This window comes from Variovorax ginsengisoli, from assembly GCF_030811835.1.
In the GTDB taxonomy this organism is placed as follows: domain Bacteria; phylum Pseudomonadota; class Gammaproteobacteria; order Burkholderiales; family Burkholderiaceae_C; genus Variovorax; species Variovorax ginsengisoli_C.
The window spans coordinates 222,811-276,244 of the sequence record NZ_JAUSRO010000005.1 but is presented as its reverse complement, the minus strand read 5'-3'; the positions used below and the strand labels follow the sequence as shown (position 1 = coordinate 276,244).

General features: G+C 67.1%; 61 protein-coding genes (2 of these 61 running past the window's edge). 25 read left to right on the top strand and 36 right to left on the bottom strand.

Annotation, left to right across the window (positions count from 1 at the left end):
• Both J2W36_RS09575 and J2W36_RS09570 read left to right on the top strand, forming a co-directional pair.
• Positions 1–590, top strand: the 3' portion of a protein-coding gene (locus tag J2W36_RS09575; protein ID WP_307689483.1) for a response regulator. The gene continues 100 nt to the left of window position 1, outside the view; only the last 590 of its 690 coding nucleotides appear in the window; the start codon falls outside the window, past its left edge; the stop codon is at positions 588–590.
• Complete coding sequence (locus tag J2W36_RS09570) at positions 587–1,996, top strand: sensor histidine kinase (RefSeq protein WP_307689482.1); 1,410 nt, start codon at positions 587–589, stop codon at positions 1,994–1,996. Before J2W36_RS09575 ends, J2W36_RS09570 begins: the two co-directional genes overlap by 4 nt.
• Here J2W36_RS09570 and J2W36_RS09565 read toward each other — a convergent pair.
• Both J2W36_RS09565 and gstA read right to left on the bottom strand, forming a co-directional pair.
• Positions 1,978–3,081: an alkene reductase gene (locus J2W36_RS09565; RefSeq protein WP_307689481.1), complete on the bottom strand. Its 1,104-nt coding sequence runs from the start codon at positions 3,079–3,081 to the stop codon at positions 1,978–1,980. The genes J2W36_RS09570 and J2W36_RS09565 overlap by 19 nt on opposite strands.
• Positions 3,082–3,205: 124 nt before the next feature.
• Positions 3,206–3,814 carry a glutathione transferase GstA gene (gstA, locus tag J2W36_RS09560; RefSeq protein ID WP_307689480.1) on the bottom strand — a complete coding sequence of 203 codons (609 nt, stop codon included), beginning with the start codon at positions 3,812–3,814 and terminating at the stop codon, positions 3,206–3,208.
• 197 nt (positions 3,815–4,011) lie between these two features.
• Here gstA and J2W36_RS09555 point away from each other — a divergent pair, with 197 nt between their 5' ends.
• The 9 genes from J2W36_RS09555 (at position 4,012) to J2W36_RS09515 (ending at position 11,270) form a co-directional block, all read left to right on the top strand.
• Complete coding sequence (locus J2W36_RS09555) at positions 4,012–4,197, top strand: DUF1328 family protein (RefSeq protein WP_307689479.1); 186 nt, start codon at positions 4,012–4,014, stop codon at positions 4,195–4,197.
• Complete coding sequence (locus J2W36_RS09550) at positions 4,197–4,385, top strand: hypothetical protein (RefSeq protein ID WP_307689478.1); 189 nt, start codon at positions 4,197–4,199, stop codon at positions 4,383–4,385. The genes J2W36_RS09555 and J2W36_RS09550 overlap by 1 nt, the downstream gene beginning before the upstream one ends.
• Positions 4,386–4,398: 13 nt before the next feature.
• Entirely contained in the window at positions 4,399–5,355 is a 957-nt protein-coding gene (locus tag J2W36_RS09545) for a transglutaminase-like domain-containing protein (protein WP_370869288.1), read from the top strand.
• A gap of 178 nt (positions 5,356–5,533) precedes the next feature.
• On the top strand, positions 5,534–7,489 hold the full coding sequence (gene mnmG, locus J2W36_RS09540) for a tRNA uridine-5-carboxymethylaminomethyl(34) synthesis enzyme MnmG (RefSeq protein WP_307689477.1): 1,956 nt from the start codon (positions 5,534–5,536) through the stop codon (positions 7,487–7,489).
• 112 nt (positions 7,490–7,601) lie between these two features.
• The gene (rsmG, locus tag J2W36_RS09535; protein WP_370869294.1) at positions 7,602–8,201 is read left to right on the top strand and encodes a 16S rRNA (guanine(527)-N(7))-methyltransferase RsmG; all 600 of its coding nucleotides are present in this window, start codon (positions 7,602–7,604) and stop codon (positions 8,199–8,201) included.
• A gap of 74 nt (positions 8,202–8,275) precedes the next feature.
• Positions 8,276–8,890, top strand: coding sequence for a LysE family transporter (locus J2W36_RS09530; protein WP_307689475.1), 615 nt, complete (start codon positions 8,276–8,278; stop codon positions 8,888–8,890).
• Positions 8,891–8,899: 9 nt separating this feature from the next.
• On the top strand, positions 8,900–9,763 hold the full coding sequence (locus J2W36_RS09525; protein ID WP_307689474.1) for a ParA family protein: 864 nt from the start codon (positions 8,900–8,902) through the stop codon (positions 9,761–9,763).
• A complete protein-coding gene (locus J2W36_RS09520; protein ID WP_307689473.1) occupies positions 9,760–10,332 on the top strand; it encodes an RBBP9/YdeN family alpha/beta hydrolase in 573 nt (190 codons plus the stop codon). Before J2W36_RS09525 ends, J2W36_RS09520 begins: the two co-directional genes overlap by 4 nt.
• Positions 10,333–10,337: 5 nt before the next feature.
• The gene (locus J2W36_RS09515; RefSeq protein ID WP_307689472.1) at positions 10,338–11,270 is read left to right on the top strand and encodes a ParB/RepB/Spo0J family partition protein; all 933 of its coding nucleotides are present in this window, start codon (positions 10,338–10,340) and stop codon (positions 11,268–11,270) included.
• A 72-nt stretch (positions 11,271–11,342) separates the two neighbouring features.
• On the opposite strand, the gene J2W36_RS09510 is transcribed toward J2W36_RS09515, so the two are convergent.
• Positions 11,343–12,767, bottom strand: a complete 1,425-nt coding sequence (locus J2W36_RS09510) for an FAD-binding oxidoreductase (protein ID WP_307689471.1) — start codon at positions 12,765–12,767, stop codon at positions 11,343–11,345.
• An 86-nt stretch (positions 12,768–12,853) separates the two neighbouring features.
• Between J2W36_RS09510 and J2W36_RS09505 the strand changes: the two genes are divergently transcribed.
• Together J2W36_RS09505 and J2W36_RS09500 are read left to right on the top strand one after the other, a co-directional pair.
• Positions 12,854–13,420: a cob(I)yrinic acid a,c-diamide adenosyltransferase gene (locus J2W36_RS09505; protein ID WP_307689470.1), complete on the top strand. Its 567-nt coding sequence runs from the start codon at positions 12,854–12,856 to the stop codon at positions 13,418–13,420.
• Between the two features lie 161 nt (positions 13,421–13,581).
• Positions 13,582–14,010 (top strand): RcnB family protein, encoded by a 429-nt coding sequence (locus J2W36_RS09500; RefSeq protein WP_307689469.1) that lies wholly within the window; start codon positions 13,582–13,584, stop codon positions 14,008–14,010.
• A gap of 51 nt (positions 14,011–14,061) precedes the next feature.
• Here the strand turns inward: J2W36_RS09500 and J2W36_RS09495 are convergent, their stop codons facing one another.
• The 8 genes from J2W36_RS09495 to J2W36_RS09460 form a co-directional block, all read right to left on the bottom strand.
• Positions 14,062–14,313: a hypothetical protein gene (locus J2W36_RS09495; protein ID WP_307689468.1), complete on the bottom strand. Its 252-nt coding sequence runs from the start codon at positions 14,311–14,313 to the stop codon at positions 14,062–14,064.
• Positions 14,314–14,429: 116 nt separating this feature from the next.
• Entirely contained in the window at positions 14,430–15,113 is a 684-nt protein-coding gene (locus J2W36_RS09490; RefSeq protein ID WP_307689467.1) for a cysteine hydrolase family protein, read from the bottom strand.
• A complete protein-coding gene (locus tag J2W36_RS09485; protein WP_307689466.1) occupies positions 15,113–16,048 on the bottom strand; it encodes an ABC transporter permease in 936 nt (311 codons plus the stop codon). Before J2W36_RS09485 ends, J2W36_RS09490 begins: the two co-directional genes overlap by 1 nt.
• Positions 16,045–17,142 (bottom strand): ABC transporter permease, encoded by a 1,098-nt coding sequence (locus J2W36_RS09480; RefSeq protein ID WP_307689465.1) that lies wholly within the window; start codon positions 17,140–17,142, stop codon positions 16,045–16,047. Before J2W36_RS09480 ends, J2W36_RS09485 begins: the two co-directional genes overlap by 4 nt.
• Before the next feature lie 13 nt (positions 17,143–17,155).
• Entirely contained in the window at positions 17,156–18,676 is a 1,521-nt protein-coding gene (locus J2W36_RS09475) for an ABC transporter ATP-binding protein (RefSeq protein WP_307689464.1), read from the bottom strand.
• A 40-nt stretch (positions 18,677–18,716) separates the two neighbouring features.
• Positions 18,717–19,808: a BMP family ABC transporter substrate-binding protein gene (locus J2W36_RS09470; RefSeq protein ID WP_307689463.1), complete on the bottom strand. Its 1,092-nt coding sequence runs from the start codon at positions 19,806–19,808 to the stop codon at positions 18,717–18,719.
• Positions 19,809–19,883: 75 nt separating this feature from the next.
• Entirely contained in the window at positions 19,884–20,270 is a 387-nt protein-coding gene (locus J2W36_RS09465; RefSeq protein WP_307689462.1) for a VOC family protein, read from the bottom strand.
• A gap of 4 nt (positions 20,271–20,274) precedes the next feature.
• Positions 20,275–21,276 (bottom strand): isopenicillin N synthase family dioxygenase, encoded by a 1,002-nt coding sequence (locus tag J2W36_RS09460; protein ID WP_307689461.1) that lies wholly within the window; start codon positions 21,274–21,276, stop codon positions 20,275–20,277.
• Between the two features lie 267 nt (positions 21,277–21,543).
• Between J2W36_RS09460 and rutR the strand changes: the two genes are divergently transcribed.
• Complete coding sequence (gene rutR, locus J2W36_RS09455; RefSeq protein ID WP_307689460.1) at positions 21,544–22,302, top strand: HTH-type transcriptional regulator RutR; 759 nt, start codon at positions 21,544–21,546, stop codon at positions 22,300–22,302.
• A gap of 332 nt (positions 22,303–22,634) precedes the next feature.
• Here the strand turns inward: rutR and J2W36_RS09450 are convergent, their stop codons facing one another.
• The 16 genes from J2W36_RS09450 to J2W36_RS09375 all read right to left on the bottom strand — a co-directional run bounded on the left by J2W36_RS09450 (position 22,635) and on the right by J2W36_RS09375 (position 34,055).
• Positions 22,635–22,847 carry a SlyX family protein gene (locus tag J2W36_RS09450; RefSeq protein ID WP_307689459.1) on the bottom strand — a complete coding sequence of 71 codons (213 nt, stop codon included), beginning with the start codon at positions 22,845–22,847 and terminating at the stop codon, positions 22,635–22,637.
• A gap of 4 nt (positions 22,848–22,851) precedes the next feature.
• Positions 22,852–22,968 carry a hypothetical protein gene (locus J2W36_RS09445; RefSeq protein ID WP_307689458.1) on the bottom strand — a complete coding sequence of 39 codons (117 nt, stop codon included), beginning with the start codon at positions 22,966–22,968 and terminating at the stop codon, positions 22,852–22,854.
• Between the two features lie 12 nt (positions 22,969–22,980).
• On the bottom strand, positions 22,981–23,838 hold the full coding sequence (locus tag J2W36_RS09440) for an isocitrate lyase/PEP mutase family protein (protein WP_307689457.1): 858 nt from the start codon (positions 23,836–23,838) through the stop codon (positions 22,981–22,983).
• A 15-nt stretch (positions 23,839–23,853) separates the two neighbouring features.
• Positions 23,854–24,357, bottom strand: a complete 504-nt coding sequence (locus tag J2W36_RS09435) for a GNAT family N-acetyltransferase (protein ID WP_307689456.1) — start codon at positions 24,355–24,357, stop codon at positions 23,854–23,856.
• Positions 24,358–24,389: 32 nt separating this feature from the next.
• Positions 24,390–24,935: an NADH-dependent FMN reductase RutF gene (rutF, locus tag J2W36_RS09430; protein ID WP_307689455.1), complete on the bottom strand. Its 546-nt coding sequence runs from the start codon at positions 24,933–24,935 to the stop codon at positions 24,390–24,392.
• A gap of 64 nt (positions 24,936–24,999) precedes the next feature.
• Positions 25,000–25,590: a malonic semialdehyde reductase gene (locus J2W36_RS09425; RefSeq protein ID WP_307689454.1), complete on the bottom strand. Its 591-nt coding sequence runs from the start codon at positions 25,588–25,590 to the stop codon at positions 25,000–25,002.
• 7 nt (positions 25,591–25,597) lie between these two features.
• Positions 25,598–26,392 (bottom strand): pyrimidine utilization protein D, encoded by a 795-nt coding sequence (gene rutD / locus J2W36_RS09420; protein ID WP_307689453.1) that lies wholly within the window; start codon positions 26,390–26,392, stop codon positions 25,598–25,600.
• A gap of 17 nt (positions 26,393–26,409) precedes the next feature.
• Complete coding sequence (gene rutC, locus J2W36_RS09415) at positions 26,410–26,799, bottom strand: pyrimidine utilization protein C (RefSeq protein ID WP_307689452.1); 390 nt, start codon at positions 26,797–26,799, stop codon at positions 26,410–26,412.
• Between the two features lie 36 nt (positions 26,800–26,835).
• Positions 26,836–27,630 carry a pyrimidine utilization protein B gene (rutB, locus tag J2W36_RS09410; protein ID WP_307689451.1) on the bottom strand — a complete coding sequence of 265 codons (795 nt, stop codon included), beginning with the start codon at positions 27,628–27,630 and terminating at the stop codon, positions 26,836–26,838.
• Positions 27,631–27,653: 23 nt separating this feature from the next.
• Positions 27,654–28,772, bottom strand: coding sequence for a pyrimidine utilization protein A (gene rutA, locus J2W36_RS09405; RefSeq protein ID WP_307689450.1), 1,119 nt, complete (start codon positions 28,770–28,772; stop codon positions 27,654–27,656).
• Between the two features lie 281 nt (positions 28,773–29,053).
• Positions 29,054–29,344 (bottom strand): cell division topological specificity factor MinE, encoded by a 291-nt coding sequence (gene minE, locus J2W36_RS09400; RefSeq protein ID WP_307689449.1) that lies wholly within the window; start codon positions 29,342–29,344, stop codon positions 29,054–29,056.
• A 2-nt stretch (positions 29,345–29,346) separates the two neighbouring features.
• On the bottom strand, positions 29,347–30,162 hold the full coding sequence (minD, locus tag J2W36_RS09395) for a septum site-determining protein MinD (RefSeq protein ID WP_307689448.1): 816 nt from the start codon (positions 30,160–30,162) through the stop codon (positions 29,347–29,349).
• A gap of 66 nt (positions 30,163–30,228) precedes the next feature.
• The gene (gene minC / locus J2W36_RS09390; RefSeq protein WP_307689447.1) at positions 30,229–30,993 is read right to left on the bottom strand and encodes a septum site-determining protein MinC; all 765 of its coding nucleotides are present in this window, start codon (positions 30,991–30,993) and stop codon (positions 30,229–30,231) included.
• 199 nt (positions 30,994–31,192) lie between these two features.
• Positions 31,193–32,023 (bottom strand): transporter, encoded by an 831-nt coding sequence (locus J2W36_RS09385; protein ID WP_307689446.1) that lies wholly within the window; start codon positions 32,021–32,023, stop codon positions 31,193–31,195.
• A 148-nt stretch (positions 32,024–32,171) separates the two neighbouring features.
• Positions 32,172–33,470 carry a solute carrier family 23 protein gene (locus tag J2W36_RS09380; protein WP_307689445.1) on the bottom strand — a complete coding sequence of 433 codons (1,299 nt, stop codon included), beginning with the start codon at positions 33,468–33,470 and terminating at the stop codon, positions 32,172–32,174.
• Positions 33,471–33,629: 159 nt separating this feature from the next.
• Positions 33,630–34,055: a hotdog fold thioesterase gene (locus tag J2W36_RS09375; RefSeq protein ID WP_307689444.1), complete on the bottom strand. Its 426-nt coding sequence runs from the start codon at positions 34,053–34,055 to the stop codon at positions 33,630–33,632.
• A 140-nt stretch (positions 34,056–34,195) separates the two neighbouring features.
• On the opposite strand from J2W36_RS09375, the gene J2W36_RS09370 reads away from it, so the two are divergent.
• The 3 genes from J2W36_RS09370 to J2W36_RS09360 all read left to right on the top strand — a co-directional run bounded on the left by J2W36_RS09370 (position 34,196) and on the right by J2W36_RS09360 (position 38,182).
• A complete protein-coding gene (locus tag J2W36_RS09370) occupies positions 34,196–35,494 on the top strand; it encodes an AsmA family protein (protein WP_307689443.1) in 1,299 nt (432 codons plus the stop codon).
• Between the two features lie 125 nt (positions 35,495–35,619).
• Complete coding sequence (locus J2W36_RS09365) at positions 35,620–37,632, top strand: acetoacetate--CoA ligase (RefSeq protein WP_307689442.1); 2,013 nt, start codon at positions 35,620–35,622, stop codon at positions 37,630–37,632.
• A gap of 76 nt (positions 37,633–37,708) precedes the next feature.
• On the top strand, positions 37,709–38,182 hold the full coding sequence (locus J2W36_RS09360; RefSeq protein WP_307689441.1) for a hemerythrin domain-containing protein: 474 nt from the start codon (positions 37,709–37,711) through the stop codon (positions 38,180–38,182).
• A gap of 35 nt (positions 38,183–38,217) precedes the next feature.
• Here J2W36_RS09360 and J2W36_RS09355 read toward each other — a convergent pair whose 3' ends face one another.
• Positions 38,218–38,619 (bottom strand): phage holin family protein, encoded by a 402-nt coding sequence (locus J2W36_RS09355; RefSeq protein ID WP_307689440.1) that lies wholly within the window; start codon positions 38,617–38,619, stop codon positions 38,218–38,220.
• Between the two features lie 170 nt (positions 38,620–38,789).
• Between J2W36_RS09355 and J2W36_RS09350 the strand changes: the two genes are divergently transcribed.
• Complete coding sequence (locus J2W36_RS09350; RefSeq protein ID WP_307689439.1) at positions 38,790–40,520, top strand: peptidoglycan D,D-transpeptidase FtsI family protein; 1,731 nt, start codon at positions 38,790–38,792, stop codon at positions 40,518–40,520.
• 60 nt (positions 40,521–40,580) lie between these two features.
• Here J2W36_RS09350 and J2W36_RS09345 read toward each other — a convergent pair whose 3' ends face one another.
• Positions 40,581–41,483, bottom strand: a complete 903-nt coding sequence (locus J2W36_RS09345; protein WP_307689438.1) for a LysR substrate-binding domain-containing protein — start codon at positions 41,481–41,483, stop codon at positions 40,581–40,583.
• 205 nt (positions 41,484–41,688) lie between these two features.
• On the opposite strand from J2W36_RS09345, the gene J2W36_RS09340 reads away from it, so the two are divergent.
• From J2W36_RS09340 to J2W36_RS09330, 3 genes are all read left to right on the top strand, one after another.
• Complete coding sequence (locus J2W36_RS09340; RefSeq protein ID WP_307689437.1) at positions 41,689–42,888, top strand: acyl-CoA dehydrogenase; 1,200 nt, start codon at positions 41,689–41,691, stop codon at positions 42,886–42,888.
• Positions 42,889–43,005: 117 nt separating this feature from the next.
• Positions 43,006–44,250, top strand: coding sequence for a CaiB/BaiF CoA transferase family protein (locus tag J2W36_RS09335; protein WP_307689436.1), 1,245 nt, complete (start codon positions 43,006–43,008; stop codon positions 44,248–44,250).
• 17 nt (positions 44,251–44,267) lie between these two features.
• Positions 44,268–45,989, top strand: coding sequence for a trehalase family glycosidase (locus J2W36_RS09330; RefSeq protein ID WP_307689435.1), 1,722 nt, complete (start codon positions 44,268–44,270; stop codon positions 45,987–45,989).
• 26 nt (positions 45,990–46,015) lie between these two features.
• On the opposite strand, the gene J2W36_RS09325 is transcribed toward J2W36_RS09330, so the two are convergent.
• The 3 genes from J2W36_RS09325 to J2W36_RS09315 all read right to left on the bottom strand — a co-directional run bounded on the left by J2W36_RS09325 (position 46,016) and on the right by J2W36_RS09315 (position 47,310).
• Entirely contained in the window at positions 46,016–46,513 is a 498-nt protein-coding gene (locus J2W36_RS09325; RefSeq protein WP_307689434.1) for a hypothetical protein, read from the bottom strand.
• Between the two features lie 65 nt (positions 46,514–46,578).
• Complete coding sequence (locus J2W36_RS09320) at positions 46,579–47,052, bottom strand: CopD family protein (RefSeq protein ID WP_307689433.1); 474 nt, start codon at positions 47,050–47,052, stop codon at positions 46,579–46,581.
• 69 nt (positions 47,053–47,121) lie between these two features.
• Positions 47,122–47,310 carry a YjiS-like domain-containing protein gene (locus J2W36_RS09315; RefSeq protein ID WP_307689432.1) on the bottom strand — a complete coding sequence of 63 codons (189 nt, stop codon included), beginning with the start codon at positions 47,308–47,310 and terminating at the stop codon, positions 47,122–47,124.
• Positions 47,311–47,419: 109 nt separating this feature from the next.
• Here J2W36_RS09315 and J2W36_RS09310 point away from each other — a divergent pair, with 109 nt between their 5' ends.
• Entirely contained in the window at positions 47,420–48,310 is an 891-nt protein-coding gene (locus J2W36_RS09310) for a LysR family transcriptional regulator (RefSeq protein WP_307689431.1), read from the top strand.
• Positions 48,311–48,358: 48 nt separating this feature from the next.
• On the opposite strand, the gene J2W36_RS09305 is transcribed toward J2W36_RS09310, so the two are convergent.
• Together J2W36_RS09305 and J2W36_RS09300 are read right to left on the bottom strand one after the other, a co-directional pair.
• Complete coding sequence (locus tag J2W36_RS09305) at positions 48,359–48,772, bottom strand: DUF1161 domain-containing protein (protein WP_307689430.1); 414 nt, start codon at positions 48,770–48,772, stop codon at positions 48,359–48,361.
• A gap of 150 nt (positions 48,773–48,922) precedes the next feature.
• Positions 48,923–49,837, bottom strand: a complete 915-nt coding sequence (locus J2W36_RS09300; RefSeq protein ID WP_307689429.1) for a LysR family transcriptional regulator — start codon at positions 49,835–49,837, stop codon at positions 48,923–48,925.
• A gap of 97 nt (positions 49,838–49,934) precedes the next feature.
• Between J2W36_RS09300 and J2W36_RS09295 the strand changes: the two genes are divergently transcribed.
• Complete coding sequence (locus J2W36_RS09295; protein ID WP_307689428.1) at positions 49,935–50,888, top strand: DMT family transporter; 954 nt, start codon at positions 49,935–49,937, stop codon at positions 50,886–50,888.
• On the opposite strand, the gene J2W36_RS09290 is transcribed toward J2W36_RS09295, so the two are convergent.
• Both J2W36_RS09290 and J2W36_RS09285 read right to left on the bottom strand, forming a co-directional pair.
• Entirely contained in the window at positions 50,857–51,105 is a 249-nt protein-coding gene (locus J2W36_RS09290) for a CsbD family protein (protein WP_307689427.1), read from the bottom strand. The genes J2W36_RS09295 and J2W36_RS09290 overlap by 32 nt on opposite strands.
• A gap of 166 nt (positions 51,106–51,271) precedes the next feature.
• Positions 51,272–52,708: an aminotransferase-like domain-containing protein gene (locus tag J2W36_RS09285; protein WP_307689607.1), complete on the bottom strand. Its 1,437-nt coding sequence runs from the start codon at positions 52,706–52,708 to the stop codon at positions 51,272–51,274.
• Between the two features lie 184 nt (positions 52,709–52,892).
• On the opposite strand from J2W36_RS09285, the gene J2W36_RS09280 reads away from it, so the two are divergent.
• Together J2W36_RS09280 and J2W36_RS09275 are read left to right on the top strand one after the other, a co-directional pair.
• A complete protein-coding gene (locus tag J2W36_RS09280; RefSeq protein ID WP_307689426.1) occupies positions 52,893–53,282 on the top strand; it encodes a hypothetical protein in 390 nt (129 codons plus the stop codon).
• A 39-nt stretch (positions 53,283–53,321) separates the two neighbouring features.
• Positions 53,322–53,434, top strand: partial view of a sensor histidine kinase gene (locus J2W36_RS09275; RefSeq protein WP_307689425.1) — the start only. The gene runs 619 nt beyond the window's last position; the window shows 113 of its 732 coding nt (coding positions 1–113); the start codon lies at positions 53,322–53,324; the stop codon falls past the right edge of the window.

Here is a 53,434-nt window from a genome sequence, read left to right as displayed (position 1 = left end):
AAGACGCAGACCACCTGTGGCGTGTGCAGCCTTTCGATGCGGTACTGCTCGATCTGAACCTTCCGGCGACGGCCAGCCCGACCAGCAACATCTCCAGCGGTCTGATCGCGCTGCGCCAGGCGCGCGCGCGGGGCGATCGCACGCCGGTGCTGGTGCTGACCGCGCGCGATCGCACCGAAGAGCGCGTGGCCGGACTCGATGCCGGCGCCGACGACTACCTCGGCAAGCCCTTCGAACTGGCCGAGGTGGAAGCGCGCCTGCGTGCGTTGGTGCGACGTGCCTTGGGCACGGACGATGTCTCCGTGCTGGGGCGCCTGAAGCTCGACCGCAAGGCGCGCCGCTTCGCAGTGGGGCTCACGCCGCTCGATCTGCCTGCACGCGAGTTCGAGGTGCTGTGGGAACTCATGAGCCCACCCGGCCACACGGTGAGCAAGCGCGCCCTGTCGGACAAGCTGTCGACCTTCGACGAGTCGCTGGGCGACAACGCGCTGGAGGCGTTCATTTCGCGCCTTCGCAAGAAGCTCGTGGGCAGCGGTGCAAGCATCCGTACGTTGCGCGGTATCGGTTACCTGCTGGAAGTCGAGCAGTGAAACTGCGCGGCGAAGCCGCCACGCGGTCGCTCACGCACCGGGTGCTGCGCGGCGTGCTGTGGCCGCTGGCGCTGACCTGGCTTGTCGGTACGGCCATCGCGGTTGGCGTGGCCAATCATCTGACCGAGCAGGCCTTCGACCACGCACTGCTCGACGATGCCTATGCGGTGTCGGCCAACGTGCAGGCGAGCGAACGTGGCATCGAGCTCACCCTGTCGCCGCGTGAGGTGGAGGCGGTGCTCTTCGATCAGATCGAGTCGGTTTATTTTGCGGTGCTGCGGTCGGACGGTTCGCTGCTGGCTGGCGAAACAGCCCTGCAAGTACCCGCACCGAGCGAAGGCCAGCGCTTTCGCTTCTCCGACATCCGCTACCAGGGCCAATCCCTGCGCGCGGTCGCGCTGGCACACGAAGCGCCCAACGGCTATCGCGTGCTGATCGCGCAGACCACGCGTGCGCGCACCGCGCTCATCGAGGAGGTGCTGTTCTATGCGTTGACGCCGCAGCTGTTGCTGCTGGCGCTGCTCGCGGCCTGGCTGTGGCGCCGCATCGGCAGCGACCTGCGGCCACTGGGCGAGCTGCAGCAGGCGCTCGACCGGCGCGATGCGCATGACCTCGCGCCGGTGCATGTCGCGCGGACATCGCTGGAACTGCAGCGGCTCGGCGATGCCGTCAATGCGCTGTTCGACCGGCTCGGCCACAGCGTGCGAGCCCAGCGCGAGTTCGCCGGCAACGTGGCGCACGAGCTTCGAACGCCGCTCGCCGGCATACGGGCACTGGCCGAGTACGGCCTGGCCAATCGCGATCCGGCCGTCTGGCGCGAGCAACTTGCCCGCGTGGTTGCCAGCCAGGCGCGTGCCAGCCATCTGGTGGATCAATTGCTGGGTCTGGCGCTGGCCGACGAAGGCCACACCGGGCTGCAGCGTGAACCGGTACGGCTCGACGAACTGGCCGAGCAGGCGGTGCTGCGGCACTTGGCCCGCGCGGATGCGCAGGGCGTCGATCTGGGGGCGCGAGGCCTGGAACAGGCCGTCACCGTGCAGGCCAACACGGCGCTGATCGAAGGCATTCTGGACAACCTGATCGACAACGCGTTGCGCTATGGCGGGCGCACCGTGACCATCGAGCTTGCAGGCCACACGCTCGCCGTGGTGGACGATGGCCCCGGCATTCCCGAGGCTGGCCGGCGGGACCTGATGCAGCGCTGGGCACAGGGTGCAGACGGCCAGAAGCTGGGGCAGGGCGCCGGGCTCGGCCTGTCGATCGTCTCGCGCTATGCCCAGTTGCTGGGCGCAGAACTGCTTTTGACGTCGGCCTCCGAGACAGGTGGACTTCGCGCGCAGGTGGCCCTGCCAGCCTCTCCTGCGCCGACTTCGGCCCCGGCGGCGTCTCAACCCATCGTCGGGTAGTCGATATAGCCCTTGGCGCCGCCACCATACATGGTGGCCTTGTCCAGCGGCGCCCAAGGCGCGTTGTCGCGAATGCGGTGCACCAGGTCCGGATTGGAGATGAACGGGCGGCCGAAGGCGACCAGGTCATGGCCTTGCGCCAGGGCCGTTTCGGCCATCGGCTTGTCGTAGCCGTTGTTCACCATCCATGCCGCCTTGCCGCCGGCCGTGCGGTAGGCCGCCTTCAGCGCTTCATAGTCGAAGGGGCGGTCGGGCAGTTCGCGCGGGCCGCCTGTGGCGCCTTCGATGATGTGCACGTAGGCCATGTTCAGCGTGGCGAGCTGCTGCACGACGTAAGTGAAAAGAGCCTGGGCCTCGGTGTCGTGCACGTCGTTGGCGGGCGTGACGGGCGACAGGCGGATGCCGGTCTTGCCACCACCGACCGCATCGGCTACCGCACGGGTGATCTCTAGCGTGAGGCGGGCACGGTTCTCGATGCTGCCGCCATAGTCGTCGGTGCGCTGGTTGCTGTCGCTCTTGAGGAACTGGTCGAGCAGGTAGCCGTTGGCGCCATGGATTTCCACGCCGTCGAAGCCTGCGGTCTCCACCGCATTGCGTGCGGCGGCGGCAAAGCTGTGCACGATGCCCGGCAGCTCGCTCGCGTCGAGGGCGCGTGGTGGCGAGGTTTCCACGAAGGTGGGCAGGCCGTTCTTGATGAGCACGGTCTTGGTCTTGGCCGTGATGGCGGAGGGGCCGACCGGCGCACCGCCATCGGGCTGCAGGTCGCAATGCGAGACGCGGCCCACATGCCACAGCTGCACGACGATCTTGCCACCGGCCGCATGCACGGCCTGCGTGACGGGCTTCCAGGCGTCGAGTTGTTCGGTGCCATAGAGGCCCGGCACGTCGGAATAGCCTTGGCCCTGGTGGCTCACGGCGGTGCCTTCGCTGACGATCAACCCGGCGCTGGCACGCTGCGCGTAGTAAGTGACGGCGATGTCCGGCGGGATCGCGTTGGGCGAGCGGTTGCGCGTGAGCGGCGCCATGACGATGCGGTTGGCGAGCTGCAGGTCACCGGCTTGGACGGGGTCGAAAAGGGTAGACATCGAGAGGGCGCTTCCTTGAAAAGTAAGTGCACAGCCTAAGCCTGCGATGACAAACCCGCTGTCGCGGGGTTGTCGGTTTCCTGCTATGCAGCGTGTGCAGCGGCCGGGTCGTTGCGCCCCGGACTTACTTCGTCAGGCCTTCGGCCTGGAGGGCAGCCTGGACGCCAGGGCGAGCGGCAATGCGTGCGCGCCAGGCGACCAGATTCGGGTAGCCCGACAGGTCGACATTCATCGGCTGGGCCCAATTGGTCACGGTGAAAAGGTAGCCGTCGGCGACGCTGAAATGCTCGCCCATCAGAAACTCCTTGCCGTCGAGCTCCTTGTCGATCCAGGTCAGGCGGCTCTTGAGCTTTTCCATCGTCAGCGTCTTGGCTTCCGCAGGCATCGCCGGGTTGAACAGCGGGCCGAAACCCTTGTGCAGTTCGGTGCCGATGAAGTTCAGCCATTCCTGCAGGCGATAACGCGCCAGCGTGCCGTTGGCCGGGGCCAGGTTCTTCAGCGGCGCCTGGTCCGCGATGTACTGCACGATGGCCGGGCCTTCACGCAGCAGCGTGCCGTCGTCGAGTTCGAGCAAGGGCACGTAGCCCAGTGGATTGATGGCGTAGTAGTCCGTGCCATCGGCGAGCTTATGGCTCTTGGTGCTGGCCAGCACGGGTTCGAAAGCGAGGCCGGCTTCGTGCAGGGCGATATGGGGCGACAGCGAGCAGGCGCCGGGCGAGTAGTACAGCTTCATGAGGGAACGCTCCAGGGACAGTATGGAAAAAGTGACAGCGCGCATGCTAACGGTTTCGCTCCGGCATAGCCGGCCTGGCGTTTTTGTCCTACGGGCCGTTGCGTCAGCCGACTATCCGGCCGGGTCGTTGGCTTTTTTAAGCTCTGCTCCAACGCGGCAATCCGCCGTATTCGTCTTCTCTTCCCAAGGAGCGTGTCATGTTGAAGTACGCAATCATCTTTGCAGTGGTCTCCTTGATCGCTGGTGCATTGGGCTTTGGCGGCGTCGCCGCAGGGGCGGCCGGTATTGCCAAGGTGTTGTTCGGACTGTTCCTGATTCTGGCCGTGGTGTTCCTGGTGCTGGCTGCGCTGGGCGTGGGCGCGGTGCGAAAGGCGATCGACTGATGGCGTCATCCTTGCGCTGGCCGCATCGCGGGCGATCGCTGGGTGCCTTGCTGCAGACGCCTGCGCACCGGGTGGTGCGCGTGCTATACGTGACGCAGTCGCATTGGCAATTGCCGGAGCGCCAGCGGCGTGGGCACCGCAGCCCGCAGGCCATACCGACGCAGGCTGTGCACTCCGACGGGGTCTGACGCTGTTGCGTCAATGTCCCCTTTCACGACCCTCGAATTCCCCTGGCTTGCTCCTGAACGAGGCGGCGCATCCGTGTGCTGTCATGCTGTGCATTTCTCACATATCGAAACCGTCCTGTCTTATGAGCTGACCGGGCCTTCGCACCTGCTGCTGAACATCGAAGCCACACGCAACGGGACGCAGGCGCTGCTGAGCGAGGAACTGGTGGTAGAGCCGCCGGTCGACATGCATGCCTTTTGCGATGAAAGCAGCGGCAACCGATTCATTCGATTCGACGCTCTGCCCGGGTCGTTGATCATCCGATACCGAACGAGTGTGCAGCGTGCCACGTTGGCCGTGGCTCCCTATCTGCCCGAAGTGCCTGTCAATGCCCTTCCCAACGAGGTCTTGCACTACCTCATGCCGACCCGTTATTGCGAGTCGGATGTGATGGCGCGCGCCGCCATGCAGCTCTTTGGCGATTTGCCACAGGGCATCGGGAGGGTACAAGCCATTGTGGACTGGATCCACGACAGCATCACTTACGAACCGGGCAGCAGTGAGTCCACCACTACCGCGCAAGAGGTGTTCGTCCAGCGGGCGGGCGTATGCCGCGACTTCGCGCATCTGGGCATCACTTTTTGCAGGGCCTTGAACATTCCCGCTCGGTTGGTGGTGGGGTACGTGTATTTCGACGAACCACCGCAGGACTTCCACGCGGTGTTCGAGGCGTGGCTGGGTGGGCAATGGGTGCTGTTCGATCCGACGCGCATGGCGCCAGTTGACCGCCTTGTGCGTGTGGGCACGGGGCGTGACGCCAAGGACGTGGCGTTCTGCACCATGTTCGGACCTGTGCGCATGACAGCCAAAACCATCACGGTACGCGAGCTTCAGGACGAAAGCGTCGCACCGCCGGTCGCGCCCGAACCTGCAGGAACAGTGATCGGCATCGAGAAGCCGGTGGCTGTAGCGCCAGCTGAAGTAGGCTGACTCACCGCTTGAATGCTATCATTTCTATAGCAATTTTCTCTTTGCTGAACTGACTTGCGGCGCCGGCCGGCCGGCGGGATGACCTCAGCAGCCTTGCGGGTGGCAAGGCCCGACTAAAATGCGCACTCCCTCTCTTGCAGAGACTGCGCCGCGCACGCGAAAAGTGCGCCACCACCCCATGCTATATCCCGAAGAATTCGACGTGATCGTCGTTGGTGGCGGCCATGCCGGCACCGAAGCCGCCCTGGCCGCTGCACGAATGGGCGCCAAGACGCTCCTGCTCAGCCACAACATCGAGACGCTCGGCCAGATGAGCTGCAACCCGTCGATTGGCGGCATCGGCAAGGGCCATCTGGTGCGCGAAGTCGACGCGCTCGGCGGCGCCATGGCGATTGCCACGGACGAGGCGGGCATCCAGTTTCGAATCCTCAACTCGAGCAAAGGACCGGCGGTGCGCGCAACGCGTGCCCAGGCCGATCGTGTGCTCTACAAGGCGGCCATTCGCCATCGACTGGAGAACCAGCCGAACCTGTCCTTGTTTCAACAGGCAGTCGACGACCTGATGATCGAGGGAGATCACGTGGTGGGCGCCGTCACGCAGGTGGGTATCGCGTTCAAGGCGCGCACGGTGGTGTTGACGGCCGGCACTTTTCTCGATGGACGCATCCATGTTGGCCTGGACAACTACCAGGCCGGCAGGGCGGGTGATCCGCCAGCGATCCGATTGTCTGCGCGGCTCAAGGAGCTCAAGCTGCCACAAGGGCGGCTGAAGACCGGCACACCGCCGCGGCTCGATGGTCGCAGCATCGACTTTTCGAAGTGCACCGAGCAGCCAGGCGATGGCATGCCAGGCGGTGCGACGGACACGATGCCTGTGTTCAGCTTCATGGGCCGCCCGGACATGCATCCACGACAGATGGCTTGCTGGGTGACCCACACCAATGCGCGCACCCACGACATCATTCGATCGGGCTTCGATCGCAGCCCCATGTTCACCGGCAAGATCGACGGCATCGGCCCACGCTACTGCCCGAGCGTCGAGGACAAAATCAATCGGTTCGCCGACAAGGACAGTCATCAGATTTTCCTGGAGCCGGAAGGGCTGACGACCAATGAGTATTACCCCAACGGGATCTCGACGAGTCTGCCGTTCGACGTCCAGTACGAGCTGGTGCGTTCGATGGCGGGCCTGGAGAACGCGCACATCCTGCGTCCGGGCTATGCGATCGAGTACGACTACTTCGACCCGCGCGAGCTCAAAAGCAATTTCGAGACGCGCTCGATCCAGGGGCTGTTCTTCGCCGGACAGATCAATGGCACGACGGGCTACGAAGAAGCCGCGGCGCAAGGCCTGTTTGCCGGCATCAATGCGGCATTGAAGTGCCGAGACGAGGCCCCATGGCTGCCGGGTCGAGATGAAGCCTATTTGGGTGTGTTGGTCGATGACCTGATCACCAAGGGCGTGACGGAACCCTATCGCATGTTCACTAGTCGGGCAGAATTTCGGCTGCAATTGCGCGAAGACAACGCGGACATGCGTCTGACTGAAGCAGGGCGCCAGTTGGGGCTGGTCGGCGATTTGCAGTGGGATGCTTTCTCGCGCAAACGCGATGCTGTTTCACGTGAAACACAGCGACTCCGATCCACCTGGGTCAATCCGCGGAGTCTGCCCGCGTCCGAGTCGGAACGCGTGCTCGGCAAGCCGATCGAGCGCGAGTACAACCTGGGCGACTTGTTGCGTCGTCCGGATGTCAGCTACGCCGCGCTCATGTCTTTGGATGGGGGCAAGTACGAAGCCAAGCAGACGCTGGGCGCTGCCGAAATCGAACAAATCGAGATCGCAGCCAAGTATTCAGGCTACATCGATCGCCAGCACGATGAAGTCCAGCGGGCATCCCATTTCGAGAAGTTGAAGCTTCCTGAGGATTTCGACTACGGGCAGGTCACCGCGTTGAGCTTTGAAGTGCGGCAGAAATTGTCGAAACATCGCCCGGAAACCCTCGGGCTGGCCTCACGCATTTCCGGTGTGACGCCGGCTGCGATTTCCCTGCTGATGGTGCATCTGCGCAAGGGTGGCCACAAGGCATTTGCGCGCGACATGGCTCCCGCCAATGAAGCGGATGTCGCATCATGAGAGTGGCGAAAAGTACTTTCGATCTGGATCCTGCCCGATTGCCGAAGTTTGAACCAGTGAGGACTTCGTTTTGAGCCAGGATGCAGAATTGCTGCGCGCGGGCGCCTTGCAAATGGGCCTCACGCTGGACGATCGCCAGTGCCAGCGACTGCTGGCTTACGGCGCGTTGATTCTCAAATGGAACAAGGTCTACAACCTGACGGCGTTGCGCGACCCGGCCCTGGTGCTCACGCACCACCTGCTCGACAGCCTGTCCGTCGTTGTGCCGTTGCGTCGCGAGCGGCCGGGCAGGGCGAAGCTGCTCGACGTCGGTGCGGGTGCGGGATTGCCGGGCGTGATCATCGCCATCTTGTGTGAAGACATCGACGTGAGCTGTCTGGACGCAGTGGCAAAGAAGGCGGCCTTCGTGCAGCAGGTGTCCGCCGAGCTGTCGTTGCCCAATCTGCGCGGTGTCCATGCGCGCGTGGAGAGCTTGCAGGGCGCCTATGACGTCATCAGCAGCCGCGCATTTGCTTCATTGCCTGACTTCTACCAAGGTTCATCGCAACTCCTGGCGCCTGGGGGTGTCTGGCTTGCCATGAAGGGCAAGCAACCTGCCGAGGAGCTGGCGGCATTGCCGGGCGATATCGACGTGTTTCACGTGGAACAATTGCATGTTCCGGGGCTGAATGCGGAACGTTGCATCGTCTGGGCCCGAAAACGCGGCACTTGAGCCCGTGCGCACCGCCGTGCGTCCACTGACTCGCTTAGACTCGATGCCTTCCCCCGTTCTCCTCCAGGCATCCCATGTTCGGCATCGCTGATTACGGCGCGTTCGTCGCTGCCATCGTACTGTTTCTCGCCATCCCCGGGCCGGGCAATCTGGCCCTTGTGACATCCACTGCCAAGGGCGGTATCAGGGGCGGGCTGGCCGCCACCTTGGGGGTCATTGCTGGCGATCAGGTGCTCATGTGGCTCGCGGTGGCCGGTGTGGCGGCCATGCTGGCGGCCTATCCGCCCGCTTTCCATGCCGTGCAGTGGCTGGGCGCCGGCTACCTCGCTTGGCTCGGCTTCAAGATGCTCAGAGCCCGTTCGGGCGATGCCCCCATTCTCAATATCCGTCCGCGGCATTACTTCCGCCAGGCGCTGATGATCACGTTGCTCAATCCCAAGGCCATCGTGTTCTACATGGCGTTCTTTCCGCTGTTCGTCGATCCCGCGCGCCATCAGGGCCTGAAGACCTTCGGGGTGATGGCCCTCACCATTGCCGTGTTGACCTTCCTGTATGGCCTGGGAGCCACCTTCCTGACGTACAAGCTGTCGGAGCGTCTTCGGGCCAACCCGCGCATTTCGACCACGCTGCAAAAGCTGGCGGGCGTTTTCCTGATCGGCTTCGGCGTGAAGCTTGCCATTTCGAGATAAGTACCAGACATGGCCAAGATCTTCTGCATTGCCAATCAAAAGGGTGGGGTGGGCAAGACCACCACCACCGTCAATCTCGCCGCAGGCTTGGCGAAAGTCGGTCAGCGTGTCCTGATGATCGATCTTGACCCCCAGGGCAACGCCACCATGGGGTCGGGCATCGACAAGCGCCAGCTTGAATTGACCGTGTACGACGTCCTGCTCGAATCGGCCTCCGTGGCCGAAGCCCGTGTGGCCTCCGAGACCTGCGGTTACGACGTGCTGGGGGCCAACCGCGAGCTGGCCGGTGCCGAGGTGGAAATGGTGTCACTGGAGCGCCGCGAAAAGCGCCTGCGCACCGCATTGGCACCTGTGGGTGCAGCGTACGACTTCATCCTGATCGATTGTCCGCCCAGCCTGAGCATGCTCACCCTGAACGGCCTGTGCGCCGCGCACGGCGTGATCGTCCCCATGCAGTGCGAGTACTTCGCGCTTGAAGGGCTCACCGACCTGGTCAACACCATCAAGCAGGTGCACGCCAACCTCAACAAGAACCTGCAGATCATCGGCCTGCTGCGCATCATGTTCGACCCCCGCATCACGCTGCAGCAGCAGGTGAGCGAACAGCTCAAGGGCCATTTTGGCGACAAGGTGTTCGACACCGTGATCCCGCGAAATGTGCGTTTGGCCGAGGCGCCCAGCTATGGACTGCCCGGCGTGGTGTTCGATCCAGCCGCCAAGGGCAGCCAGGCCTTCATCGCGTTTGCGCAGGAGTTGGTGGACAAACTGCCACCGGCCAGCGCCTTCGCTCCCAATGCTGCGCCAGCCCCCTCTCCGCTCGGTATGCCGGGCGTTGAGGCCCTGCGCGCAGGCGACGAAGGCGAAGTGCAGTGACGGCGCCTGTGGCCCCCGGTGCAGCAACGGGCGACCCCGCCACGGTGCTGCTGCTGCCCGGTTGGCAGAACAGCGGCCCCACCCACTGGCAAAGCCGCTGGGAAGCCTTGCACGGCGACCGCCGGGTCGACCAGCACGACTGGATGCGGCCTCTGCGCGGCGACTGGTCGATGCGCCTTGAAGAAGAGGTGCTCGCTGCGCCTGGGCCGGTGGTTCTGGTTGCGCACAGCCTGGGTTGCATCCTGGTGGCGGCGTGGGCTGCCCACTCGCGCCACACGCAGCGTGTGCGCGCCGCGCTGCTTGTCGCTCCTGGCGATCTGGAGCGAGACGACCTGCGACAGGCCATTCCCGGCTGGGCGCCCATCGTCCGCCAGCGCCTGCCTTTTCCGTCGCTGCTCATCGCGGCGAATGACGATCCGTACTGCGCCGCACCGCGAGCACGTCAGCTTGCCCAGGACTGGGGCGCCCGCTTCGTCGATGCCGGCGCGCGCGGACACCTGAACGGCGACTCCGGCTTGGGCGACTGGCCCGAGGGCCGTGGTTGGCTGGCTGAACTCCTGAAAGACTGAACACGATGGTCACCAAGAAACCCAAGGGCCTCGGCCGCGGCCTCGAGGCGCTGCTGGGCCCGACCTTCAACGGCAACGCTGTTGAACGCGAAGACGACAAAGCTGCCCTGAACCCGACTGTCCTGCAGCTCGACCAGATGGTCGCCGGGGTGTACCAGCCGCGCACGCGGATGGACGAGGGCGCCCTCTACGAACTGGCCGAGAGCATCAAGGCCCAGGGCATCATGCAGCCCATCCTCGTGCGCCGCCTGGACCCGGCGCAGGCCGAGGCCAAGAATGCCGAGTTCGAGATCATCGCGGGCGAGCGTCGCTTTCGGGCAGCCCGACTTGCCGGGCTCGAGAGCGTGCCTGTGCTGGTGCGCGACGTTCCCAACGAAGCCGCTGCGGCGATGTCGCTCATCGAGAATATCCAGCGCGAAGACCTCAACCCGCTGGAAGAAGCGCAAGGCCTGCAACGCCTGGTCAGTGAGTTTGGACTCACTCACGAAATGGCGGCACAGGCGGTGGGTCGCTCGCGCAGTGCCGCCAGCAACCTGTTGCGCTTGCTCAATCTGGCCGAGCCGGCGCAAGCCATGCTCATGGCGGGCGACATCGACATGGGCCATGCCCGCGCGCTGCTGTCGTTGGACAAGGGGACGCAGATCACGGCGGCCAACCAGATCGCCGGCAAGAAACTGTCGGTGCGGGAGGCCGAAGCGCTGGTCAAGAAGCTGGCTGCGGAATTCAGCCACGCACCCTCGCCACGCCGTGCCGCCGAAAAGCCGCGCGACCTGCAGCGCGTCGAAGAGGAGCTGGCCGACCTGTTGACGGCCGAGGTCGAGGTGCGCATCAAGAAGCGCAGCAAGCGCGGGGGCAAGGCGGACATCAGTGGCGAACTGGCCATCCACTTCGGCTCCATGGACGCGCTCAACGGCCTCATCGAGCGCCTGCGCAAGTAGATTCGATCCCCCCGGGTTTCGCGCACGAGAACGGGTCCGCGCCGGGTGGCCTGTGCCGGCGGATGCCGGGGCTCAGAGGTTGAAGATCTTGCCCGGATTCATGATGTTTTTCGGATCGAGCGCGCGCTTGATCGTGCGCATCACGTCGATCGCCCCGGCGCCGGCCTCGGTCACCAGGAAATCCATCTTGTGCAGGCCGATGCCGTGCTCGCCGCTGCAGGTGCCTTCGAGCGCGATGGCGCGTGACACCAGCGCGTGATTGAGCGCCTCCGCACGGGCGCGCTCGCTGGCATCGGCAGGGTCGATCAGGTAGCCGAAGTGGAAGTTGCCGTCGCCCACGTGGCCGACCAGGAAATAGGGGATACCGCTGGCCTCGACCTCGTCTACCGACGCGAGCAGGCAATCGGCCAGACGTGAGATCGGCACGCAGGTGTCCGTCGAGATGGCGCGGCAGCCCGGGCGCGACTGGATGGCCGCGAAGTAGGCGTTGTGCCGCGCGGTCCAAAGGCGCGTGCGTTCTTCCGGGGTGGTGGCCCACTCGAAGGCGTTGCCACCGTGGCCGCTGGCGAGTTCCTGCACGGTTTCCGCCTGTTCCTTGACGCCGGCAGGCGAGCCGTGAAACTCCATCAGCAGCATCGGTTCCTCGCGCAGGCCCAGCTTGGCGTACGCGTTGACCATGCGCACGGTGTGACGGTCGATCAGCTCCACGCGCGCGATCGGCACGCCCAGCTGGATCATCTCGATGGTGGTGCGCACGGCGGCCTCGATGCTCGGGAAGGAGCAGATCGCGGCCGACACTGCCTCCGGCAGCGGGTAGATGCGCAGCGTGATCTCGGTGATCACACCCAGCGTGCCCTCGCTGCCGATCATCAGCCGCGTGAGGTCGTAGCCGGCGGAGGACTTGCGCGCGCGCGTGCCGGTACGGATCGCCTCGCCGCTGGCCGTGACCACCTCCAGCGCCAGCACGTTCTCGCGCATGGTGCCGTAGCGCACGGCGTTGGTGCCGCTCGCGCGCGTGGCCGTCATGCCACCGAGGGATGCATCTGCACCCGGATCGATCGGAAAGAACAGGCCGGTGCTCTTGATCTCTTCATTGAGCTGTTTGCGCGTGACGCCTGGCTGCACCGTGACCGTGAGGTCGTCGGCATTGATCGACAACACCCGGTTCATGCGCGACACGTCGACGCTGATGCCGCCCTGAACCGCCAGCAGATGGCCTTCGAGCGAAGAGCCGACGCCAAAGGGAATCACCGGCACGTCATGGTCGCCGGCCAGCTTCACCGCGTCGGCCACGTCCTGTGTGCTCTCGGCGAACACCACGGCGGCGGGCGGCGGTGCCTCGAAGGACGACTCGTCGCGGCCGTGTTGCGTGCGCACCGCCAACGCGGTGGAACAGCGGTCACCGAACCGGGTCTTGAGGGCGTCGATCAGCGCGTCGGGCACGGCGCGCAACGCGAGCTCGGGCGTGAGATGGGCGAGGGCGGCGGGTGCGTTCATGGTGTGTCTCCGGAAAGAGCCCGCGGGTCGCAGGCAGCGGCCAGGGGTCTACCATTCTATGAACCGCAGTCAACAAAGGAAAACGCATGGGCAATCGCCTCACTCAGATCGCCACCCGCACCGGCGACGATGGCACCACCGGATTGGGCGACAACACGCGGGTGCCCAAGGATCATCTGCGCGTGCATGCCATGGGCGACGTCGACGAGCTCAACTCGCACATCGGCGTGCTGCTGTGCGAGCCGATGCCCGTTCCCGTGCGCGCGCTGCTGGTCGAGGTTCAGCATCAGCTCTTCAATCTCGGCGGCGAGCTGTCGATGCCCGGTTACACGCTGCTCAAGCCCGAGGCGCTGCTGCAGCTCGACGAAGCGCTGGCAGAGCACAATGCCGCGCTGCCGCGGCTGGCCGAATTCATTCTGCCGGCGGGCACCCGTGCCGCGTCGCTGGCCCATGTGTGCCGCACCGTGGCGCGGCGTGCGGAACGTGCCGTGGTGGCGCTGGGAGCGCAGGCCGCGCTCAACGAGGCGCTGCGGCAGTACCTCAATCGCCTGAGCGATCTGCTGTTCGTGCTCGCGCGTGTGCTCAACCGGGTGGACGGTGGTGACGATGTGTATTGGAAGAGCGAACGTCTAGCACGCCAGGGCGCGTCCTGAGCAACACGCACACCAAGCAGCAACGGAAACTGCCCAAAAGTGCCGGTTATTGGAACCGATACGTCGGCTTACCTGCTTCACCTGCTGCGTACATGGCGTGGGCGGTGGCGACACAGGGAACGCGCACACTGGAAGCTCATCAACGCAGAAGGAGATCCAGAATGACATCATCCAAACGCATGACCCTCGTGGTCGCGGCCCTTGCAGTGTCCATGGCGGGCGGGGCATTTGCCCAGGACCGCCGCGACGACCGCGGCCCGGACCGCGGCAACGACCGCAATGGGCGTTACGAGCAGAACGATCGCGGCAACAACGGTCACGGCCCGAATGGCCGCAACGACGATCGCGGTCGCCGTGACGATAACGGTCGCTTTGCCGATCGCGCAGGCTATCCGCAGCCGCACGCCGAATGGCGCAGAGGCGGTCGGGTGCCCACCGAATACCGCGGCGGCAACTATGTCGTGAACGACTGGCGCGGTTACCAACTGCAAGCGCCGCCGCGCGGCTACCAATGGATCGGCGTCGGCAGCGATTTCGTGCTCGCCGCAGTCGCGACCGGCCTGATCGCCCAGATCGTGACCGGACACTGAACCGCCATCCCGGCTCGGCACCCCGCATGAGGGGGGGAGAGCCGTGACGGCCTACACCGTCGACGCGGGCGCCGCCATCTGTGCGCAGACGTTGCGCCCGGTGATGGTCAGGCGCAGCCCGCCGCCATGCCACTCCAACCAATTGAGGCCCACATAGGCGTCGATGTCGCGGTCGTCGATGCGGTCGGCCTGCCGGTGTTGCAGGAGATCGACGGTGGCGGGCAGGGTCTGGCGCAATCTCTCGCGCGATGCGGCGGCGGCCGTTGCCTTCGCTGAAGCGAGCTTTTGCTGGGTCGATGCCATGGCGAATCCGTTTCAATGACTGAGGGACTCATCCCAATGTACCCGGCTGCAGCACCTTTGCCTTACTTTTTTGACGCTTCGGCACAACGATGTCACAAGGTCATGCAGAAGCTTCATCAGGCGCGGTTTGCGCGCCACTGGTCGAGCAGGTCCGCTGACTCCATCACCAGCCCCAGGTGCAGCGACACCATTGACAGCGCTGCCGCCTCCAGATGGGCGTCGGTGCCGCGCACCAGGTCGCGCAGGACAATCACGCGGTAGTTGTGGTTGTTGGCATCGAAGGCCGTGTTGAGCACGCAGCAGTCGGTGAAGCCGCCATCGAGGACCACGGTCGTGATGCGCTGGTTGCGCAACAGGAAGTCGAGGTCCGTGGGGTAGAAGGCCGACAGTCGCCGCTTGTTTTCCACCCGCAGGTCACCGGGCTCCACGCGCGTGACCCATTCGGTCCAGGGAGAACCTTCGATCGCGTGCGCATCGGCATTGGGGATGGGCCCGATGTGCAGTGGAAAGGTGCGCCGCCACGCAGAGGGGATGCCACCGACGTCGTCGGCGCCGCCGGGCCGAAGCACCGACTTCACGTGCACGATACGTCCGCCCAGCGCACGCACTTGGTCATGGAACGCATCGATCGGCGCGACCAGTTCGCGTGCGCGGGGCGCGGGGCAGGGGCAGTCCGGCGAGTCGTCGAGGTGGCCTCGGTGCATGTCGATCGAAATCACCGCCGTGGTCCGCGGGTCGAGGTAGTCGGCGAACGCGCTGGCGTCGAGTTCGCGGGCCTGGTCGTAGACGAATGCGCGCACTATCTTCTTTCTTCACGAAGGTAAGGCTCCCCCAGGGCTGCGGGTTCGCCGTCGCTGCCGCGCCCGCCGACCGCGACCCAGACCATCACGGCCAGCGTCACGACATAGGGCGTCATCAGCACGAAATACTGGGGCAACTGGACACCGGCTGCGGCGAGTTGCGGGATCAGCGCCTCGATGCAGCCGAAGAGCACCGCGCCAGCCAGCGCCTTCCAGGGCGACCAGCGCGCAAAGATCACCAGCCCCACCGCGATCCAGCCGCGTCCGCCGGTCATGCCGGCGATCCACAGCTTGGTGCTGACCACCGAGATGTAGGCACCCGCCAGGCCCACCAGCGCCGCGCCGGCGAGCACGGCGGCGAAGCGCCAGGCCGTGACGTTGATGCCGGCCGCGTCGGCCGCCTGCGGGTTCTCGCCCACCGCGCGCATGCGCAGGCCTGCGCTGGTGCGTGTGAGATACCAGACCACGGCCAGGAAGATCGGCAGCGTCAGGTACACGACGATGTTCTGCTCGAACAGGCGGCCCACCAGGGGCAGGGTGGCGAGCGGGCCGAGCGGCACGGCTGCGAAGCTTTCCACCGCGCGATTGGTCCAGCCGAACAGCGTGCCCATGAGACTGGTCAGGCCCTGGCAGAAGAACACCAGTGCCAGGCCGGCGATCACCTGATTGACCCGCAGCAGGATGGTCATCACCGCAAACAGCACCGACACCAGGCTGGCGGCCCCCATGGCCAGCACCAGCGCGATGGCAGGTTCGCCGAACGCCAGCTGCGCGCCGATGCCCACGAGCGCACCCACCAGCATCAGCCCTTCGGCGCCCAGCGACAGCACGCCCGCGCGCTCGGTGAGGATCAGGCCCAGCGCAGCCAGCGCGTAGGGCACGGCAAAGTCGGGCGCATTGCCCAGCCAGTTGGTGGCGATGGCGAAGACGTTCATTGGAGGCTGCGAATCCGGTGGCGGATGAAGAAGTCGGAGCACGCCACGCAGATCACCACGATGGCCTGGATCAGCTGCACCATCGAGAAGGGGATTTGATAGAACACCTGCAGATTGCGGCCGGCGACGAAGAGTGCGGCCACCAGCAGTGCAACCACGGTCGCGGCCAGCGGGTTGTTGCGCGCGAGGAAGGCGATCAGGATGCCGGAGAAGCCGTAGCCAGCGTAGAAGCCCTGTGTGAGCCGGCCTTCCTGCCCCGCCACCACCACGAAACCGGCGAGGCCCGACAGCGCACCCGACAGCAGCACGGCCGACAGGATCATGCGGTGCACCGGCACGCCAACGGCATGCGCCATGCGGGGGTTCGCGTTCACGAAGCGCAGGTAGAGTCCGGCACGGCTCACACCGACGAACCACCAGGCCAGCAGCGCCACCACGAGCGCCAGCGCGATGGCCGTCGGCCCGGTGCTGCCGAACCATTCGGGCAGGCGCTCGAAAGCGCGGAACTGGGGCGAGTAGGGAAACGAATCCTTCGGGTCCTTCCACCCCCCGTAGACCAGGTGCAGCAGGAAGTTGCCCGCGATGTAGTTGAGCATCAGCGAGGAGATGATCTCGTTGACGCCGAGCCTGAGCTTGAGCAGCGCCGGCGCCAGCGCCCACAGCAGGCCGAGCGCCATGGCCGTGGCCAGCATCAGCGGCAGCCGCAGTGCGGGCGGGCCGATGTCGAACAAGGAGATGGCGGTGGCGCCGATCGCGCCCCAGATCATCTGGCCTTCGAGTCCGAGGTTCCAGAAGCGCGCGCGAAAGGCCATGGCTGCGCCCAGGCCGACCAGGATCATCGGCGCGGCCTGGAACAGCACGGCCTGCAGGCTCTGCAGGTCGAACAGCGTTTGCAGCACGAACTCGTTGAGCAGCTCGTTGGCCGGAACGCCGGCGGCCACCAGGATCGCTGCCGAGATGCCCATGCCGATGGCCAGCGACATGGCCAGGATGAGTGCCTGCCGGGACCAGGCCATCTGCTGGCGCACCTCGAGGGCGAAGCGGCGGCCTGCCAGCGGTTGACGTCGCGCCGTGGCGGCGGAAGAAGAGGGCAAGGAGCGCTCCATGTCAGGAATGATGAACCATGGCCTGCCCGATCGACTGGCGATCGGCCGGCTGATCGAATTCGGCGACGATGCGCCCGCGCGTCATCACGCCCACGCGGTCGGCCAGCGCGAGCACCTCGTCGAGATCCTCGCTGATCAGCAGCACGGCCGCGCCCGCGTCGCGCGCGGCCAGCAGACGCGCATGCACCTCGGCGCCCGCGCGCACGTCCAGCCCGCGGCTGGGGCTGTGCGCCAGCACGATGCGCGGCATGCGGCCGAACTCGCGCGCCAGCACCAGCTTCTGCGCATTGCCGCCCGAAAGCAGGGCCGCCTTCTGGTCCAGGTTGCGCACACCCTGCACGTCGAACGCTGCGACCGCGTCTCGCGCGTCGGCCTGCATGCGCGCCCGGTCGAGCCGCCAGACGGGCCCGTAGCGGCCCTCGTGCACCTGGCCGATGCCGAAGTTCTCCGCCACCGACAGTGCGCCCGCGAGCGCGATGCCGTAGCGGTCGGCCGGGATGGCCGCCACCTGCAGCACGCGGCGCTCGGAGGTCGATGCGGCCTTGAGGTCCCCGAAGCCTTCGAGCTGGATGTCGCCCTCGATGCGATCGTCCAGCCCCAGCAGTGCCGCCGCCAGTTCGCTCTGCCCGTTGCCGCCGACGCCGGCCAGTCCATAGATCTGGCCCGCATGCAGCGTGAGGTCGACGCCATCGAGCGCGCGGCGGCCACCGGCCTGCGGCGTGCGCAGTCCCCGCACCCGCAGGCGCGCCTCGCCGACCGGGCTGCGCTCGTCGCGCACGGCCGCTGCCACCGAATCGCCCACGGTGAGCTGGACCAGTTCCGCGACCGCCACCTGCCGAGGGTCGACGGTCTTGACCGTGCGGCCGCCGCGCATGACCGTCACGCGGTCTGCGTAGGTCTTCACGTCGGCCATCTTGTGGGTGACCAGGATCACCGCTGCGCCGCTGCGTGCCAGCGCATGCACGGTCGACAGCAGGCGCTCGGCTTCCTGGTCGGTCAGCACGGCCGTGGGCTCGTCGAGGATCAGGATGCGCGCGCCAGCCAGCAGCACCTTGAGGATCTCCACGCGCTGCTGCTCGGCGATCGACAGCCGCTCCGTGCGCTGGCGCGGGTCGATGTCGAAGCCCAGCGCCTGCGCCTTGGCTTGGATCTGCGCCTCCAGCTGGGCAAGGCGCTTGCGGTGGCTGCCTTCGCCGGAAGCCAGCGGATGGCCGAGCATGATGTTCTCGGCCACCGTGAAAGGCTTCACCAGCTTGAAGTGCTGATGCACCATGCCGATGTGGTGGCGCGCGGCATCGCGCGGACCGCCGAGCTGCACGAGGTTGTCGTCCACCAGCATCCGGCCGGCCTCTGGCGCATACAGGCCCGCGGCGATGTTCATGAGCGACGATTTGCCTGCGCCGTTCTCGCCGAGCAGCGCATGCACTTCGCCCCAGCGCGCGCTGAAGTCCGCCTCCGTCAGGGCCTGGAAGCCATCGAAAGACTTGCTGATGCCCTGAAGCTCGAGCGCGGTCGACGTCAAGATAAGGCTCCAGCGAGGAAGCGCGCCAACGGGTGCCGGATCATTTCTGTGTGACCACGCCCTTGACGTACCAGTCCATCTTCCAGAGGTCGGCGTCCGAGAGCACCGCGCCGGCAGCCACGCGCTCCTTGCCTTCGCGGTCCTTGAGCGGGCCGGCGTAGATCTGCTTGCCCTTCATGATCGCATCGCGCTCCGCCGTGATGAGTGCTGCCTTGTCCTTGGGAACGCCCGCGCCGAAGCCGGCAATGTCAGTGCCGCCGTCCTTCATTTCGATGAAGGCGCCGTAGGGCGACGGCTTCCAGTTGCCGGCCATGATCTTCTTGAGTTCGGGCGTGAGGAACTTGTCCCAGACCCACACCGACGAGCACAGCGTGGCCTTGGGCGCGAACTGGCGCAGGTCGCGGTGGTGGCCGGTGCCGTACACGCCGCGCTCCTGCGCGACGATCTGCGGGGTGGGCGAGTCGACGTGCTGGCCGATCACGTCGGCGCCCTGGTCGATCAAGGCCATGGCCGCCGCGCGTTCCTTCACCGGGTCGTTCCAGGCACCGGTGTAGATCACGTTGACGGTGGCGTTGGGGTTCATCTTCTGCGCACCGAGCGCGAAGGCATTGACCGTCCAATTCACCACGCCGAAGGGGTTGGCCGCGACGAAGCCGAGCTTGCCGGTCTTCGATGCCGCGCCGGCGGCCATGCCGCACAGGTACTGGCTCTCGTAGGTACGGCCATAGAAGGCTTCGAGGTTGCTGGCGTTGGTGGTGCCCGAGCCGTTGAGGAAGGCGACGTTGGGGTATTTGGCAGCCAGCTCCTTGAAGCTGTCGGAGTAGCCGAAGGCGGTGCCGATGATGATGTTGGCGCCGCGCGAGATGAAGCGCTCGGCCGCCGGCTTGATGGCCGAGGCGTCTTCGGGCACGTTCTCGACGAACTGGATCTTGGTGCCCAGCGCCGCCTCGACCTTCACGCGCGCTTCGTCGAAGGCCTGGGTCCAGCCTCCGTCGTTCTTGGGCCCGAAATACAGCATGGCGATCTTGGGTTCGCCCTTGAGGGTGAAGCCGTCGGCGGCCATGGCAGGCCCCGTCAACGCTGCACCCGCCACCAATGCCACCACGGCGCAAGAAATCGATCGACGCAACATCACTCTGACCTTTCAGGCTGAACGAACAAAAAAGAGGAAAGCGAAACGGAGGGCGCGCAAGAATGCGCCGCATTCTTACATCATGAAGTTGATGCGGAACACGTTGCCTTCGGGATCCAGCAGCACCGACTGGTACCACTGGTAGTAAGTGACATACGGCGCCTTGACCAGCGTCGCGCCGGCGGCCACTGCGATGGGCACCATGCGGTCGACGTCGGCCTGGCTGTCGACGTCAATGTTGAGCAGGAACTTGATGCCGCGCGTGTCCGAGAACTCCGACAGCTGCAGCAGTTCGTAGGCGTCGAGCGCGTTGAAGCCCAGGCTCGACTTGCCGGTGTCCAGCCCGCGGAAGATCGGCGAGCGGATCGCCTCGATTTCCGGGAACCCGAACACGCGCTGGTAGAAGCCGCTGAGCGCAACCACGTCTTTCGCGAAGACGTTGACGTAGGACAGGTGGGCCATGGCGTCAGGCCGTCGCCTTCGTGCCGCCGAAGGTCGTCTGCTTCACGAACTTCGAGGTCAGGTGGTCGCCCGAGGAAATGGGCGCGTACTTCGGCTGCTCGCCAGGGGCCAGGCAACTGGGCAGGCATTCGACCATCGCGTCGTAGTTCGGTTGATGGAAGAACACCAGCGACTGGCGGCGGTTGGAGCTCGCCACCTCGAACGGTGGGTTCACCACGCGGTGCAGGGTCGACACCCACTGGTCGTTGGTCCACTGCATCATCAGGTCTGCGATGTTGACCACCAGGCCGCCTTCGACCTGCGGCACGTCGACCCACTGGCCGGCCTTGTTGAAGACCTGCAGGCCCTTGTCGTCGGGCAGCACGATGGTCAGGCTGCCGTAGTCGCTGTGCGCACCGGCGCGCAACTGGCCTGGCAGCGGCGCCTCGCGCTGCGGTGGGTAGCTCAGCACGCGGAACATGCTGATGTGCCGATCGATCTTGTCGTCGAAGAAGGTCTCGGGCAGCGAGAGGCCCAGCGCGAAGATGCGCATGAGGGAGCGCGACAGGTCGCTCATGGCCTCGAAGTATTCCTCGTACGCCGCGCGGAAGCCGCGGATGTTCGGCCAGCTGTTGGGTTCGAAGTGCGGGCCCGCGGCCGGGCCGCGGTGGTAATCGTCGTCGGGCACGTTCGGCGGACCGATGGAGAACGACTCCTTCAGGTCGCCGGGCGCCGCCTCTTCGAGGCTGTACGACAGGCCCTCTTCGCCCACCGCGCTGTAGCCGCGCACAGCGTCTTCGCGCGGACGGTCGACCTTGCGCTTGTCGGCCAGCGGCAGCGCGAAGAACGCGCGCGACAGGGCCGAGACACGTTCGATGAGTTCAGGCGCAATCCCATGCTGCGTGATGACGAGAAAGCCGATGCTTCGGCAGGCCGCATCGACCTCGCGCGCCACGCGTTCGCGGGCCTCGGGCGCGCCGCTGAACCAGGGCGACAGGTCGATGATGGGAACGGACAGCAGGGTCATGGTGTGCGGGCCTTGGGTGGAGACGACATCGGATGGGCTGCCGTCCGGTATGCAACGTCTGTGCCAGTTGGACCAAATGGACAAATGCGTGCGGCCCTCTTCGCTTTGCTTGCCAATGGTGCATCGCATGCTGCTGCCATGTAAGAAGGAAGCAAACATGTGCATGCAGCCTTGCGTTGGTGCGCCGGCCCTGGTGCGAGCGGGTACGGCTCGTGCGAGGATCGAGACTTGTTTGTTTGCGACCAGCCGTCGAGAAAGCCACTGGACATGCCCAAGACCGCCGCAGCCGGCAAGCCTGCACGCGCCCCAGCCAAGACCGTCAAGACTGCGAAGCCCGCCAAGGTCAAGAGGGCCTTGCCGCGCGCACCCGCCGCCCGCAGTCCTGCCGCCGTCAGCCGGCGCCTGCGCCAGATCGAGGACAAGCGCAGCGTCATCCTCACTGCAGCACTGGGCCTGTTCTCGCGTTTCGGCCTGCATGGCACCAGCATCGACCAGGTGGCGGCGCGCGCCGACGTGTCCAAGAGCAACCTGCTTTACTACTTCGCGAACAAGGAGGAGCTGTACGTGTGCGTGCTGCGCGACCTGCTGGCCGTGTGGCTGGAGCCACTGCGCGGCTTCAGTCCCGAGCAGGACCCGCGCAAGGCCATCGGCGACTACATCCGGCGCAAGCTGGTGATCTCGCGCGACCGACCCGACGCGTCACGCCTGTTCTGCCTGGAGATGATCCAGGGCGCGCCGCTGCTGCGCGACGAACTCGGCCGCGAGCTGCGCGACCTGGTGGAACGCAAGTCGGAGGTCATCCGCCAGTGGGTGGCCGACGGCAAGCTCGCACCTGTCGATCCGCACCACCTGATCTTTGCGCTGTGGGCGACCACGCAGCACTACGCCGACTTCGGCGTGCAGGTGCAGGCGATCACCGGGCGCACGCTCGACGACCCCGGCTTCTTCGAGGAGGCGGTCGACAACGTGCAGCGCATCGTGCTGCAGGGTGCGTCGGCGCATGCGGACTCGGCTTCCGGGCGGTAGGTGGTTGTGCGCTGTTCGCTGGTGCGGTCGGGGTGCGTGCACAGGGCACCGGGTACTTCCCTCCGCTCATGTCCCCCGGCTTCGCCTCCTCCTTTACTTCGCTGCGGGAAGCACCCGGCGCCCTGCGCACGGGGACACCGCGGTGGTGCATCGTTGATCAACCACGGGCTCCTCCGGCTCATGTCGATGGTGTGCTCTGCGCAGCGAAGTAAAGGAGGAGGCCGCAGGCCGGGGGACATGAGTGGAGCAGAGTACGCCGTCGGCGTGAGCGCGCCCCGGAGGTTCCGATCAACCGCCTTGGCGAGCGCCCTGCGCCAAGCAGATGCTGCGTTTCAATAGTGGGGCGGCAACTCGTCGCGCAGATTGCGCGCACCGCCCGAGCCGCCGTCGGGCGCTTGCTGGCGCAACTGCGTCACCTGCAAGATGAGCGCATCGATCTGCTGCTGCTGGCGATAGATCGTCATGTTGAGCTGATCGAGAAGGTCCTCGGTGTAGCTGGCCTTGATCTCCAGGTCGGTCAGGCGGCGGTCGGCGTCGTTTTGCATCCCGCTATTGGACACCGGGCGTGGGGCCTGCAGACGCCATGTGCGTCGCTGTTCGAACGAGTCGCTGAGCGAGCGTGCTCTTGCCCGTACCGGGCAGGCCGCCAAAGACGATGAGTGGCATGGGCGTGTCGCCTTAGGGCGTCGACCGCGCCGCCAGATCCGCACGAAAGAACGCGTCCAGCATATCGCCCGATGCGGCGCCGGCCAGGCCGTCGAAGCGGCCTTCGGTGGCCAGCAGTTGGGCCGCGCGCATGAAACCGCCCCAGGCCGCGCGGGCGAGTGCGCCGCCCAGGCTCACGCGGCGCACGCCGAGCGCGGCGATGTCCTGCATGGTCAGGTCGCTCGCCGAGCCGACCAGCAGATTGAGTGGCTTGGGCGCGACGCCTGCGACCAGCGCCGCGATCTGTTCGCGGCCGTGGATGCCTGGCGCATAGAGACAGTCGGCGCCGGCGTGGGCATAGGCGCGCAGGCGGGCCAGGGTTTCGTCGAGGTCGGGTCGCCCGACCAAAAAGCATTCGGCGCGTGCCACCAGCAACGTGCCGCCGCCGCCGGAACGGTCGATGGCATCGCGCGCCGCGCGCAGCCGTGCGACCGCCTCGTCGATGGTGTACAGCGGCCGGGCCGCGTCGCCCGTGGCGTCTTCGATGGACAGGCCGGCCACGCCGGTCTCGATGGCGATGCGCACGTTTTCTGCGACCCCGGCCGGATCGTGCGCATAGCCGCTCTCGAAGTCGGCGTTCACGGGCAAGGTGGTGGCGGCGACCATCTCATGCAGGTGGGCGATCACCCGGTCGCGCGACACGGCGGTATCGGGACGCGCGTTCGACCACGCGAAGCCGGAACTGGTCGTGGCCAGCGCCTGGAACCCCAGGCTCTCCAGATAGCGCGCGCTGCCCGTGTCCCACGGGTTCGGCAGCACGAAGCAGCCGCTCGCATGCAGCGCGTGGAAGGCGCGGCGCTTGTCGTCGACGCAAGGCGATGGGGTCGGCATGGGGTGCTCCGGGTGTCAGCCTGGCGTGGCGAGCGTCTTGAACATCACGTGGGCGTCGACCAGTCCCAGGCGCTGGTGGCGGAACGCGCCCGGCAAGGTGCCGACGATCGCGAAGCCCAGCCATTGCCAGAGCCGCACGGCGCGTTCGTTGGTGGACACGACGAGGTTGAACTGCATCGCCAGAAAGCCCATGGCGACCGCCTGTGCCTGCGAGTGCTCGCACATCGCCGATGCGTAGCCCTGGCCCTGGCCTGCGGGCGCGACCACATAGCCGCAGTTGCACACATGGTTGCCCAGGCCGGTCTGGTTGGGCTTGATGAAGTAGGTGCCAGCGATCGTGCCGTCCGCCGTGCACAGCACGAAGGTGGCGGCCGGCGTGTCGATCCAGGCCTGGCGGATGTCTTGCTCGGTGCTGTCGGGCGCGAAGGAGTAGGTGTCGCCCGCCTGGAAGGTGGCCTGCAGGATGGGCCAGAGGGCGGGCCAGTCGCTGTCCTGGAAAGGGCGGATCGTGTGTGTCATGCCACCGATTCTGCCCGGCCGTGCGCGGTGTGTCAGTGGGGTGCCGGCAGGAGATCGTGGTAGCGGCGATCGAAGTAGACGAGGCCGTGCGCGGTGTCGCCGAGAGTGATGGCCACGGCCTCGCAGAACAGCACATCGTGCGTGCCCACGCTGGTACGGCGGACCACGCGGCAGTCGAAGGACGCGGCAGCGCCTTCGAGCTGGGGAGAGCCGGTGAGGCCGCGGCGCCAGCGGGCCGCGGCAAAGCGCGCGTCCATCGGCGTCTTGCCGCCAAACACGCCGGAGAGCCCCTGGTGGCCGGGGGCCAGCACGTTCACGCACAAGACGCCGTTGGCTTCGAAGGCCGGGTACACCGAGGCCGTGCGGTTCAGGCAGACGAGCAGCGTCGGCGGCTCGTCGGTGACGCTGCACACCGCCGAGGCCGTGAAACCGGCGCGGCCCGCCACGCCGTCGGTCGTGATGATGTTGACCGCGGCCCCCAGGCGCGACATGGCGTTGCGGTAGTCCGCTTTCTGCAGCACCGGCCCGACGGGGCTGTCAGGCGCGTCGTCCAAAGCGGCGGTGGTTGCGGGGTCCATGGCGTTCAGCATGTTCAGGAGGCTCCGGGAGGCGCAGCAGGCGGCGGTTGGGGAACGTCGCCGATCAGGCGAGCGTGCAGGCTTCGTCGAACGCCAGGCGCGGCAGGCGGCCGAACACCTTCGACGCGTCGCCGTGGCCCAGATTGACAATGAAGTTGACGGTCCAGGTGGTGCCGTCGAAGAATTCGGCATCGACCTTGGCCTTGTCGAAGCCCGACATCGGGCCGGCGTCCAGGCCCAGCGCGCGGGCCGCGAGGATCAGGTAGGCGGCCTGCAGCGTGCCGTTGCGGAAAGCCGTCTCGTGCGCCACCTCGGGGCTGCCGGTGAACCAGGCGCGCGCGTCGGCGTGCGGGAACAGCGCGGGCAGCTTGTCGTAGAAGGTCTTGTCCCAGGCCACGATCACGGTGACGGGCGCGGTCATGGTCTTGTCGACGTTGCTGGCCGACAGTGCCGGCTTCAGGCGTTCCTTGGCTTCGGGCGTGCGCACGAAGACGAAGCGTGCCGGGGAGCAGTTGGCCGACGTCGGGCCCATGCGGGCGAGGTCGTAGACCTGCCGCAGCAAGTCATCGGACACCGGTTCGGGCGTCCAGCCGTTCTGGCTGCGGGCTTCGGTGAAAAGGGTGGCCAGTGCGGCGGCGTCGAGTGCTTGGGTCATGGTGATTTCAATGGTTACCCGCCTTGGCGAGGAAGGCGAGCAGGGTGGCGTTGAAAGTGGCCGCCTCCGTCACGCTGTGGGCGTGGCCGCCATGCGGTACCCGGTCGAGTATCGCGTGCGGCAGGCCGTCCGCCAGCCGCTGCGAACAAGTCCACGGCACCAGTACGTCATCGGTGGCGGCTGCGACCAGCGTGGGGACGTCGATGGACGGCAGCTGCGCGTCGACGTCGAAGGCCCGCAGGGCGCCGATGCGCGCGCGCATGTTGGCCTCGCCGGGGAAATGCGTGAAAGCGTGGTCGACCTCGGCCTGCACCTCGTCGGCGTGCGCCGCGCACCAGGCGGCGGGGTACAGGAAGATCGGCTGTGCCTCGACGTAGGCCCGTGCGCCCACCGCGCCGAGCAGCGCAAGGCGTGCTTCGAAGCAGCGTGCCGAATGCGGGTTGGGCTTCGACCAGGCATTGATCAGCACCAGCCCCGTGACGCGCGACGGCGCATCGAGCGCGAGCTGCAACCCGACCAGGCCACCCAGTGCATGGCCGATGACGATGCACTGCGCCGTGTCGGTGGCGTCGAGCACCTCGACCACGTCGCGCGCCATGTCGGCGATCTGGTAGTCGGCTTTCAGCGCCTCCGGGCTGCGCCCGGTGCCGCGCTGGTCATACGCCACCACACGCCAGCCGGCGGCGACCAGCGCGGGAATCTGTGGCTTCCAGAAATTCGCCGAACCACCCAGGCCCGAGGACATCAACAGCGTGGGCGCGCCGGCCGAGGCCTGGCCGTGGACTTCGTGATACAGCGGCATCGGAATCGTCCCTGCGCTCAGGGCTTGCCGATGTGCGCGATGGAGGCGATTTCCACGAGCGCGTCGGGCTTCACCAGGCCGCACTGGATGCAGTAGCGCGCCGGCTTCACGCCCGGGAAGTATTCCGCATAGACGGCGTTGACCTTCGCGTAGTCGGCCCAGTCCTTGATCATGATCATGTTGAAGGTCACGTCGTCCATCGTGCCGCCGGCCGTGGTGATGACGCTCTTGATGGTCTCCAGCACGTGGCGCGTCTGCAGCGTGGCATCGCCCACGTGGACCACGTTGTTGTCCTTGTCGAAGGGCAACGTGCCCGACACGTAGACGATGCCGTCGGCCATCGTGCCGGGCACGAAGGGCGCGATGGGCGTGGTGGTTCCGGGTGGAATGATGGCTTGCTTGGGCATGGAAGGCTCCTTGGGCGTTCGGATGAAGAAGAGGTGTCAGGCGCTGACGGTTTCGGCTGCGGTGGCCAAGGGTGCGGCGGCCAGTTCGGGCGCGACCGTCTGGCAGAACGCATCCACCGTCGAGACCCATCCGAAGAAGGTCTCGACGTTGTAGACAGAGGCTTTCTGGATGGCATCGCCACCGAGCTCGTGCGTCGCGTCTTCGAGCATCACGGCAAAGTATTCGAGGTGGAAGGCATCGCGCAGCGTCGACTCCACGCACACGTTGGTCGCGATGCCGGTGAACACCAGGTTGCGGATGCCGCGTGCGCGCAGGGTGCTGTCGAGCGCGCTGTTGAAGAAGCCGCTGTAGCGCGTCTTCGGGATCACGATGTCGCCGTCCATCGGCTTGAGGGCCTCGATCAGTTCGTAGTCCCAGCCTCCCTTGGCGAGGAACTTGCCTTGCAGTTCGGGCTTCTTGCGCATGGTCTTGAGCGCGTTCGACTTGTACCAGTTGGGGGAACCGGGGCCGCCTGCCTCGACGTACTTCGCGTCCCAGCCGTTCTGCAGGAACACGACCAGGATGCCGGCCGCGCGCGCGGCCGCGATGGCGCGCGCAATGGCGTCGATCGTGCCCTGCGCGCCGGAAATGTCGAAGCCCGCCGAATCGACGTAGCCGCCGAGGGATGCGTAGGCGTTCTGCATGTCCACCACGATCAGCGCAGACTGCGCAGCCTGCAGCGCGAGTGGCTCGGGCCGCGCGGGCAGTACCAGCGGCGCAGGCGCGCCGGGCAGGGTGGGCACGCCGACCGGCGTGGTGGAGGTGAGGGTGGCGTTCTTCGGGGTGCTCATGGATGTGTGTTCCTCGATGGCGTTCAGGCGGCAAGCGCTTCAGGCTGCACCTGCGAGGCGACGGGCGTGTCCGCGCCGACGCGGCTCTTCATGAGCGGCTGGATGCGCTGGCCGAAGGCCTCCACGCCCTGGACGAAATCGTCGAAGGTCAGCAGTACGCCTTCGGTGCCAGGCACCTCGGCCACTTCGTCGAGCATGCGCGCGACGCTGGCGTACGAACCCACCAGCGTGCCCATGTTGATGTTCACGGCGGATGTGGGGTCGGTCATCTGGCGCACGTTGGTGTCGGCGCCCGACTTCGTGTCGGCCGCACCCTGCGCGCCCAGCCAGGCGATGGCCTCCTGGTCGGCGCCGGCCTTGTAGTGCTCCCACTTGGCGCGGGCGGCTTCGTCGGTCTCGTCGGCGATCACCATCATCAGCACGTAGGTCGTGACGTGGCGACCGGTCTTGGCTGTGGCTTCGATCAGCTTCTGGGCTGCGGGCGCGAAGGCCTTGGGCGTGTTCACGCCCTTGCCGAAGCAGAAGTTGTAGTCGGCGTACTTGGCCGAGAAGTCCATGCCTGCGTCGCTCTGGCCGGCGCAGATCACCTTCATGTCGGCCTGCGGCTGCGGGCTCAGGCGACAGTCGTCCATCTGGAAGTGCGCGCCCTTGAAATCGGACTGGCCCTTGCCCCACAGGTCGCGCAGCACCTGGATGTATTCCGAGAGGTACTGGTAGCGCGTGCTGAAGAATTCATCGCCGGGCCACATGCCCATCTGCGAATACTCGGGGCGCTGCCAGCCGGTCACCAGGTTCAGGCCGAAGCGGCCACCCGAGATCGAGTCGATGGTCGAAGCCATGCGCGCGACGATGGCCGGCGGCATCACCAGCGAGGCCGAGGTGGCGAACAGCTTGATCTTGGTGGTGACGGCGGCCAGGCCGGCCATGAGCGTGAAGGACTCGAGGTTGTGGTCCCAGAACTCGGTCTTGCCGCCGAAGCCGCGCAGCTTGATCATCGACAGCACGAAATCCAGGCCGTAGTGCTCGGCCTTGAGCGTGATCTCCTTGTTGAGCGCGAAGCTGGGCTTGTACTGGGGCGCGTTCTCCGACAGGAGCCAGCCGTTGTTTCCGATCGGGATGAAGATGCCGACATTCATGGTCATGGTTGCGTGCTCTTGAACTGAATTGGAACCTGCCGGAATCGCAGAACGCCGGCGCCTGGCGACTCTTACGCATACTCCATGCCAGCCGAAAACTCATCCAGATCAAGGGCTTGGGGCCGGTTTCCGCGTCAATTTGGACCAAATGGTCCAAATTGGATCATTCGGTCGGTCGCGGCTGCGCAGCCTTGGTGCGAACCCGGCAGAGGCGCGGGGCCTGCCACGCGCACGCAAAAAAGCCCGCCGGCACGAGGCGGGCGGGCTTGTCGCGGGCGGCTGGCGTCTCAGCGTGCCGCAGGCAGCGAAGTCTTGGTCGTGAACTCCGGCAGCTCGATCTTCACTTCGAGCACTTCCAGGTCGTCCTGGCGTTCGACGTGGACCTTGATGTCCTCGAGGTTGATCGACACGTACTTCGAGATCACGGCGAGCAGTTCACGCTGCAGGTCAGGCAGGTAGTCGGGGCGCTTGCTGCTGCTCAGGCTCGAACGCTCGTGCGCGAGGATGATCTGCAGCCGTTCCTTGGCAACGCTCGCCGTCTTCTTCTTCTCGCCGAGCAGAAATGAGAAAAAGGACATGGTCACTTGCTCCCGAAGATGCGCTTGAAGAAGCCGGGCTTCTCGGCATCGACGAAGCGCATGGGACGCTCCTCGCCCAGGAAGCGGGCGACCACGTCGGTGTAGGCCTCGGACACGTCGGTGCCCTTGTCGTGGATGGCCGGCACGCCCTGGTTGGACGCGTTGAGCACGGTTTCCGATTCCGGAATCACGCCGATGAGCTTGATTCGCAGGATGTCCTGGATGTCTTCCAGCGACAGCATCTGGCCACCCGCCACGCGGTTGGGGTTGTAGCGGGTGATCAGCAGGTGTTCCTTGATCGGCTCGCCGCCGTCCTTGGCGCGTTGCGTCTTGCTGCTGAGCATGCCCAGGATGCGGTCGGAGTCGCGCACCGAGGACACTTCGGGGTTGGTCACCACCAGCGCCTCGTCGGCGAAGTGCATCGCCATCATCGCGCCGGTCTCGATGCCGGCGGGGGAATCGCAGACGATGTAGTCGAAGTCCATCGCGGCCAGGTCCTTGAGGACCTTCTCGACGCCTTCCTGCGTCAGCGCTTCCTTGTCGCGCGTCTGCGAGGCGGCCAGCACGAACAGGTTGTCGCACTGCTTGTCCTTGATCAGCGCCTGGCTCAGGTTGGCCTCGCCCTGGATCACGTTGATCAGGTCATAGACCACGCGGCGTTCGCAGCCCATGATCAGGTCCAGGTTGCGCAGGCCGACGTCGAAGTCGATCACGGCCGTTTTCTTGCCGGCCAGGGCCAGGCCCGATGCAAAGCTCGCGCTCGTCGTCGTCTTGCCGACGCCGCCCTTGCCCGATGTCACCACCACAATTTTGGCCATGGCCATTCCTTCTACGTGTTCAAGTTGTTCAGTGCGTCGATCGCGCTGCGCGCAGGCGGCATGCCGTCATGCAATCGGATCGATCATGATTTTCTGGCCGTCCAGCTGGATCTGGACCGCCTTGCCCGCGAGGTGCGCGGGCAGCGCGACCTCCGCGGTGCGGTAAATGCCGGCGATGGCGACCAGTTCGGCCTCCATGCAGGTCGTGAAGATGCGTGCTTCGGTGTTGCCGCGCGCGCCGGCAATCGCCTTGCCGCGAAGCGGGGCATACACATGCACGTTGCCGTCGGCGATGACTTCGGCGCCGCAGTTGACCACCGCCATGACGATCACGTCGCCACCGCGCGCGTAGACCTGCTGGCCCGAACGCAGCGGCTTGGTGACCACCAGCGTGCCGCTCGCGGGCACGGGCACTTCGCGCACGATCTGCGGTGCCTCGGTGGGTGCCGCGGGCGCAGCCGGCACGGGTGCCCGGGCGCCCGGTGCCGGTGTGACCGGCATGTCGGTCACCACCAGGCCGGCCGCACGGGCTGCCACGTGGTGCGCCGGGCTCCCACCGCGCACGGCGATGGGCTGCGTCTGATGGCGCGAGAGCAGGACGCGCAGTGCCTGGAAGTCGATGCCGGACGCAGCCAAGTCCTCCGGCAACAGCGAGAGGTCGATGACCACGGGCTCCTGCTCGAAGAAGTCGGGCGAGTCCGCCAACTGGGCGTCGAGCGCCTCCGCCAGCACCTGGAGGTCGTTCGTCTTCAGGATGACGGCGATCAGGGGCAGCGTGGCGCTCTTGAATTCGAAAACCGCCTTGGTGCGCGCGGCGGAAGCATCTGCCATTGGAAAAAGATTCTGCTCGAAAAGCGTTGGAGTCTAACGGGGCGCCCCGCAGCCAACACGGGCCGACGGGTTCCGGGCCGTATTCTTGCATTGGCAGGGCACCGCCGCGTGCACGTGCCGACCCTGCAGTTGTAACAGGATCGGACCTCCATCCTCCGGGGCAGGCCCGGCCGAACGCTGCGCGCGTCGCGCGCCGGCTTCAGAACCGCACCGAGATGCCCACGCCCCATTGCATGCGCGGGGTCTCGCGGGTCAGTCCGCGTGCGACGGAAAAGTCGACCTGCACGGCATGCGTGACGGCGTAGGTCACGCCGGCGTCGAGGGTGACCAGCGAGCCGCCATCGCGCTGGCGGGCGAGCCGGCGTCCTGCCACTTCGAGGTAGGTGCGCCATTCCGGCGTCCAGGCCTTGCCCAGCGTGACCGCGAAGATGCCGCTGAGGAAACGCTCGCGCTGCGCGTTGTGGTCGATCGCCAGGCCAGGCATCACGCCGATCGACCATTGCTGCGGCAGCGCCCATTCGGCCACCATGCGCAGCGACGGCGTGACGCCCTGGCCGCGGAAGGCTGCGCTGCCCGAGTCGACATCGACATGGGCCAGCCAGGCGATGTCGGGTGTGCCGCGTTCTTCGTCGCCTTCGCGCTGGCGCCATTTGACGCCGAAAGAAGTGTCGGACCAGCCGCTGTCGTTGCGGGTGAGGCCGGTGGCGGTGTCCCGCGAACCGGCGAGCGCACGGCCGTCGGTCTCGACGCGCAACTCCACCGTGTCGTTCAGGCCCATGCGCATCAGCGTCGGCGTGGTGCGCAGGTGGGTGCGCACGCCGTTGGCACGGTCGCGTTCCGACGAAAAACCGGCCTCGACCTGCACGTGGCCGGGACCGACCACGTCGGCCGATTCGACGAAGTCGGGCCGGTCGGTGGAAATGGTGTCGGCCTTCGACAGCACCGGATGCAGCATGCAGGCGCCGGCGAGCACGGCCAATGCGATGGGGCAGCTCTGACGCAGCGAAGAGGGAGGAGGAGGAAAGTTCATGGCATCCACGGAGCGTTGGACCCACCCGGGGTGTCGAGTGGTGTCAGGTCGTCCGTGGATTGGATGACGCCCGGTGCCTGCGTGTGTGCCGGAGTCGTTAAATTCTTGCGTCGGCGCTGTCACGCATCCGGCGCCGACGCGCGTGCCCTCAGGCGTTGCGCGCGCGCCCGAGCAGCGCCCACAGCAGGATGGCGCCGAAGGTGGCGGTGCCAATGCCGCCGAGCGCGAACTGGCCGAACTTCAGCGTGAAGTCGCCGGTGCCGATGATCAGCGTGATGGCCGCAACGATCAGGTTGCGGTTCTGCGAGAAGTCGACTTTGTTGTCGACCCAGATCTTCGCGCCGGCCACGGCGATCAGGCCGAACACCACGATGCTCACGCCGCCCATCACCGGCAGCGGGATGGCCTGGATCAGCGCGCCGAACTTCGGCGAGAAGCCCAGCACCAGCGCGATCACGGCAGCCACCACGAACACCGCGGTCGAGTAGATGCGCGTGGCCGCCATCACGCCGATGTTCTCGGCGTAGGTGGTCACGCCCGTGCCGCCGGCCATGCCGCTGACCACCGTGGCCACGCCATCGGCCATGAACGCGCGGCCGGTGAGTGGATCGAGGTTGCGTCCGGTCATGGCAGTGACGGCCTTCAGGTGCCCCAGGTTCTCGGCCACCAGGATGATCGCCACCGGCGCGATCAGCAGCATGGCGTTGGCGGAGAACACGGGCGCAGTGAAGGCCGGGGTGCCGATCCAGGCGGCCGCCGCGATGCCGCTCAGGTCGACCGGCTTGCCCAGGCCCAGGCCGTTGGTCAGCACGGCATAGAGCACGGTGGCCAGGACCAGCCCCACCAGGATCAGCAGGCGCTGCACCATGCCGCGCGCGAACACGGCCACCAGCCCTACGCACAGGAAGGTGGCGGCCTGCATCCAGGCCTCGAAGTTGTTGGCCGCCATGTTCTTGATCGGCACGTTGGCCAGGTTCAGGCCGATCACCGCGACCACCGCACCGGTCACCACCGGCGGCATGAAGCGCTCGATCCAACCCGTGCCCACCGCCTGCACCAGCGCGCCGATGGCGATGCAGAGCACCCCGCTGGCGACGATGCCGCCGAGCGCGACGGCGATGTTGGCGTTCGGCCCGCTGCCCGCGTAGCCGCTGGCGGCGATCACCACGCCGATGAAGGCGAAGCTCGAGCCCAGGTAACTGGGCACGCGCCCGCCGGTGATCAGAAAGAAGATGAGCGTGCCGATGCCGCTCATCAGAATGGCCAGGTTGGGGCTGAAGCCCATGAGGATCGGCGCCAGCACGGTCGCGCCGAACATGGCGACGACGTGCTGCACGCCCATCAGCACAGTCTGCGGCCAGGCCAGCCGCTCGTCGGGCGCCACCACCGTGCCCTCCACGGCACGCACTTCGCGCCAACCGGCGCGCATCGGATTGCTGGGGTTCATTGCTTGTCTCCGCAGGGTCAAAAACCCCGTATTACACCCGGATGCAAGCAGCGCGCTCGGCGCAAGACACCGCGGAACCGGCGCCGCCGGTCCGCCGGTGTCGCCCCCTGCAAGGGGGAAGGCGAAGCGACACGCAGTGCGCGGAGCCTGGGGGTGGGCCTACTTTCGGGGCAGGAGCATCGACATCGTCAGGCGCGACACGCAGGTCAGTTCACCGGCCTCGTTCACCATGTCGATCTGCCAGACCTGGATGGTGCGCCCGCGGTGCACCGGCCGCGCGGTGCCCGTGACCCAGCCACTGCGCGCCGAGCGCAGGTGGTTGGCATTGATGTCCAGGCCCACGGCGCCATGGCCTTCGGGCGAGGAATAGTAGGCGCCGCTCGACCCCAGCGTTTCGGCCAGCACCACCGACACGCCGCCGTGCAGCAGGCCGAAGGGCTGGATGGTGCGCTCGTCGACCGGCACGCGGCCCCGCAGGAAGTCGTCGCCGACTTCGGTGAATTCGATGCCCAGGCGCGACACGGCGCTGTTCAGGCCGCCTTGCGTCAGGAGTTCGAGGGAGATGGGTTTTTGCCAGATGGCCATGGAATGAGCAGACAGGAAAGGAAAAGGAATGCCGAGCAAGCCGGATGCCAAAACTATAGCGAGCCCGCGCACCGCCGGCGCACGACGGGTCGCCGGCCGACATCCAGCCGGGCCTGGCAGGCACTAAGCTGGGCACCAACATGAAGAACGCACAACGCTGGACCCTGGGCATCGCCGCGTCGCTGGTGGGCGCGGGCGTGATCGTGGCGGGCCTGGCGGCCTGGCTGATTCCCAGCGACGAGCAACTCGCGCAGCGCATCGGCCAGGCGTTCGAGCAGCGCACCGGTGTGGCGCTGAAGATCGGGCGGGTGCACTGGACGCTGCGGCCGTTGCCGCGCATCGTGCTCGAAGACCTGGCGACGGTGCAGGACGAGCCCATCCGCGTGGGCCGGCTGGTTGTCGAGCCACAACTGCGGCCGTTGCTGGCCAGGAAAATCCGCATCGACGAGGTCGACATCGCCGACGTCGAGGTGTCGCGGGCGTCGGTCCAGGCATTCAAGGGGGTGCAGATGAAGGACCCGGCGTCGGACTCGGCCTGGACGATGGCCGACGTGCCGCTGGGCGAGGTGCGCTTTGCCCGCGTCAGCTGGAGCGACCGGCGTGGCATCGCGCTGGGCTATGACGGCCACATCGTGTTCGACGCGCAGTGGCGGCCCCGCACCGCGGAGATCGCGCGCCACGACGCCGCACCGCCTGCGCGCCTGCGCCTGGCGCGTGAAGGCGATGCCGACCGCTGGCGCACCCTGGTCGACGTGGGCGGCGGCACGGCCAACGGCATCACCCTGCTGGAAACGCTGGCCGACGGTCAGGTCAAGCTCACGGCCCAACTCGCCCCCGATGGCGTCGATGTCGGCGGCCTGGTGCAGGTGTTCGGGCGCAGCGCACCGATCGCCGGCAAGCTCTACGGACAGACCACCGTCACGTCTGAGGCGGCCGCGCTCACCGGGCTCTGGGGCGCGTTGCATACGCAGACGCGGGGTGCGGTGCGGCCTGCCACGCTCACCCGCTTCGACCTGGCGAAAGCCGTCAAGACGGCCGGCATCAGCCGCGGCGGCACGACGCCGCTCGACGAACTCAGCGGTACGCTCGACACGCAGAACACCGAGAACGGCGTGCGCATGACCTACACCGGCTTGAAGGCACGCTCCGGGGTGCTCACCGCGACCGGCAGCGTGCGCATCTTCAACCGCAAGCTCGACGGCGAGGCGGCGGTGGACATCGTGGATGGCGTGGTGGGCATGCCGCTGAAGCTCGGCGGCACGCTCGACGATCCGCAACTGTCGCTCACCGGTGGCGCACTGGCCGGCGCCGCTGTCGGCACGGCCGTGCTGCCGGGGGTGGGCACCGCCCTGGGCGCGCGCATCGGCCAGCAGATCGAGCGCATCTTCGGCGACGAGGAGGGAGCGAAGCGCGCGGCCCCCCAGCGCCCGCGACCCTAGCGGCTTCGCCTCGCCAAAGGGGCGTGCTTGCGGCGGTGCCGCACAGCCAGGGCTCGTCCCGTCGGCGACAAGCCACGGGATTGTCCCGCTGACGCGGCCAGCGGCTGCGCCGTAAGCTCATCGCCATGACCGCTGCGCCCCACGTTCCCCAGATCCGCCTCTACCAAGACTGGCTGCGCACGCAGCACGGCCGCAGCTTCAACGCCTACGGCGACCTCTGGCGCTGGTCGACCACCGATTTGGACGGCTTCTGGCAGAGCATCTGGGACTACCACGGCATGCAGTCGCCGACGCCGCACAGCGCGGTCATCCAGGAGCGCAGGATGCCCGGCGCCGTCTGGTTCCCGGGCGCGCAGGTCAACTACGCACGCGAGGTGCTGCGCCATGCCGATGCGGCGCATGCGGCCGGCATGGCGGCCATCATCAGCGACAACGAGCGCGGCGAGGTGCGCGAGATGGCGTGGCCTGAACTGCGCCGCCAGGTCGCCTCGGTCGCGCTCACGTTGAAGTCGCTCGGCGTGCAGCGCGGCGACCGCGTCGCGGCCTACCTGCCCAACGTGCCCGAGACCATCGTCGCCTGCCTGGCTTGCCTGAGCATCGGCGCCGTGTGGAGCGTGTGCGCCCCCGACATGGGCACCGCCGCCGTGGCCGACCGCTTCCGCCAGATCGAGCCCAAGGTGCTGATCGCGGCCGATGGCGTGCACTACGGCGGCAAGCCGCTCGACCGCAGCGCCGTCGTGCAGGAACTGCGCGGTCAGCTGCCGAGCGTCGAGACGCTGCTCCTGCTGCGCACGCCGTATGCAACGAGCCAGCTCGATGCCGAGACCGACTGGGCCGACGCCATCGCGCGCGACGACGCCGCGGTCGCCGACTTCGCGCCCGAGTGGCTGCCCTTCGATCACCCGATCTGGATCGTCTATTCGAGCGGCACCACCGGCCTGCCCAAGCCCATCGTGCACGGGCACGGCGGCATCATCCTGACCATGTACGCGTGCGGGCTGCACAACGACATCGGCGCGAGCTACAGCGCCAACAACTTCGGCGAGCGCTTCCACTGGTACAGCTCCACCGGCTGGGTCATGTGGAACTGCCAGATGGGGGGCCTGGCCTTCGGCGCGACCGTCGTGCTGTACGACGGCCACCCGGCCGGCAGCAAGGACCGGCCCGACTGGGCCGTGCTGTGGCGCTTCGTCGCCAAGCACCGCGTCACCTTCTTCGGTGCCGGTGCGGCTTACTTCACCAACTGCATGAAGGCCGGCGTGAGCACCGCCGAATGCGGCGACCTGTCGCGGGTGCGTGCGCTGGGCAGCACCGGCTCGCCGCTGTCGGAAGAGGTGCAACGCTGGGGCTCGGAACAGTTCCGCGCCGCGGGCGCCGAGGACATCTGGTGGTGCAACATCTCGGGCGGCACTGACTTCTGCGGCGCCTTCGTCGGCGGCAACCGAGAGCTGCCCGAAGTACCCGGCCAGATGCAGTGCCGCCAGCTCGGTCATGCGGTCGAGGCCTGGAACGAAGACGGAAAGCCCGTCATCGGCGAGGTGGGCGAACTGGTCTGCGTGCAGCCCATCCCGTCGATGCCGCTGCGCTTCTGGGGTGACGAAGGCAACGCGCGCTACCTGTCGAGCTACTTCGATACCTATCCCGGCGTCTGGCGCCACGGCGACTGGCTCAGGGTCGGCGAGGACGGCGGCTGCATCATCTACGGCCGCAGCGACGCCACCATCAACCGCCAGGGCCTGCGCATGGGCACCAGCGAGATCTACAGCGCGGTCGAGGCGCTGCCCGAGGTCATCGACTCGATGGTGGTCGACCTCGAGTACCTGGGCCGCGACAGCTACATGCCGCTCTTCGTCGTGCTGCGCCCCGGCGTCGCGCTCGACGACGCGCTGCGCGCGAAGATCGAGGGCGCGATCAAGACCTCGCTGTCGCCGCGCTTCCTGCCCAACGACATCTTCGAGGTGACCGAAATCCCGCGCACGCTGTCGGGCAAGAAGCAGGAGTTGCCGATCAAGAAGCTGCTGCTGGGCCAGCCGATCGAGAAGGTTGTCAACAAGGAGGCGATGGCCAATCCGGCGAGCCTGGACTGGTTCGTGGCGCTGGCGGCGCGGCGTGCCGAGGCCGTCGCCCCGGCGCTCTGACCGACTGTTGAGGCAGGTCAACGCGCAAGCGGCCGCGCGTGGCTAGCCTTGGGTTTTCCGATCCAAGGAGTGCCCCATGGCCGTGCTGCAATGGTCCGAGTCGCTGTCGCTCGAACTGCCCGAGATGGACGAGACGCATCAGGAGTTCGTCGCCTTGCTCGCCCGCGTCGAGACCGCCGACGATGCGGATCTGGTGGCCGCCTGGCGCGCGCTGGTCGACCACACCGTGGGGCACTTCGGGCGTGAGGACGACTGGATGCAACGCACCGGCTTTTCGTCGACCAACTGCCACACCGTGCAGCACCGCGTGGTGCTGGAGGTCATGTGCGAAGGCTTGGTGCAGGGCCTCAAGGGACAGAACGAGGCGATCCGCCGGATGGCACGCGAACTGGCCGTGTGGTTCGTCCAGCATGCGCAGACCATGGATGCTGCGCTGGCGTTGCACCTGCGCAGCGTGGGCTTCGACGCCGCCAGCGGCGAGGTGCGCATGCCGCAGGCGCTGCCGGCGCAGACGGTGCACGGCTGCGGTTCGGCCGCTTGCACGACCTGATCCGCGCTGCAGCCGGCCTGCCCAGGCGACCCGGCCTACAGCCAGGTCCCGCTGCTGGGCATCTGGATCGTTGTGGCCGGATCGCCGCCGCCGACCATCGCGCCCACGGCCACGCTGAGCAGCGAGATGAAGATGCTCGCGAAGAACGCCGTCCAGAAACCCGACACGCGGAAACCGCGCACCAGTGCTGACACGAGCAGGATCATCAGTGCGTTGATCACGAGCAGGAACAGCCCGAAGGTCAACAGCGTCAGGGGCAGCGTGAGCAGCACCAGCAGTGGCTTGACCAGCGCGTTGGCCAGGCCCAGCAGCAGTGCGGAGCCGACAAGCGCCCCCGTGCTGTCGAACTTCAGGCCGCGAAACAGCAGGCTGGCCACCCACAGCGAGAGGGCGGTGATCGCCCATTGCACAAGAAAGGGGGTGAGGTTTTGGAACATAGGGGGTCGGCCGCACGGACCGCAGGAGAATGCACGTCATGATACCGGTGGGACCGCGTGCCGTGCCGTAGGCGCAAGTCCCCAGACAGGTGTGGATCGACGGGATGCCCGGAACTTCGCCCTGCCGTCTGCCTCCACCTGCGGTTGTTTCGAAAAAAGAGCCCGTTCCCATGATCCGTCGAGGTCCCAGCGTCCCGTACACGACCAGCCCGCTGCTGGCAAGCAAGACGCCGGTGTGGCGCAGCAAGTTCATCGTCGCCAGCATGGCCCTCGGCTTCCTGGTGCTCGCGGGCCGCGCCCTGGACATCCAGGTGCTCGACCATCGCTTCTTCCAGCACCAGGGCGAGATCCGCTTCGAGCGCACGGTGGCGCTGCCCGCGGACCGCGGGCGCATCCTCGACCGCAACGGCCGCATCCTGGCGGCCGACGTGCTGGCACCGAGCATCTGGGCCATCCCCGAGGACATCGACCGCAACGACCCGAAGACGCAGGCCGGGTTGCAGCGGCTGGCCGTGTTGCTCGACCTGCCGCAGCAGGTGCTCGACAAGAAGCTCGAGGACGAGGACAAGAGTTTCGTGTGGCTGCAGCGCCAGGTCGATGCGTCGGTGGCCAGGCAGGTCGCCGCGCTCGACATCAAGGGCATCTACCAGCGCCGCGACTACCGGCGCATCTACCCGGAAGGGGAGGCCACGGCGCACGTGGCGGGCTTCACCAACGTCGAGGACGTCGGCCAGGAGGGCGTCGAACTCGCCTTCGACAAGGAGCTGGCCGGCAAGGCCGGATCGCGCCACGTCATCAAGGACCGGTTGGGTGCGGTGGTCGAGGACACGGTCGAACAGGTGCCGCCGGTGGACGGGCAGGACATCCAGCTGAGCCTGGACGACCGGGTGCAGACGGTCGCCTACGAGCAGCTGCGCGACGCGGTGATCGCCAACAAGGCGCACGCGGGCAGCGTGGTGGTGGTCGATGCGCGCAGTGGCGAACTGCTGGCCATGGCCAACTACCCGAGCTTCGACCCCAATGACCGCCACAAGCTCAGCGGTGACCAGTTGCGCAACCGCGCCATGACCGATGTGTTCGAGCCGGGCTCGACCATGAAACCGATCACCGTGGCGACCGCGCTGCAGCTCGGCCGCGTGACGCCGCAGACCATCATCGACACCAACCCGGGGTGGATCAACGTGACAGGAGCCACCATCCACGACGACGAGAACTTCGGTGTGCTCACGGTGGCCGGTGTGATCCAGAAATCGAGCAACGTGGGCGCCACCAAGATCTCTCAGCGGCTGTCGGCCGAGGAAATGTGGAATTCGTTCACGGCGGTCGGCTTCGGCCAGAAGCCGCAGACGGTGTTTCCGGGTGCGGTCACGGGCCGGCTGCGGCCCTGGAAGTCGTGGCGGCCGATCGAGCAGGCCACCATGTCCTATGGCTACGGCCTGTCGGCCTCGCTGTTCCAGATCGCGCACGCGTACACCGCTTTCGCGCACGATGGCCAGGTGATTCCGGTGAGCCTGCTCAAGACCAACGCGCCGCCGGTGGGCGTGCCGGTGTTCTCGCCCCAGGTGGCCTCGGAGGTGCGCCAGATGATGCACCTGGCCGCCGCGCCCGGCGGCACGGCGCCGCTGGCGCGCACCGAGGGTTACTCCGTCGGCGGCAAGACCGGCACCGCCCACAAGCAGGAGGGCCACGGCTACGCCGGCCACAAGTACCGCGCCTGGTACACCGGCATGTCGCCGATCGACAAGCCCCGCGTGATCGTCGCCGTGATGATCGACGAACCCAGCGCGGGCCAGTACTTCGGCGGGCTGGTCGCCGCGCCGGTCTTCAGCCACGTGGTGCAGCAGACGTTGCGCATCCTGAACGTGCTGCCGGACCTGGCGGTGACGTCCGGCGCACACTGAGGCACTGAGGCACTGAGGCACTGAGCGCAGGAGCCTGCGGCCCGGCCACCGTCTCGGAAATCAGGCCGCCCCGGCCTGCGCCACCAGCCATTGCCTGAACAACCCCAGCGCGGGTCGCTCGTCCTGCAGCGCAGGCGCGACCAGGAAGTAGCTGCGCTCGCCGCGCAGCGGCCGGTCGCAGGCGATCACCAGTTCCCCGCGTGCGAGTTCGGCCTCGATCAGCATGCGCGGCATCAGGGCGCACCCCAGGCCGTGGCCAGCCGCGGTCGCCAGCATCGAGAACAGCTCATAGCGCGGCCCGCTGTGGGCGCGCGAGGCGTCCGCGCCCTGCGCCTCCAGCCACTGGCGCCAGCCGTCGGGCCGTGTGCTTTGCTGCAGCAGCGGCAGCCGGGCCACCTCGGCCGGCGCGATCTGCCGGCGCGGCGCGATCAGCGCGGGGCTGCAGACCGGCACCACTTCTTCGGGCAGCAGCGCGATCGAGCGCGTGCCGGCCCAGTTGGCCGTCTGCTCATGCGTGCCCGCGTAAAGCGCCGCGTCGAAGGGCGTGTCGGTGAAGAGGAAGGGACGGGTGCGCGTCTCGATGTGGACCGTGATGTCGGGATGCGTGGCCGCAAAACCGGGCAGCCGTGGGATCAGCCAGCGTGTGGCAAAGGTGGGTACCGCCGCCAACTGCAGTGCACCGCCCTGGCCCTGGCGCGCCATCGCATCGAGCGTGTCGCGTTCCATGGTGTCGAGCTGCCTGGCGATCTGGCGGGCGTAGTCGGCGCCGGCCGGCGTCAGCGCCACGCCGTGCCGCGTGCGGCGAAACAGCGCCATGCCGAGGAAGGCCTCGAGCGCGGTGATCTGGCGCGACACCGCGCTCTGGGTGAGCGCGAGTTCCTGCGCGGCGCGGGTGTAGCTTTCGTGGCGGGCGGCGGCCTCGAAGCAGATCAGGGCCTGGGTCGACGGGATTTTTCGGCGCATGGTATGCGTGGGCTACATAGTTGATGGCGTCGCCGTCGGGATGACAGCACCTTGCGGCATTGTGCGGTGCGCGGTGCTTGACGTGCGTAAAGCGCATATCTGGGTGTGCAATCGTCGTTTGCGCCGCCCTTCGGCCCGGCTTAACATCGTCGGCTGCCTCAGACCCCCCAACTCAACGATTACGAACGATCACGGAGCTCACGCCATGGCCACCAAAGCTGCATTCCACTGGGACGACCCGCTGTTGCTCGACCAGCAACTCACCGACGAAGAACGCATGATCCGCGACGCGGCCAATGCCTACTGCCAGGAGCGCCTGCTGCCCCGCGTGGTCGAGGGCTTCCGCTCCGGCGTGACCGACCCGGCCATCTTCCGCGAGATGGGTGAACTCGGCCTGCTGGGCCCGACGATCCCCGAGCAATACGGCGGCCCCGGCCTCAACTACGTGGCCTACGGCCTGATCGCCCGTGAAGTCGAGCGCGTCGATTCCGGCTACCGCTCGATGGCCAGCGTGCAGAGTTCGCTGGTGATGGTGCCGATCAACGAATTCGGCACCGAAGCGCAGAAGCAGAAGTACCTGCCCAAGCTCGCCACCGGCGAATGGATCGGCTGCTTCGGCCTGACCGAACCCGACCACGGCTCCGACCCCGGCAGCATGGTCACGCGCGCCAAGAAGGTCGCCGGCGGCTATTCGCTGTCGGGCGCCAAGATGTGGATCAGCAACTCGCCCATCGCCGACGTGTTCGTGGTGTGGGCCAAGGAAGTCAGCGAGTCCGGTACGGTCGGTCCGATCCGCGGCTTCGTGCTGGAAAAGGGCATGAAGGGCCTCTCTGCCCCCGCCATCCACAGCAAGGTCGGCCTGCGCGCGAGCATCACTGGCGAGATCGTGATGGACAACGTGTTCTGCCCCGAAGAGAACGCGTTTCCCGAAGTGCAGGGCCTCAAGGGCCCCTTCACCTGCCTGAACAGCGCGCGCTACGGCATCAGCTGGGGCGCGCTCGGCGCGGCCGAAGACTGCATGCACCGCGCCCGGCAGTACACGCTCGACCGCAAGCAGTTCGGCCGCCCGCTCGCGGCCAACCAGCTCATCCAGAAAAAGCTGGCCGACATGCAGACCGAGATCGCATTGGGCCTGCAGGGCAGCCTGCGGCTGGGCCGCATGAAGGACGAGGGCACGGCGTCGGTCGAGATCACCTCGATCATGAAGCGCAACAACTGCGGCAAGGCCCTCGACATCGCCCGCCTGGCGCGCGACATGATGGGCGGCAACGGCATCAGCGACGAGTTCGGCGTGGCACGCCACCTGGTGAACCTGGAGGTGGTGAACACCTACGAAGGCACGCACGACATCCACGCACTCATCCTGGGCCGCGCGATCACGGGCATCGCCGCATTTGCGAATTGACCCCCAGGCTTTCTCGCTTCGCGTAGACGCCAACCTCCTTTCAGGGGGCGATGCCAGCGGCCCGGCAAAGCCGGTTCCGCGGCATCTGGCGAACAGAAACGCCCATTGGAGACACCGATGACGACAGACAAAACGGCTGGCGCACTCGCCGGCCTGAAGGTGCTTGACCTCTCCCGCGTGCTCGCGGGCCCGTGGTGCACGCAGATCCTCGCGGATCTGGGCGCCGACGTCGTGAAGATCGAGCGTCCCGGCGTGGGCGATGACACGCGCACCTGGGGCCCGCCGTTCCTGAAGGACGCGGACGGCCACGACACGAACCAGTCGACCTACTTCACCGCCTGCAACCGCAACAAGCGCTCGGTCACCATCGACATGGCCACGCCCGAGGGCCAGGCGCTGCTCAAGCGCATGGCCGCGCAGAGCGACATCGTGGTGGAGAACTTCAAGACCGGTGGACTCAAGCAATATGGGCTCGACTACGAGAGTCTGAAGACGGCCAACCCGCGCCTCATCTACTGCAGCGTGACCGGCTTCGGCCATGACGGTCCGCACGCGCAGCGCGCTGGCTACGACCTGATGATCCAGGCCACCAGCGGCATGATGAGCATCACCGGCCGCGCCGACGACGTGCCCGGCGGCGGCCCGTTGCGTGTAGGTGTGGCGCTGACGGACCTGTTCACAGGCGTCTATGCGAGCACCGCGATTCTCGCTGCCCTCGAAGTGCGCCATCGCACGGGCGAAGGTCAGCACATCGACATGGCGCTGCTCGACGTGGGCATGGCCATCCTCGCGAACCAGGCCAGCGCCTTCCTGAACACCGGCAGCGTGCCGCAGCGCCAGGGCAACAGCCATCCGAGCCTGGCGCCGTACCAGGACTTCCAGACGCAGGACGGCGCGATGCTGCTGGCCATCGGCAACAACGGTCAGTTCACCCGCTTCTGCGAAGCGGCCGGTCACGCCGAATGGGCCACGGACGAACGTTTTGTCACCAACACGCTGCGCGTGAAGCACCGCGACGTGCTGATCCCGGCCATGCAGGCCGTCACGCGCACCCGCACCACGGCCGCGTGGATCGCGCTGCTCGAAGACAAGGCCGTGCCTTGCGGCCCGATCAACAACATCGCGCAGGCCTTCGACGACGAGCAAGTGCAGGCGCGCGGCCTGGCCGTGAGCCTGCCGCGCGATGCGGGCGACGGCATCGATCACATCGTCGGCGTGGCCAGCCCGCTGCGCCTGTCGGCCACGCCGCCCGTGCTGCGCCGCGCGCCCCCGTCGCTGGGGCAGCATACGGACGAAGTGCTCGCCGAGTGGGGTGTGGACGCGCAGCAGATTGCCGCTTTGCGCCAGGCGGGTGTCGTCTGAGCACAGTGCCATCGCCGTTGCCCCTGCCGTCCGTGCCGGTGCGGCGCCGGGCCACGTCGCCGGGCCTTCGCACGCAGCAGGCCGCCGCCTGCCATGCGCCCGATGTCCTGACGCCGGCCGACCGCTATGCCGAGCTTTTCGTCGCTGTCCAGCGTGGTCGCATTTTTCCCGACAGCAAGACCTTCGTCGACTGCTCGCCGCGGCGCGATCCGGCCGAGATCCTGGCCGCTTATCGCGCGGACTGCGCGCAGCCCGGCTTTGACCTGCGCGCCTTCGTCGACGCAAACTTCGTGTTGCGGCAACCCACGCAAGAGGCCTATGTGTCGGTGCCAGGCCAGCCGCTGTGTGCCCACATCGACGCGCTGTGGCCCGTGCTCACGCGCCAGCCGCTGGACCACCCGCCGCACAGCTCGCTGCTGCAGCTGCCCTTGCCCTACGTGGTTCCGGGCGGACGCTTTCGAGAGCTTTATTACTGGGATTCGTACTTCACCATGCTGGGCCTGGCGGCCAGCGGCGAAACCGAACGCCTGCACGACATGGTCGGCAATTTTGCCTATCTGATCGACACCTATGGCCATGTGCCCAACGGCACCCGCACCTACTATCTGGGGCGTTCGCAACCGCCGTTGTTCGTGTGCATGGTCGAGCTCGCCGAAGCGCTCGGTCATGTCCATGCCGCCGACTACCTTTCGCAGTTGCGCGCCGAGCATGGCTGGTGGATGCAAGGTGCGGAAGGCCTCGCGCCCGGCCAGGCGGCGCAGCGCGTGGTGCGCATGCCCGATGGCGCTGCGCTCAACCGCTACTGGGACGCCCGTGACACACCGCGTGAAGAGGCCTGGCTCGAAGACGTGACCACGGCCCAGGCGTCGGGTCGCGAGCCTGCCGAGGTCTATCGCCACTTGCGCGCCGCCGCCGAGTCGGGCTGGGACTTCAGCACGCGCTGGCTGGGCGAGCCCGACGACTGCGCCGCCGGGGCCGACGGAGGCCATGCTGCCGAGGGGACCCAGCGGGCCACGCATCGTGCCGCATCCGATGCGGCGTCGCTGCAGCGCATCTGCACGACCGACTTGCTGCCGGTCGACCTCAATGCCTTCCTGTACCGGTTGGAGCGCTGCATCGCGCGGTTGTCTGCGCAGGCGGGCGACACGGCCGCCGCACAGGATTTTTCGCAGCAGGCGCAGTCGCGCCAGCGCGCCATGCAGACGCTGATGTGGAACGCAGAGCGTGGCGCCTTCTTCGATCACGACTGGCGCCTGGGTCGGCAGCGCCGCGGGCTCACCGCCGCTGCGCTGACGCCGTTGTTCGTCGGACTGGCCGACGCGCAGCAGGCCCAGGTGCTCGCGGCCACGGTGACGCAACGCCTGCTGGCGCCGGGGGGCCTGTCGACCACCGAATGCGAAAGCGATCAGCAGTGGGACCAGCCCAATGGCTGGGCCGCGTTGCAATGGATGGCCGTGCGTGGCTTGGCCGACTACGGGCAGCATGCGCTCGCCGGCAATATCGCGCAGCGCTGGCTGGCCACGGTGGCGGCGGTGTACGAGCGCGAAGGCAAGTTGGTGGAGAAGTACGCGCTGAGACGCACCGCACACGACCAGTCGGCCGGTGGCGGCGGGGGCGAGTATCCGTTGCAGGACGGCTTCGGCTGGACCAACGGCGTGACGCGGGCGTTGATGGCGGCGCATCCGCAGCACAGCGCGCACGGCTGCGTGGGGCGCTCGGCGCAGCCGCTGCACCGCTAGCCCGCCAGCGACAGGGCCGAGGCCCTTCAGCGTGGCCTGTCGAAGCCGCTTTCGATCCAGGCGGCCGCGCTGGCACCCGTCAGCTTGAAGGTCGGTGCCACACGCACCTCGCCGAGCAGCTCGCCCAGCGCATCGTGCGCGCTCAGGGTCGCATAGGGGTTGTCCTCGTCCGGCACGATGGCCAGCGCCACGCGCACCCGGCCGCCTTCGGTGTCGACCGACACGTTCTTGTTCAGCTGCGCATGCAACTGCTGCTCGTGGCGTCGCAGCACCTCGTTGGCGGTCTTTACCAGGGTGTGAAAGGCGGGCGTGTCCAGCGGCTTGGGGTTCTTCTTGTCGCGGCCCATGGTCCAGGGGCCGACCAGCGCGGGCTCGGACTCGCCATGGCGGGTCATCGCGACGGCCCAGCCGTCGTCTTCTTCGTTCTTGATCACGCGCGCGGTCCAGGTGTCGTCGCTCCACAGGCGGGGCTCCTGGATCGGGGTGAAGGTGTTCTCGGGGGTATCGGGGCTTTCGTCGGTCATCGGAAATTCAGCAGGCAAACGCGAAGCTTAGAGCAAGCGCGCCACCTGCACGGGCAGGCGGCGGCTCAGAGCGCGCGGCCGACGATGGCCAGCGCGAACACCAGCACGCCCAGCGTGAGGTTGATCGCCACCAGCTTGCGGATGCTGGCGAGCTGCGCCGCAGCCACCGGCCACTGCGCGGCCGCCACGGCACGCTGCAGGCGGCCAAAGGGTGCAAAGCGGATGTGCAGGAACAGCGCCGTCATGAGCAGTCCCAGCGTGAACATGCCGTGCACGCTCCAGTGCACCCGCGCAAAGCCGCCCATCAGGCCGACCAGCGCCACGCCGGTGGCCAGCGCCACGACGATGGCCACCGAGACACCCATGAAAAAGCGTGACAGCGCTGCGGCCATGAAAGGCAGGCGTTGGGGCGGCTCCAGCATGGCGGCAGCGGCTGGCCGCACCGCGAAATGCATCGTGGCCATGCCGCCCACCCAGAAGGTGGCCGCCAGCAGATGCAGGAACAGAAGGATGGCAGGGAGTGTGGGGGAAAGGGTCATGCCCGAGCGTAGGCGATCTGGGGTCATGTGACTACGGAGAAGACTTTCGAGGGCGCTGTGAAAAGGTCATCAGGTACGTCGCCGCAACCACTCGGGCAACTGGCTGCGGCCGAGCCCCAGGTCCATGAGTTCCTGGTCGTTCATGCCCTGGAGTTCCTGCCGCGACCGGGCTTGCCGCCTGGTGGCGTGCACATGCGCCGAGAGGCGCGCCAGTGCGCGGCGCAAGGACGACAGCAACGGGAAACTGGGGAACAACATGATTCACTCCGTGGATGGAAGCCGTGATGTTCGCGTGCCGCGTGCTATTGTGGAAGTTGAGAATACTGACAACCTCCATCAGGTTCACTGATATCACGGCGTACTGACGATGCGACACCTCAACCTCGACCAACTGCGCACCCTGGTCGCCATTGCCGACCTCGGCACCTTCTCGGCCGCCGCGAAGGCGTTGCATCTGGCGCAGCCGACCGTGAGCCTGCATGTCAGCGAACTCGAATCGCGGCTGGACGCCCAACTGGTGGTGCGCGGGACCCGCAGCGTGACGCTGAGCGCGGCGGGTGCCGGGCTGGTCGAGCGCGCGCGCCGCCTGTTGCGCGATGCCGACGATGCCATCGATGCGGTGCGCCGCCAGGCCGAAGGCCGTTTGGGCCGCGTGCGGCTGGGCACTTCGACGGGCGTGGTGATCGACCTGCTGCCGCAGGTGCTGGAAGCGCTGCAGGCAACGCATCCGGGCATCGACGTGGAGGTGAACATCCTGGGTTCGAACGAGGCGATGGCGCGTCTGTCGCTGGGCACGTTGGACATCGGCCTGGTCGCCATGCCGCAGCCGCCCGTGCGCGACCTGATGGTCACGGCCTGGCGCGACCAACCGATGATGGCCTACCTGCCCGGGCGTTGGAAAGCACCGCGACGTGTCACGCCGAAGTGGCTGGCCGCACAGCCGTTGATCTTCAACGACGCGAGCACCCACATGTACGGGCTCACGATGGAATGGTTTGCCCAGGCCGGTTGCGCGCCGCGCGCGCGCATCGAATTGAATTACGACGCCGCCATGCGCAGCCTGGTGGCCGCGGGCTACGGTGCGGCCCTGTTGCCGACCCCGTCACACAGCGAAGAGTCGCTGGGCGACCGTGTACAGGTGCTGCCGCTGAGCCCCAGGCTGACGCGCCGCCTGGGTATTGCGCATCGCACGCGGTCCACGCTCGACGGCGCCACGGTGCGCGTGCTGGAGACACTGGCGTTGCTGCGGCAAGCCTGAGCGCGGCAGCAGCCATGCGATGCGTCGGGTCTCGGTCTCGTTCTCGTTCTATTTCCCGCAGTTGCCGCCCACCGATGTCGATCCGTCCTTGCATTCCGTGATCATCGGCGCATCGCCGGCCTGCGCGGGTGCGGGTTGTGCAGGGGATGCTGCAGCCGCGCCCTCCACGGCCTGGCGCTGGTACACCACCTTCTTCGTTCCGAGCTCGCAGGATCCGACGACCTGCCCCTCGACCGCGGCCTGCGCATCGACCACGGTGACCGCGAAGTGGCTCACGCCGGCCGCGGCGATCTTCGCTTCGATCTGCGCGCGCAGGGTGTCGCACGCAGCGGGTGCCGCTGCGGGCGCGGGCGGCGCTGCCGTGGTCGCGGCGACATCGTTGGCAGCATGGGCCGCCAACGACGCGAAGGTTGCCAGGCACACGCTCAGGTGCCGCAGGGTGGTGAAAAAACGTTGCTTCATGGGTGCGCGTGATGCCTGTGTGCAGGCGACACGAAGTTCCTTTCAATGTCCGGGAAGCCTTGCAGCATAACGGTCCCTCTGCGCAAGTCGGGCCTGCCACCCCAGTGCCGACGCAGCCTTTGTGGGAGCTTGACGGGGTGCGCGCAGGCCTCAGCGCGTTGCCAACGCGGTCACCAGATGATCGATCAGCACGCGACATTTGGGCACCGCGAAGCGGCTCGGTGGATACAGGATGAGCGCTTGCCCGTGATAGCGGGCCTGGAATGCCCAATCGGCCAGCACGCGCACGACCTCACCGGCATCGAGCGCTTGCTGCGCCACGAAACTCTGGATGCAGCCGACGCCCAGGCCGGCCTTCACGCTCTCCAGTCGGATCTCACTGTGGTTGACGGTGCAGCGGCCCTGCACGCGAACCTCTGCCTCCTCGTCGCCGCGACGAAAGCGCCAGTGGTGGTCGTGCGCGGTTTCGCCCAAGGCCAGGCAGCTGTGAGCGGCCAGGTCGGCCGGCCGTGCGATCGGCGGGTGCTGCGCGAGGTAGTGCGGTGCCGCACACAGCAGGTGTTCCACGCGCATCAGCGGGCGAGCCGCCAGGCCAGGCGGCGGGTCTTGCGTGAGGCGCACCACCAGGTCGACGCCTTCGCGGATCGGGTCGATGTCGCGGTCGTCCACGATGAGCTGAAGGTCAACCTCCGGATAGCGTTGCAGGAAGCTCAACAGGTGCGGCTGCAGAACGCGCCGCGCAAATGCCTTGGGCGCGCTCAGGCGCACACGTCCGCGCGGGGCCGCCGCGTGCTGCTGCCCGATCTCCATCGTGGCCTGGGCCGCCGCGACGAGTTCACTGCAGCGCGCCAGGGCCTCGACGCCGGCTTCCGTCAGGCGCAACTGGCGCGTCGTGCGTAGCAGCAGTTGCACGCCGAGCGACTGCTCCAGCCGGCGGACCTGGCGGCTCGCCGCTGAAGGCGTCATGCCCAGTTGGTCTGCGGCGGCCGAGAAGCTGCCGAGTTCGGCCACACGCGTGAACGTGACCATCTCCGGCAGCACCTTCAAGAAAGCATAGGTTCCCACGGTGCACAAGTCCTGTTCCGGTGAAGGGCTGGTCGGCGGTGCCGCGGTCTCCAACAATGGCCCGCCGCTTCCATCTGCCCTGGCACCCGACACACCCATGAATTCTAGAAACATGCGAACCGACTTCGGCAGGGCCGAGTTCATGCTGCTGGGCGTTGCCGCCATCTGGGGTGGCAGCTATGCCGTCGCCAAGCAGGCGTTGCTGCAGGTGCCCGTGCTGGAGTTCCTGTGCCTGCGATTCGGCCTGACGTTTGTCTTGCTGCTGCCCGCTTTGCGGCCGCTGTTCCAAGGGCAGGCGCGCCGGTGCCTGATGGTCGGTTGCATTCTGGGCGCCAACCTGATGGCCGTGTTCGTCTGTGAAACCTGGGGCGTCACCTTGACCACGGCCAGCCATGCGGCCTTTCTCATCAGCCTGTGCGTGGCGTTCACACCGCTCGTGGAATGGTGGATGCTCGGACGTCGCCCGACAGCACGTGTCGTGGCTGCGGTGGCATTGGCCCTGGCAGGCGCTGCGCTGCTGTCCGCAAAGTCGAACGTGTCATCGGGTACCACGGCATTCGGGTGGGGCGATGCGCTGATGGTGGGGGCCGCGGTGTTGCGCGCACTGATGGTGTGCCTGACACAGCGCCTGGCGGGTACCCAGGCCGTCCCGGCATTGACATTGACGGCGCTGCAATCGGGGCTGATCGCCGCAGGGGTGGCCGTGCTGGCCTGGATCACGCCGTCGCCTGCGTGGGTGGGCCTGCCATCCGGACTGGATTTCTGGGGGCAGGTGGCGTTCCTGGTCCTGGGCTGCACGCTATTTGCCTTCTACGCGCAAAACCATGCGGCCTCTCGCACCAGCCCGAGCCGCGTTTCATTGCTCATGGGGAGCGAGCCGGCCTTCGGTGCGATGGTGGCGGTGCTGTGGCTGGGCGAGGACGTGTCGCCCCTCGGCTGGGCGGGCGGCGCGATGATCGTCGCTGCTGCCGTGTGGGTGACGCTGCCGCAGTCTCAACCGCGGCGTTACGCCCTTCCGGTCATCGGCGCGACCAGAGCGCGCCGACGATGAAGCTCGCGCCCGCTACGGCGGCCAGCGTGGCCAGCGGGTTGTTGCTGGTGGCATCGCGCAACTGGTTGAGCACTTCGCCATAGCCTTCCTGCACCTTGCCACCCAGCTGGCGCGTCTTGCCTTCCAGGCGCGTGCCTTCATCGCCCGTGACATTGCCCACGGCTTCCTGGAACTTGCCAGCGATGTTCTGTACGGTGCCTTCGGTCTTTTCAAACATGGTCGATCCTTCGATTCAGAGGAGGTGGGGAAGGTACCCATCGTAGGCAGCTGGTCGGCATGCAGCTGTAGTGCGCGGGGCCGGTGCGTCGTCAGCCGCTGTCCCACGCGCAGCTTCGTTGCGGCCCGTGCGCGCGCCGCTTGCTTGTGCGGCGGCGGCGGCGGCCTCAGCCTGCGACGATGCCGCCCAGGCGCTTCAACGCGCGGTCGATGCCGTCGTCGTAGGGCCAGCCGCAGTTGATGCGCAGGCAATGGTCGAAACGCGACGAGTTGGAGAACAGCAAGCCGGGTGCGACCAGAATGCCCTCACGCAGCGCCGCGTCGAACACGTCGGCCGACGCGCGCTGATGCGGCAACTCGACCCACAACTGCAGGCCGCCGTTGGGCAGGTTCAGGCGCGTCTGCGCGGGAAAGTAGCGTGCCACTGCTTCGGCCGTGCGTTCGCGCTGCACCGCCAGGAAGCTGCGCAGCCGGCGCAGATGCCGGTCGTAGGCGCCCGTGGCCATGAAGTGGCCCGCGCCCAGCTGCGCCAGGGCCTCGTTGTTGCGGGTCTGCGTGTACTTGAGCATCTCGACGCGCGCCTGCCAGCGGCCCGCAGTGATCCAGCCCAGGCGCAGGCCTGGCGCGAGAACCTTGTGCAGCGATGCGCAGTGGATCACGTTGCCCGTGGTGTCCCAGGCCTTGAGCGCGCGCGGCGGGGCGTCGACGTCGACCAGTTCGCTGTAGGTGTCGTCCTCGATCACCGCGAGGCCGCGCGTTTCGCACAGTGCCACCAACCGTGCCTTGTGGGCGTCGGGCATCACACTGCCCAACGGATTCTGCAGGTGCGGCACCAGCACGACCGCCTTGATGTCGTCGTAGGTGTCGAGTGCCAGTGTCAGCGCCTCGATCGACAACCCGCTCTGCGGGCTGGTGGGAATCTCGAGCGCGCGCAGGCCCAGGCTTTCGAGCACCTGCAGCAGCCCGTAGAAGGTGGGTGATTCGACCGCGATGGTGTCGCCCGGCTGGGCGACCGCACGCAGCGCGAGGTTGAGCGCCTCGATGCAGCCGTTGGTCACCAGCACGTCGTCGGGCGACAGCGTCATGCCGGCGCCGACCGCGCGCTGGGCCAGCACGCTGCGGAACTGGCGCTCGCCCTGCTGCGGTGGCACGCCCGCCAGCATCTCGGGATGGTGGCGCAGTGCCCGCGTGAGCGCCATGCGCAGTTCCTCAGCCGGATAGAGCTGCGGTGCCGCGCGTGCAATCGACAGGTCGAGGTAGGGCTTGACCTTGGCCTGCCGGCGCCGCGTCACGAAGTCGGACACGCGCGTATGGATGCCGACGTACTGCGCCGGGTCAGGCCGCTGCCCCGCGGGTGGCTCGTCCATGGGAACCATGTGCAGGCGCTGTGGCCAGCGCACGAAATAGCCCGATCGGTCGCGGGCCTCGGCCCAACCTTCGGTTTCGAGCTGGCGGCACATCTGCAACGCGGTCGACAGGCTGATGTCGTGCAGCCGCATGAGACTGCGCAGCGACGGCATGCGCACACCCGGCTGCAGCGAGCCGGCCTCGATCGCGCTGCGGTAATGGTGGGCCAGGCGGCGATAGAGCGGGGCGGTCGGCATGTCCATGCAGGGATGGTTGCCAAGAGACGCTGCAGGCAACAGATGCAGATAGATCGGAAAAGACCATAACAGATGCATCGGCTGCAGCCTGTTGCGATGGCATGCGCGGCCACTGTGCCTGTCGCCGTCGGGCTGACCTGCGGATCATCGATACACCCCAACACGCCATCCGAAGGAGTCCGCCATGTCCCCCGTCATGCCCTCTGCACACACCGCACACGCTGCACTCATCACCGGGATGCATCTGCTGCCGGGCGAAACACTGCACATTGCGCTGGATGCGCGCACCACGCTGGCGCTGTGGCGCGGCGTCGCCATGCTGCACGAAGCGCCGGCCTGGCTGGGCGAACAGATGGTGACCGTTTCGCACAGGCTCGCGCCGGGTCAGACGCATCGGGTGGCGCAATCGGGCTGGCTGCGCATCGAGGCGCAGGAGGGACCGGTCGAGATCCGGTGCACGCGCGCGCCGGCCTGGCCCGCGGTCGCCTGGGACGCGGTCGCGCGGCATGTGGCAACGTGGCGCCAGGCGTTGCGCGGCATCGTCCCTTGTCCTACACCGCGCCGCTCGCGATGACTGCTTGCGCCGGCGCGGCGAATCGGTTCTGCTCGACATATGGGTGCAGGACAGTCAACAGGAGACGATGCGTCCACGCAGGGGGCGCGGGGCGAGCACGCCCTCACGGCGCAGCACCTGTGCATGCTGCTGGGCCACGACCTGCGCAATCC

Excerpts from the sequence above, each read along its gene's own strand:
- J2W36_RS09565 (WP_307689481.1), bottom strand. The coding sequence starts at position 3,081 with ATGTCTACCCTTTTCGACCCCGTCCAAGCCGGTGACCTGCAGCTCGCC.
- gstA (WP_307689480.1), bottom strand. The coding sequence starts at position 3,814 with ATGAAGCTGTACTACTCGCCCGGCGCCTGCTCGCTGTCGCCCCATATC.
- J2W36_RS09555 (WP_307689479.1), top strand. The coding sequence starts at position 4,012 with ATGTTGAAGTACGCAATCATCTTTGCAGTGGTCTCCTTGATCGCTGGT.
- J2W36_RS09550 (WP_307689478.1), top strand. The coding sequence starts at position 4,197 with ATGGCGTCATCCTTGCGCTGGCCGCATCGCGGGCGATCGCTGGGTGCC.
- J2W36_RS09545 (WP_370869288.1), top strand. The coding sequence starts at position 4,399 with ATGTCCCCTTTCACGACCCTCGAATTCCCCTGGCTTGCTCCTGAACGA.
- mnmG (WP_307689477.1), top strand. The coding sequence starts at position 5,534 with ATGCTATATCCCGAAGAATTCGACGTGATCGTCGTTGGTGGCGGCCAT.
- rsmG (WP_370869294.1), top strand. The coding sequence starts at position 7,602 with ATGGGCCTCACGCTGGACGATCGCCAGTGCCAGCGACTGCTGGCTTAC.
- J2W36_RS09530 (WP_307689475.1), top strand. The coding sequence starts at position 8,276 with ATGTTCGGCATCGCTGATTACGGCGCGTTCGTCGCTGCCATCGTACTG.
- J2W36_RS09525 (WP_307689474.1), top strand. The coding sequence starts at position 8,900 with ATGGCCAAGATCTTCTGCATTGCCAATCAAAAGGGTGGGGTGGGCAAG.
- J2W36_RS09515 (WP_307689472.1), top strand. The coding sequence starts at position 10,338 with ATGGTCACCAAGAAACCCAAGGGCCTCGGCCGCGGCCTCGAGGCGCTG.
- J2W36_RS09510 (WP_307689471.1), bottom strand. The coding sequence starts at position 12,767 with ATGAACGCACCCGCCGCCCTCGCCCATCTCACGCCCGAGCTCGCGTTG.
- J2W36_RS09505 (WP_307689470.1), top strand. The coding sequence starts at position 12,854 with ATGGGCAATCGCCTCACTCAGATCGCCACCCGCACCGGCGACGATGGC.
- J2W36_RS09500 (WP_307689469.1), top strand. The coding sequence starts at position 13,582 with ATGACATCATCCAAACGCATGACCCTCGTGGTCGCGGCCCTTGCAGTG.
- J2W36_RS09495 (WP_307689468.1), bottom strand. The coding sequence starts at position 14,313 with ATGGCATCGACCCAGCAAAAGCTCGCTTCAGCGAAGGCAACGGCCGCC.
- J2W36_RS09485 (WP_307689466.1), bottom strand. The coding sequence starts at position 16,048 with ATGAACGTCTTCGCCATCGCCACCAACTGGCTGGGCAATGCGCCCGAC.
- J2W36_RS09470 (WP_307689463.1), bottom strand. The coding sequence starts at position 19,808 with ATGTTGCGTCGATCGATTTCTTGCGCCGTGGTGGCATTGGTGGCGGGT.
- J2W36_RS09465 (WP_307689462.1), bottom strand. The coding sequence starts at position 20,270 with ATGGCCCACCTGTCCTACGTCAACGTCTTCGCGAAAGACGTGGTTGCG.
- J2W36_RS09460 (WP_307689461.1), bottom strand. The coding sequence starts at position 21,276 with ATGACCCTGCTGTCCGTTCCCATCATCGACCTGTCGCCCTGGTTCAGC.
- rutR (WP_307689460.1), top strand. The coding sequence starts at position 21,544 with ATGCCCAAGACCGCCGCAGCCGGCAAGCCTGCACGCGCCCCAGCCAAG.
- J2W36_RS09450 (WP_307689459.1), bottom strand. The coding sequence starts at position 22,847 with ATGCAAAACGACGCCGACCGCCGCCTGACCGACCTGGAGATCAAGGCC.
- J2W36_RS09445 (WP_307689458.1), bottom strand. The coding sequence starts at position 22,968 with ATGCCACTCATCGTCTTTGGCGGCCTGCCCGGTACGGGCAAGAGCACG.
- J2W36_RS09440 (WP_307689457.1), bottom strand. The coding sequence starts at position 23,838 with ATGCCGACCCCATCGCCTTGCGTCGACGACAAGCGCCGCGCCTTCCAC.
- J2W36_RS09435 (WP_307689456.1), bottom strand. The coding sequence starts at position 24,357 with ATGACACACACGATCCGCCCTTTCCAGGACAGCGACTGGCCCGCCCTC.
- rutF (WP_307689455.1), bottom strand. The coding sequence starts at position 24,935 with ATGGACCCCGCAACCACCGCCGCTTTGGACGACGCGCCTGACAGCCCC.
- J2W36_RS09425 (WP_307689454.1), bottom strand. The coding sequence starts at position 25,590 with ATGACCCAAGCACTCGACGCCGCCGCACTGGCCACCCTTTTCACCGAA.
- rutD (WP_307689453.1), bottom strand. The coding sequence starts at position 26,392 with ATGCCGCTGTATCACGAAGTCCACGGCCAGGCCTCGGCCGGCGCGCCC.
- rutC (WP_307689452.1), bottom strand. The coding sequence starts at position 26,799 with ATGCCCAAGCAAGCCATCATTCCACCCGGAACCACCACGCCCATCGCG.
- rutB (WP_307689451.1), bottom strand. The coding sequence starts at position 27,630 with ATGAGCACCCCGAAGAACGCCACCCTCACCTCCACCACGCCGGTCGGC.
- rutA (WP_307689450.1), bottom strand. The coding sequence starts at position 28,772 with ATGACCATGAATGTCGGCATCTTCATCCCGATCGGAAACAACGGCTGG.
- minE (WP_307689449.1), bottom strand. The coding sequence starts at position 29,344 with ATGTCCTTTTTCTCATTTCTGCTCGGCGAGAAGAAGAAGACGGCGAGC.
- minD (WP_307689448.1), bottom strand. The coding sequence starts at position 30,162 with ATGGCCAAAATTGTGGTGGTGACATCGGGCAAGGGCGGCGTCGGCAAG.
- minC (WP_307689447.1), bottom strand. The coding sequence starts at position 30,993 with ATGGCAGATGCTTCCGCCGCGCGCACCAAGGCGGTTTTCGAATTCAAG.
- J2W36_RS09385 (WP_307689446.1), bottom strand. The coding sequence starts at position 32,023 with ATGAACTTTCCTCCTCCTCCCTCTTCGCTGCGTCAGAGCTGCCCCATC.
- J2W36_RS09380 (WP_307689445.1), bottom strand. The coding sequence starts at position 33,470 with ATGAACCCCAGCAATCCGATGCGCGCCGGTTGGCGCGAAGTGCGTGCC.
- J2W36_RS09375 (WP_307689444.1), bottom strand. The coding sequence starts at position 34,055 with ATGGCCATCTGGCAAAAACCCATCTCCCTCGAACTCCTGACGCAAGGC.
- J2W36_RS09370 (WP_307689443.1), top strand. The coding sequence starts at position 34,196 with ATGAAGAACGCACAACGCTGGACCCTGGGCATCGCCGCGTCGCTGGTG.
- J2W36_RS09365 (WP_307689442.1), top strand. The coding sequence starts at position 35,620 with ATGACCGCTGCGCCCCACGTTCCCCAGATCCGCCTCTACCAAGACTGG.
- J2W36_RS09360 (WP_307689441.1), top strand. The coding sequence starts at position 37,709 with ATGGCCGTGCTGCAATGGTCCGAGTCGCTGTCGCTCGAACTGCCCGAG.
- J2W36_RS09355 (WP_307689440.1), bottom strand. The coding sequence starts at position 38,619 with ATGTTCCAAAACCTCACCCCCTTTCTTGTGCAATGGGCGATCACCGCC.
- J2W36_RS09350 (WP_307689439.1), top strand. The coding sequence starts at position 38,790 with ATGATCCGTCGAGGTCCCAGCGTCCCGTACACGACCAGCCCGCTGCTG.
- J2W36_RS09345 (WP_307689438.1), bottom strand. The coding sequence starts at position 41,483 with ATGCGCCGAAAAATCCCGTCGACCCAGGCCCTGATCTGCTTCGAGGCC.
- J2W36_RS09340 (WP_307689437.1), top strand. The coding sequence starts at position 41,689 with ATGGCCACCAAAGCTGCATTCCACTGGGACGACCCGCTGTTGCTCGAC.
- J2W36_RS09335 (WP_307689436.1), top strand. The coding sequence starts at position 43,006 with ATGACGACAGACAAAACGGCTGGCGCACTCGCCGGCCTGAAGGTGCTT.
- J2W36_RS09325 (WP_307689434.1), bottom strand. The coding sequence starts at position 46,513 with ATGACCGACGAAAGCCCCGATACCCCCGAGAACACCTTCACCCCGATC.
- J2W36_RS09320 (WP_307689433.1), bottom strand. The coding sequence starts at position 47,052 with ATGACCCTTTCCCCCACACTCCCTGCCATCCTTCTGTTCCTGCATCTG.
- J2W36_RS09315 (WP_307689432.1), bottom strand. The coding sequence starts at position 47,310 with ATGTTGTTCCCCAGTTTCCCGTTGCTGTCGTCCTTGCGCCGCGCACTG.
- J2W36_RS09310 (WP_307689431.1), top strand. The coding sequence starts at position 47,420 with ATGCGACACCTCAACCTCGACCAACTGCGCACCCTGGTCGCCATTGCC.
- J2W36_RS09305 (WP_307689430.1), bottom strand. The coding sequence starts at position 48,772 with ATGAAGCAACGTTTTTTCACCACCCTGCGGCACCTGAGCGTGTGCCTG.
- J2W36_RS09295 (WP_307689428.1), top strand. The coding sequence starts at position 49,935 with ATGAATTCTAGAAACATGCGAACCGACTTCGGCAGGGCCGAGTTCATG.
- J2W36_RS09290 (WP_307689427.1), bottom strand. The coding sequence starts at position 51,105 with ATGTTTGAAAAGACCGAAGGCACCGTACAGAACATCGCTGGCAAGTTC.
- J2W36_RS09285 (WP_307689607.1), bottom strand. The coding sequence starts at position 52,708 with ATGCCGACCGCCCCGCTCTATCGCCGCCTGGCCCACCATTACCGCAGC.
- J2W36_RS09280 (WP_307689426.1), top strand. The coding sequence starts at position 52,893 with ATGTCCCCCGTCATGCCCTCTGCACACACCGCACACGCTGCACTCATC.